Annotated in this window: 37 protein-coding genes, 5 tRNA genes and 1 pseudogene; 32 read left to right on the top strand and 11 right to left on the bottom strand. The window is 73.1% G+C overall.

The window, feature by feature from the left end; all coding sequences use genetic code 11:
* Positions 1-2,582, bottom strand: a 2,582-nt coding sequence (locus IE170_RS25180) for a sensor histidine kinase (protein WP_229885141.1), incomplete at its 3' end; no start/stop codon positions are given.
* A 566-nt stretch (positions 2,583-3,148) separates the two neighbouring features.
* Here IE170_RS25180 and IE170_RS25175 point away from each other — a divergent pair.
* The 9 genes from IE170_RS25175 to IE170_RS25135 all read left to right on the top strand — a co-directional run bounded on the left by IE170_RS25175 (position 3,149) and on the right by IE170_RS25135 (position 7,222).
* Positions 3,149-3,337 carry a hypothetical protein gene (locus IE170_RS25175; protein WP_125541138.1) on the top strand — a complete coding sequence of 63 codons (189 nt, stop codon included), beginning with the start codon at positions 3,149-3,151 and terminating at the stop codon, positions 3,335-3,337.
* A gap of 137 nt (positions 3,338-3,474) precedes the next feature.
* Positions 3,475-4,275 carry a fumarylacetoacetate hydrolase family protein gene (locus IE170_RS25170; RefSeq protein WP_114054335.1) on the top strand — a complete coding sequence of 267 codons (801 nt, stop codon included), beginning with the start codon at positions 3,475-3,477 and terminating at the stop codon, positions 4,273-4,275.
* The gene (gene gltX, locus IE170_RS25165; RefSeq protein WP_189811710.1) at positions 4,268-5,755 is read left to right on the top strand and encodes a glutamate--tRNA ligase; all 1,488 of its coding nucleotides are present in this window, start codon (positions 4,268-4,270) and stop codon (positions 5,753-5,755) included. Before IE170_RS25170 ends, gltX begins: the two co-directional genes overlap by 8 nt.
* Positions 5,756-5,905: 150 nt before the next feature.
* On the top strand, positions 5,906-6,634 hold the full coding sequence (locus tag IE170_RS25160; protein WP_189811709.1) for an HAD family hydrolase: 729 nt from the start codon (positions 5,906-5,908) through the stop codon (positions 6,632-6,634).
* A gap of 87 nt (positions 6,635-6,721) precedes the next feature.
* Positions 6,722-6,793: transfer RNA gene (locus tag IE170_RS25155), tRNA-Gln, on the top strand.
* Positions 6,794-6,820: 27 nt separating this feature from the next.
* Positions 6,821-6,893, top strand: a tRNA-Glu gene (locus tag IE170_RS25150).
* 61 nt (positions 6,894-6,954) lie between these two features.
* Positions 6,955-7,027 (top strand) — tRNA-Glu (locus IE170_RS25145).
* Positions 7,028-7,050: 23 nt separating this feature from the next.
* A tRNA-Gln gene (locus IE170_RS25140) sits at positions 7,051-7,122 on the top strand.
* Positions 7,123-7,149: 27 nt separating this feature from the next.
* A tRNA-Glu gene (locus IE170_RS25135) sits at positions 7,150-7,222 on the top strand.
* A 165-nt stretch (positions 7,223-7,387) separates the two neighbouring features.
* Here IE170_RS25135 and ndgR read toward each other — a convergent pair.
* A complete protein-coding gene (gene ndgR / locus IE170_RS25130) occupies positions 7,388-8,104 on the bottom strand; it encodes an IclR family transcriptional regulator NdgR (protein WP_030304142.1) in 717 nt (238 codons plus the stop codon).
* Between the two features lie 185 nt (positions 8,105-8,289).
* Here ndgR and leuC point away from each other — a divergent pair, with 185 nt between their 5' ends.
* The 4 genes from leuC to IE170_RS25110 all read left to right on the top strand — a co-directional run bounded on the left by leuC (position 8,290) and on the right by IE170_RS25110 (position 11,504).
* Positions 8,290-9,714: a 3-isopropylmalate dehydratase large subunit gene (gene leuC / locus IE170_RS25125; RefSeq protein WP_189811708.1), complete on the top strand. Its 1,425-nt coding sequence runs from the start codon at positions 8,290-8,292 to the stop codon at positions 9,712-9,714.
* Between the two features lie 3 nt (positions 9,715-9,717).
* The gene (leuD, locus tag IE170_RS25120) at positions 9,718-10,311 is read left to right on the top strand and encodes a 3-isopropylmalate dehydratase small subunit (protein ID WP_189811707.1); all 594 of its coding nucleotides are present in this window, start codon (positions 9,718-9,720) and stop codon (positions 10,309-10,311) included.
* A 137-nt stretch (positions 10,312-10,448) separates the two neighbouring features.
* The gene (locus tag IE170_RS25115; protein WP_189811706.1) at positions 10,449-10,676 is read left to right on the top strand and encodes an SCO5555 family protein; all 228 of its coding nucleotides are present in this window, start codon (positions 10,449-10,451) and stop codon (positions 10,674-10,676) included.
* A gap of 144 nt (positions 10,677-10,820) precedes the next feature.
* Positions 10,821-11,504, top strand: coding sequence for an HU family DNA-binding protein (locus IE170_RS25110; RefSeq protein ID WP_189811705.1), 684 nt, complete (start codon positions 10,821-10,823; stop codon positions 11,502-11,504).
* 343 nt (positions 11,505-11,847) lie between these two features.
* On the opposite strand, the pseudogene cofC reads toward IE170_RS25110, so the two are convergent.
* A pseudogene (gene cofC / locus IE170_RS25105) lies at positions 11,848-12,546 on the bottom strand (2-phospho-L-lactate guanylyltransferase); the annotation flags it as partial.
* Between the two features lie 141 nt (positions 12,547-12,687).
* Here cofC and IE170_RS25100 point away from each other — a divergent pair.
* The 3 genes from IE170_RS25100 to IE170_RS25090 are packed head-to-tail and all read left to right on the top strand — an operon-like array spanning position 12,688 to position 15,644.
* A complete protein-coding gene (locus IE170_RS25100) occupies positions 12,688-13,440 on the top strand; it encodes a lysophospholipid acyltransferase family protein (protein ID WP_189811703.1) in 753 nt (250 codons plus the stop codon).
* Complete coding sequence (locus IE170_RS25095) at positions 13,437-14,447, top strand: NAD(P)H-dependent glycerol-3-phosphate dehydrogenase (protein ID WP_189811702.1); 1,011 nt, start codon at positions 13,437-13,439, stop codon at positions 14,445-14,447. Before IE170_RS25100 ends, IE170_RS25095 begins: the two co-directional genes overlap by 4 nt.
* A 39-nt stretch (positions 14,448-14,486) precedes the next feature.
* A complete protein-coding gene (locus tag IE170_RS25090) occupies positions 14,487-15,644 on the top strand; it encodes a D-alanine--D-alanine ligase family protein (RefSeq protein ID WP_189811701.1) in 1,158 nt (385 codons plus the stop codon).
* An 82-nt stretch (positions 15,645-15,726) separates the two neighbouring features.
* On the opposite strand, the gene IE170_RS25085 is transcribed toward IE170_RS25090, so the two are convergent.
* The gene (locus tag IE170_RS25085; protein WP_189811721.1) at positions 15,727-16,212 is read right to left on the bottom strand and encodes a DUF3515 domain-containing protein; all 486 of its coding nucleotides are present in this window, start codon (positions 16,210-16,212) and stop codon (positions 15,727-15,729) included.
* A 23-nt stretch (positions 16,213-16,235) separates the two neighbouring features.
* Positions 16,236-16,469 carry an Lrp/AsnC family transcriptional regulator gene (locus IE170_RS25080; protein ID WP_114054348.1) on the bottom strand — a complete coding sequence of 78 codons (234 nt, stop codon included), beginning with the start codon at positions 16,467-16,469 and terminating at the stop codon, positions 16,236-16,238.
* A gap of 296 nt (positions 16,470-16,765) precedes the next feature.
* On the opposite strand from IE170_RS25080, the gene IE170_RS25075 reads away from it, so the two are divergent.
* Positions 16,766-17,749, top strand: a complete 984-nt coding sequence (locus tag IE170_RS25075; protein WP_189811700.1) for a thiamine-phosphate kinase — start codon at positions 16,766-16,768, stop codon at positions 17,747-17,749.
* A complete protein-coding gene (thiD, locus tag IE170_RS25070; RefSeq protein ID WP_189811699.1) occupies positions 17,746-18,549 on the top strand; it encodes a bifunctional hydroxymethylpyrimidine kinase/phosphomethylpyrimidine kinase in 804 nt (267 codons plus the stop codon). The genes IE170_RS25075 and thiD overlap by 4 nt, the downstream gene beginning before the upstream one ends.
* Before the next feature lie 162 nt (positions 18,550-18,711).
* Here thiD and rpmB read toward each other — a convergent pair whose 3' ends face one another.
* A complete protein-coding gene (gene rpmB, locus IE170_RS25065; RefSeq protein ID WP_064070327.1) occupies positions 18,712-18,897 on the bottom strand; it encodes a 50S ribosomal protein L28 in 186 nt (61 codons plus the stop codon).
* Between the two features lie 240 nt (positions 18,898-19,137).
* Here rpmB and fakA point away from each other — a divergent pair, with 240 nt between their 5' ends.
* The 9 genes from fakA to mutM all read left to right on the top strand — a co-directional run bounded on the left by fakA (position 19,138) and on the right by mutM (position 28,211).
* Positions 19,138-20,769, top strand: a complete 1,632-nt coding sequence (gene fakA / locus IE170_RS25060) for a DAK2 domain-containing protein (protein WP_189811698.1) — start codon at positions 19,138-19,140, stop codon at positions 20,767-20,769.
* 16 nt (positions 20,770-20,785) lie between these two features.
* Positions 20,786-22,987, top strand: a complete 2,202-nt coding sequence (gene recG, locus IE170_RS25055; protein ID WP_189811697.1) for an ATP-dependent DNA helicase RecG — start codon at positions 20,786-20,788, stop codon at positions 22,985-22,987.
* A 187-nt stretch (positions 22,988-23,174) separates the two neighbouring features.
* The gene (gene rsmD, locus IE170_RS25050; protein WP_189811696.1) at positions 23,175-23,753 is read left to right on the top strand and encodes a 16S rRNA (guanine(966)-N(2))-methyltransferase RsmD; all 579 of its coding nucleotides are present in this window, start codon (positions 23,175-23,177) and stop codon (positions 23,751-23,753) included.
* A gap of 29 nt (positions 23,754-23,782) precedes the next feature.
* Entirely contained in the window at positions 23,783-24,262 is a 480-nt protein-coding gene (gene coaD / locus IE170_RS25045) for a pantetheine-phosphate adenylyltransferase (protein ID WP_189811720.1), read from the top strand.
* A 105-nt stretch (positions 24,263-24,367) separates the two neighbouring features.
* Positions 24,368-25,420 carry a cell division initiation protein gene (locus IE170_RS25040; RefSeq protein ID WP_189811695.1) on the top strand — a complete coding sequence of 351 codons (1,053 nt, stop codon included), beginning with the start codon at positions 24,368-24,370 and terminating at the stop codon, positions 25,418-25,420.
* A 77-nt stretch (positions 25,421-25,497) separates the two neighbouring features.
* Positions 25,498-26,199, top strand: coding sequence for a YceD family protein (locus IE170_RS25035; RefSeq protein WP_373299052.1), 702 nt, complete (start codon positions 25,498-25,500; stop codon positions 26,197-26,199).
* Between the two features lie 2 nt (positions 26,200-26,201).
* Complete coding sequence (rpmF, locus tag IE170_RS25030) at positions 26,202-26,375, top strand: 50S ribosomal protein L32 (RefSeq protein ID WP_026165248.1); 174 nt, start codon at positions 26,202-26,204, stop codon at positions 26,373-26,375.
* A 19-nt stretch (positions 26,376-26,394) separates the two neighbouring features.
* Positions 26,395-27,201 carry a ribonuclease III gene (gene rnc, locus IE170_RS25025; protein ID WP_189811694.1) on the top strand — a complete coding sequence of 269 codons (807 nt, stop codon included), beginning with the start codon at positions 26,395-26,397 and terminating at the stop codon, positions 27,199-27,201.
* A gap of 149 nt (positions 27,202-27,350) precedes the next feature.
* Positions 27,351-28,211 carry a bifunctional DNA-formamidopyrimidine glycosylase/DNA-(apurinic or apyrimidinic site) lyase gene (gene mutM, locus IE170_RS25020; protein WP_189811693.1) on the top strand — a complete coding sequence of 287 codons (861 nt, stop codon included), beginning with the start codon at positions 27,351-27,353 and terminating at the stop codon, positions 28,209-28,211.
* Here the strand turns inward: mutM and IE170_RS25015 are convergent.
* Entirely contained in the window at positions 28,184-28,567 is a 384-nt protein-coding gene (locus tag IE170_RS25015) for a winged helix-turn-helix transcriptional regulator (RefSeq protein WP_189811692.1), read from the bottom strand. The genes mutM and IE170_RS25015 overlap by 28 nt on opposite strands.
* A 93-nt stretch (positions 28,568-28,660) precedes the next feature.
* Positions 28,661-29,515 carry a CAP domain-containing protein gene (locus IE170_RS33235; protein ID WP_189811691.1) on the bottom strand — a complete coding sequence of 285 codons (855 nt, stop codon included), beginning with the start codon at positions 29,513-29,515 and terminating at the stop codon, positions 28,661-28,663.
* Between the two features lie 135 nt (positions 29,516-29,650).
* Here IE170_RS33235 and IE170_RS25005 point away from each other — a divergent pair, with 135 nt between their 5' ends.
* From IE170_RS25005 to IE170_RS24990, 4 genes are all read left to right on the top strand, one after another.
* Positions 29,651-29,932 (top strand): acylphosphatase, encoded by a 282-nt coding sequence (locus IE170_RS25005; protein ID WP_114054360.1) that lies wholly within the window; start codon positions 29,651-29,653, stop codon positions 29,930-29,932.
* Between the two features lie 348 nt (positions 29,933-30,280).
* A complete protein-coding gene (locus IE170_RS25000; protein WP_030162422.1) occupies positions 30,281-30,496 on the top strand; it encodes a hypothetical protein in 216 nt (71 codons plus the stop codon).
* A gap of 176 nt (positions 30,497-30,672) precedes the next feature.
* The gene (locus tag IE170_RS24995; RefSeq protein WP_189811690.1) at positions 30,673-34,899 is read left to right on the top strand and encodes an AAA family ATPase; all 4,227 of its coding nucleotides are present in this window, start codon (positions 30,673-30,675) and stop codon (positions 34,897-34,899) included.
* A 268-nt stretch (positions 34,900-35,167) separates the two neighbouring features.
* Positions 35,168-36,601, top strand: a complete 1,434-nt coding sequence (locus IE170_RS24990) for a sugar porter family MFS transporter (RefSeq protein WP_189811689.1) — start codon at positions 35,168-35,170, stop codon at positions 36,599-36,601.
* Positions 36,602-36,650: 49 nt separating this feature from the next.
* Here the strand turns inward: IE170_RS24990 and IE170_RS24985 are convergent, their stop codons facing one another.
* Entirely contained in the window at positions 36,651-37,628 is a 978-nt protein-coding gene (locus IE170_RS24985; RefSeq protein WP_189811688.1) for an LLM class flavin-dependent oxidoreductase, read from the bottom strand.
* Positions 37,629-37,690: 62 nt separating this feature from the next.
* A complete protein-coding gene (locus IE170_RS24980; RefSeq protein WP_189811687.1) occupies positions 37,691-39,157 on the bottom strand; it encodes a cytosine permease in 1,467 nt (488 codons plus the stop codon).
* Positions 39,158-39,289: 132 nt separating this feature from the next.
* Here IE170_RS24980 and ftsY point away from each other — a divergent pair, with 132 nt between their 5' ends.
* Positions 39,290-40,507 carry a signal recognition particle-docking protein FtsY gene (ftsY, locus tag IE170_RS24975; protein ID WP_189811686.1) on the top strand — a complete coding sequence of 406 codons (1,218 nt, stop codon included), beginning with the start codon at positions 39,290-39,292 and terminating at the stop codon, positions 40,505-40,507.
* Between the two features lie 145 nt (positions 40,508-40,652).
* Here the strand turns inward: ftsY and IE170_RS24970 are convergent, their stop codons facing one another.
* The gene (locus IE170_RS24970) at positions 40,653-41,321 is read right to left on the bottom strand and encodes a bifunctional DNA primase/polymerase (RefSeq protein WP_189811685.1); all 669 of its coding nucleotides are present in this window, start codon (positions 41,319-41,321) and stop codon (positions 40,653-40,655) included.
* Between the last annotated feature and the right edge of the window lie 47 nt (positions 41,322-41,368).

Below are 41,368 nucleotides of genomic sequence, written 5' to 3'. Positions count from 1 at the left end.
CCGGGCCCGCCGGCCGGAGCGCGGTTCGGCATCGGCGCACCGCCGCCGAAGCCGCCCTGGCCCTGTCCCGCCGGAGCGGCGGGCATGCCGGGGCCGCCCTGCGGACGGCCGCCGGGAGCGCCCTGCTGCGGGCGGTTGCCCTGCGGGCCGCCCGCGCCGCGCTGGCCGGCCAGCGCCGCGCGCTGGCCCATCGCCGCGGCCACACCGCTGCGCTGCGGAGCGGCGCCGACGCCCTGGCGGGCGCCGCCGGCCGGGCCGGAGCCCTGGCCCGCGGAGCTGCCGGGACCGCCCTGCGGACCCGCGGCACCCTGGCCGCCCTGGCCGCCGGGGCCACCCGGGCCGCCCGGCTTCTTGCCGCCCTGGGCGACGTCCACCGGCAGCATGACGAGGGCCGTGGTGCCGCCCGAGTCGGACGGGCGCAGCTGGATGCGGATGCCGTGTCGCAGGGACAGGCGGCCGACCACGAAGAGGCCCATGCGGCGGGAGACGGAGACGTCCACGGTCGGCGGCGCGGCGAGCCGCTCGTTGATCGCGGCGAGGTCCTCGGGGGAGAGGCCGATGCCGGTGTCGTGGATCTCGACCAGCACGCGGCCGTCGGGCAGCGCGTGGCCGGTGACCTTGACCTTGGTCTGCGGGGAGGAGAACGACGTGGCGTTCTCCAGCAGCTCGGCGAGCAGGTGCACGAGGTCGTTGACGACGCGGCCGGCGACGTCGGTGCCCGGCACCGACGCCAGCTCGATGCGCTCGTACTGCTCCACCTCGGACGCCGCGGCGCGCAGGACGTCGACGAGCGGGACGGGGCGGGTCCACCGGCGGCCCGGCTCCTCACCCGCGAGGACGAGGAGGTTCTCGCCGTTCCGGCGCATGCGGGTGGCGAGGTGGTCGAGCTTGAAGAGCGAGGACAGCTGGTCCGGGTCGGCCTCGCGGGACTCCAGCTCGGAGATGAGCGAGAGCTGGCGCTGGATGAGGCCCTGGGAGCGGCGCGAGAGGTTGGTGAACATCGCGTTGACGTTGCCCCGCAGGAGGGCCTGCTCGGCGGCGAGGCGGACCGCCTCGCGGTGCACGTCGTCGAAGGCCGCCGCCACCTGGCCGATCTCGTCGCGGGTGTGCAGGCCGACGGACTCCACGGACGTGTCGACGTCCTGCGGGTCGGACTCGGAGAGCTGCTTGACGAGCTCGGGCAGGCGGTCCTGGGCGACCCTGGTCGCGGTGTCCTGCAGGCGGCGCAGCGATCCGATCATGGACCGGGCCATGACGAACGCGCCGACGAGGGACACGCCGAGGACGAGGAGGATCAGCGCACCGTTGATGATGGCGTCGCGCTGCGACTCGTTCTTCAGCTCGCGGGCCTTCTGCTCCATGTCCTCGAGCAGCGTCAGCTCGATGACCTTCATGGCCTGGAGCTTGGTGTCGTCCGCGTCGTACCAGTCCATCCAGGAGCGGTACTGCGTCTCCTTCGCGAACTGGTTCGGGTTCGACAGGACGCGGCGGGTGTAGTGGTCCGCCTTGCCGATCTCGGGGTTGCCGTCGCCGAGCGCCGCGAGGAGGTCCTCGGAGTTGCCCTGGTAGACGAGCTCGAAGGTCTTCTTCGCCTGGCCCTCGCCGCGCTGCGCGGAGAGGGCGTAGAGGCGGTCGTTCTCGGTGAGGTTGCCGGTCTTCTCGCCGCCGTCGGGCAGCGAGGCGGCGATGATGGCGCGCTGGATCGAGGCGTACTCCTTGGCGGAGGAGAACGCGGCCAGGGCGCGCGTACGCTTGATCATCTCCGGGCTGGAGGTGGCCTGCGCCATGTCCTGGGAGAGCGAGAGCAGCGAGACGATCAGCTGGTTGTACTCGGTGACGGTCTGCTGCGCGCCGTTCTGGTACGCGTTCTTGCGGACCGTCTCCAGGCTGACGAGCTGGCGGCCGATCTGCAGGATGTTGTTGCGGATCGACTTGAGCGTCTCGTCCTTGTCCTCGGCGCTGTCGACGCGCTCGGTCGCGTTGGCGAAGGCCTTCGCGGCGGCGTCTGTCTGCGCGCGGACGCCCGTGACAAGGGTGTCCATCTTGCCGGACTTGTCGGTCGACAGCGGACCCGCTGAGCGGTCGCGCTCCTCCTGGAGCGCGGCGGCCAGGTTGGTGGCCTGCCGGGTCATCGTGGTCAGCAGCTGCATGTGCTCCAGCTGCTCGATGTCGTTGAGCGAGTCGTTGATGCGGAAGCCGCCGAGGCTGGTGGCGGCGACGACGGGGAGGGTCAGCAGCGACACCAGGCGCGTGCTGATGCGCCAGTTCTGCATGTGCAGGCGGGAGCCGGGCCCGGGAGGGGCCGCGGGTATCGCGGTGTCCTTCTCGGCCGGGGACTCGGCCGCGGCCTTGCCCTTGTTCTTGCCCCGGGCCTTGATGCGGGTGGCCTTGCTCTTCACGCCGCCCTTCGCACCGGCGGCCTCGGGGGCCGCGCCTTCGAGGGCCGGCCCGCGGCCTTGGGCGTGCTGGGGCGAGGAGCCTCGGTCGGTCCCGCCGCGAGGCTCCTGCTCCGCCGCAGCATCCCCTCGGCCCTGAAGGGCCTGGGGAGACCCCTTGCCATCCCGCTTGAATCGTCCCTGCACTAGCGTCGCAACCTCTGGACCAGGCGTCCCGCCGGGCGACGGTGGGACGGTGTCGAGTCGTGGGGCGCTTGCTTGCGGCCCCATGGTGGTCGTCGGTGACCGGCGCGTCATCCTTCCGTTACCGCCGCGCGGCGCAGTCTCGCGCCACCTGCGCGCCGGGGTTCTCCCGCGGCGGTCCCGCGAATTCCAGCACAGTGGCGGATCTCCAACAAGGTGCGCGTGTCGGCCCCCGGAGTCGGCCACACCATGTGATCGCCGCGCTACGCACGGTGGGAAACCTTTCGGGGTGAATCGGACTTACGTCGCCCAAACGTCACGGCTGGCAAGGTGTCCCAGTCGTAATGATCAGGAGCGGAATGGCTTATTCAGTGGCGCAATGTCCGTTTCGGCGCCCGTAGTTGACTGCCTGTTATGTCCGTATTGCCGGGTCACTGGTGAGCAAACTCACATGTCCTTGGCCAATACTTCCCGGTTCAGGCGGGGATTTCGATGTTTAGCCTTGCCCTTTACAGGGTTGAAGGAACCGACAACCCCACCCGACGACCGAGCCGAGGCCCGAGACTCCGATGAAGACGACGATGATGTTCCGCAACATAGCCAACCCGCGCCGCACCACCCTCGCGCACCTCAAGGACGCCGAGGAACTGCAGGCGCCGCAGGCTCCGGAGCACGCCGTCGAGCTGCCCACCCAGACCGCGAACCCGCGCCGCACCGTCCTGATGGACGCCCCGGCCGCCGCCCCCGCCGCCCCGTAGCCGCAGACGGCGGCGCGCAGCCGCCGGCGCCCCGCGACGGGCCGCCGGCGCAAAGAGCCGGGCCCCGCCTCCCACCGCGTTAGCCTGGAGTCCGCAGACTCCAGCCAGCGGAAATGACAGAGGGGCAGACGCAAAGCGTGCGCATCGCCAGGTTCTCGATCGACGGCAATGTCGCGTTCGGCGCGGTCGAGGGCGACTCGGCCCCCGGCGCCGGGGGCGAGCCCGTCCTCGACATCATCAAGGGCATCCCGTTCGCGGACTTCGAGCTGTCCGGCACGAAGGTCCCGCTGAGCAAGGTCCGGCTGCTGCCGCCCGTGCTCCCGAACAAGGTCGTGGCCGTCGGCCGCAACTACGCGGAGCACGCGGCGGAGCTCGGCAACGCCGTCCCCGACGCGCCGATCACCTTCTTCAAGCCGTCGACCTCGGTGATCGGCCCCGGCGACCCGATCCCCTACCCCTCCTTCTCCCAGGACGTCCACCACGAGGCGGAGCTCGCCGTCGTGATCGGCCGGATGTGCCGCGAGGTCCCCCGCGAGCGCGTGGCCGAGGTCGTCCTCGGCTTCACCTGCGCCAACGACGTCACCGCCCGCGACGTGCAGAAGCGCGAGCAGCAGTGGGCCCGGGCCAAGGGCTTCGACGGCGCCTGCCCGCTCGGCCCCTGGATCGAGACCGGCATCGACCCGGCGGCCGTCGCCGCGGGCCTGGCCGTCCAGTGCACCGTCAACGGCGAGCAGCGCCAGCTCGGCAGCACCGCCGACATGGTCCGCTCCGTCGAGGACCTCGTCGTCCACATCAGCGAGGCGATGACGCTGCTCCCCGGCGACGTCATCCTCACGGGGACCCCGGCCGGAGTCGGCCCCCTCAGCGTCGGCGACGAGGTCGCCGTCACCATCGAAGGCATCGGCACTCTCACCAACAAGGTGATCAAGCGTGGCTAACGCGACCCCCGTCCGCGTACGTTTCTGTCCCTCGCCGACCGGCAACCCCCACGTGGGCCTGGTCCGCACCGCCCTGTTCAACTGGGCGTTCGCCCGCCACCACGGCGGCACGTTCGTCTTCCGCATCGAGGACACCGACGCGGCCCGCGACTCCGAGGAGTCGTACGTCCAGCTGCTGGACTCGCTGCGCTGGCTCGGCTTCACCTGGGACGAGGGCCCCGAGGTGGGCGGCCCGCACGCCCCGTACCGCCAGTCGCAGCGCATGGAGATCTACGCGGACGTCGCGAAGAAGCTCAAGGACGGCGGCTACGCCTACGACTGCTACTGCACCACCGAGGAGCTCGACGCCCGCCGCGCGGCCGCCCGCGCCGCCGGCAAGCCCTCCGGTTACGACGGCCACTGCCGCGAGCTGACCGCCGTCCAGGTGGAGGCGTACCAGGGCGAGCACCGCACGCCGATCGTCCGCTTCCGGATGCCCGACGAGCCGATCACCTTCACCGACCTGGTCCGCGGCGAGCTGACCTTCACCCCGGAGAACGTGCCGGACTTCGGCATCCTGCGCGCCAACGGCGCCCCGCTCTACACGCTCGTCAACCCGGTCGACGACGCGCTGATGGAGATCACCCACGTCCTGCGCGGCGAGGACCTGCTCTCCTCCACCCCCCGCCAGATCGCCCTGTACGGGGCGCTCATCGAGCTCGGCGTCGCCAAGGCCGTCCCGCAGTTCGGCCACCTGCCGTACGTCATGGGCGAGGGCAACAAGAAGCTCTCCAAGCGCGACCCGGAGTCCTCGCTCAACCTCTACCGCGAGCGCGGCTTCCTGCCCGAGGGCCTGCTGAACTACCTGTCGCTGCTCGGCTGGTCCTTCTCCAAGGACCAGGACGTCTTCTCGATCGAGGAGATGGTGGCGAAGTTCGACATCGACGGCGTCAACGCCAACCCGGCCCGCTTCGACCTGAAGAAGGCCGAGGCGATCAACGCCGACCACATCCGCCGGCTGGACGGGAAGGCCTTCGCCGACGCGTGCGCGCCGTGGCTGCAGGCCCCCTTCGCCAACTGGGAGCCCGAGGACTTCGACGCCGAAGCCTGGGCGGCCATCGCGCCGTACGCCCAGACCCGCGTGACCGTCCTGTCGGACATCACCGCGAACGTCGACTTCCTCTTCCGCAAGGAGCCGGTCGAGGACCAGGCCTCCTGGGACAAGGCCATGAAGGGCGACCCGGCGGGCCTGCTGACCTCCGCCCGCGCCCGCCTGGAGACGGCCGACTGGAACGACCCGGAGTCGCTCAAGCAGGCCGTCCTCGCCGCGGGCGAGGCCCACGGCCTCAAGCTCGGCAAGGCCCAGGCCCCGGTCCGCGTCGCCGTCACCGGCCGCACCGTCGGCCTGCCGCTGTTCGAGTCCCTGCAGATCCTGGGCAGGGAGCGCTCGCTGGCGCGCATCGACGCCGCCCTGGCCAAGCTGGCCGCCACCGCCGCCTGATCCGCGGCTCGCACGTCCCGCAGGGGGCGGCCTCCGAAAGCCCCGGAGGCCGCCCCCTGCGGCGTTCCCCGCAAGCCTCGGCCGCGCCGCAACCGCCGGATTTTCCCGTACGCCTCCGCAGGCGCGCGCCGGGGGCGTAGCCTCGGCGGTATGCCGATCCGCGCCGTGCTGTGGGACATCGACGACACCCTGTTCGACTACACGGGGGCGGACACCGCCGGGCTTGCGCGCCGGCTCGCCGAGGTGGGCATGGGGGAGCGCTACGGGTCGCCCGCCGAGGCGCTCGCGCTGTGGCGGGAGGCCACGGTCCGCCAGTGGGACCGCTTCGCGGCCGGTGAGACCACCTTCCAGGGACAGCGGCGCGACAGGGTGCGGGACTTCCTCGGGGAGCCCGCGATGGACGACGCCGAGGCCGACTCCTGGTTCGACCGGTACGTCGAGCACTACAAGGCCGCCTGGGCGGTCTTCCCGGACGTCCTCCCCGTCCTGGACGCGCTGGCGGGCCGCTACCGGCACGGCGTGCTGTCCAACTCCTCCACCGCCAACCAGGACGCCAAACTCCGCCACCTCGGGCTGCGCGAGCGCTTCGAAGTGCTCCTGTGCGCCGCCGAGCTGGGCGTCAGCAAGCCGGAGGCCGCCGCCTTCCTCGCGGCCTGCGAGGCGCTGGGGCTGCCGCCGTCCGAGGTCGCGTACGTGGGCGACCAGCCGGAGATCGACGCACGGGGCGCCCGGGACGCCGGCCTCACCGCGGTGTGGCTGGATCGCGACGGTGTACGCGGTCCCGGGCCGGCCGGAGTGCACCGGATCGCGGGGCTCGCCCAGCTCCCGGAGGTGCTGGCGCTGGATACCCGTTTTGGAGCACGGTCAGCCATCCGGTAATGTTCTTTCTGCGCCGCCGGAGCGGGCCGAAAGGCCGGAGACGGAGACGCAGCCCGAAGAAAGTCCCCACAGGGGATTGACTTCTGGTGGGGTATGGTGTAATTGGCAACACGAGGGTTTCTGGTTCCCTTATTCTAGGTTCGAGTCCTGGTACCCCAGCGCAGTGCAGTAGTAACGCAGTGCTTTGCCCCCGTTGTGTAGCGGCCTAGCACGCCGCCCTCTCAAGGCGGTAGCGCCGGTTCGAATCCGGTCGGGGGTACAGATCCTTCCCGCGAGGGGTCCTGGGTAGCTCCCGGACATCTTGATGCAGGATCGCCAGGGCCCCCGTTGTGTAGCGGCCTAGCACGCCGCCCTCTCAAGGCGGTAGCGCCGGTTCGAATCCGGTCGGGGGTACTGAGGTCTGGTTCAGACCACCTTGGGCTATGGTGTAATTGGCAACACGAAGGTTTCTGGTTCCTTTGTTCTAGGTTCGAGTCCTGGTAGCCCAGCGCAGTGCAGCAGCAGCTGCAAGGCACGCCCCCGTTGTGTAGCGGCCTAGCACGCCGCCCTCTCAAGGCGGTAGCGCCGGTTCGAATCCGGTCGGGGGTACATCGAGGAAGAGGCCCTCCGCGTTCACCGCGGAGGGCCTCTTCCGTGTTCCCGGCCGCCCGACGGGCCTCTCGCAGAAGTACGGGCCCGGCGGCGCGTGTTCGGACGTGTGCGGCGTCGTACGCGCCCCCGGGCCCGGGGGAGTGGGGGAAGGCGGCGGGCGGGTCAGCCCGAGCGGCGCAGGGCCTCCGTGAGGCGTGCAGCGGCGTCGATGACGGCCTGGGCGTGCATCCGGCCCGGGTGGCGCGTCAGGCGCTCGATCGGCCCGGAGACCGACACCGCCGCCACCACGCGGTTCGACGGCCCGCGCACCGGCGCCGAGACGGACGCCACGCCCGGCTCCCGCTCGCCGATCGACTGCGCCCAGCCGCGGCGCCGCACGCCGGACAGCGCCGTCGCCGTGAAGCGGGCGCCCTGCAGGCCGCGGTGCAGCCGCTCCGGCTCCTCCCAGGCCATCAGGATCTGCGCGGCGGAGCCCGCCTTCATCGGCAGCGTCGAGCCCACCGGGACGGTGTCCCGCAGGCCCGACAGCCGCTCCGCGGCCGCCACGCAGATGCGCATGTCGCCCTGCCGGCGGTAGAGCTGCGCGCTCTCGCCCGTCACGTCGCGCAGGTGGGTCAGTACCGGTCCCGCCGTGGCCAGCAGCCGGTCCTCGCCGGCCGCGGCGGCGAGCTCCGCCAGCCGCGGTCCGAGGATGAACCGGCCCTGCATGTCCCTCGCCACCATCCGGTGGTGTTCCAGTGCCACGGCCAGGCGATGTGCCGTGGGTCGTGCGAGCCCTGTCGCCGCGACCAGCCCGGCGAGGGTGGCCGGACCGGACTCCAGTGCGCTCAAAACCAGAGCTGCCTTGTCGAGAACGCCGACGCCGCTAGAGTTGTCCATGAAACGATATTCACGTCTCACACTGTGAAACGCAAGTTCAAATTTTCCAAGAACCAGCGAGTCTGTATGTGCGGGTCCACGAACCACTGGGTCCGAGGCCGTCGTCCGGCACGTGGGGTACCGGCGATCAGGCGCACCACATCTCTATGAAGCGCAGGCCGTACCGGCCGGCCGGAGGGAAAGCGATGGGTAGGACACTCGCGGAGAAGGTCTGGGACGACCACGTCGTCCGGCGCGCCGAAGGCGAGCCCGACCTCCTCTTCATCGATCTGCACCTGCTGCACGAGGTGACCAGCCCCCAGGCCTTCGACGGCCTGCGGCAGGCCGGCCGCAAGGTCCGCCGTCTCGACCTCACCATCGCGACCGAGGACCACAACACCCCCACCCTCGACATCGACAAGCCGATCGCGGACCCGGTCTCCCGGGCCCAGCTGGAGACGCTGCGCAAGAACTGCGCCGAGTTCGGGGTGCGCCTGCACCCGCTGGGCGACGTCGAGCAGGGCGTCGTCCACGTCGTGGGACCGCAGCTGGGCCTGACCCAGCCGGGCACCACAGTGGTCTGCGGCGACTCCCACACCTCGACGCACGGCGCCTTCGGCGCGCTCGCCTTCGGCATCGGAACCAGCCAGGTCGAGCACGTCCTGGCCACCCAGACGCTGCCCATGGCCCGCCCCAAGACCATGGCGATCACCGTCACCGGCGAGCTGGCCGAAGGCGTCACCGCCAAGGACCTGATCCTGGCGATCATCGCCAAGATCGGCACCGGCGGCGGCCAGGGCTACGTCATCGAGTACCGCGGCGAGGCCGTCGAGAAGCTGTCGATGGAAGCCCGCATGACCATCTGCAACATGTCGATCGAGGCCGGAGCCCGCGCCGGCATGATCGCCCCCGACCAGACGACCTTCGACTACCTGAAGGGCCGCGACCACGCCCCGGCCGGCGAGGACTGGGACGCCGCGGTCGCCTACTGGAAGACCCTGCGCACCGACGACGACGCCGTCTTCGACGCGGAGGTCGTCATCGACGGCGCCTCCCTGTCCCCGTTCGTCACCTGGGGCACCAACCCGGGCCAGGGCGCACCGCTGTCGGCGAACGTCCCCGACCCGGCTTCGTACGAGGACGCCTCGGAGCGCCACGCGGCCGAAAAGGCCCTGGAGTACATGGGGTTGACCGCCGGGCAGCCGCTGCGCGACATCCGTGTCGACACCGTCTTCGTAGGCTCCTGCACCAACGGCCGGATCGAGGACCTCCGTGCCGTCGCCGGAGTCATCAAGGGCCGCAAAGTCGCCGACGGGGTGCGGATGCTGGTCGTCCCCGGCTCCGTCCGCGTCGCCCTGCAGGCGGTGGAGGAGGGCCTGGACAGGGTCTTCAAGGAGGCGGGCGCCGAATGGCGGCACGCCGGCTGTTCCATGTGCCTGGGCATGAACCCCGACCAACTGGCGCCCGGCGAGCGCTCCGCCTCCACCTCGAACCGCAACTTCGAGGGCCGGCAGGGCAAGGGCGGCCGCACCCACCTGGTCTCCCCCCAGGTCGCCGCCGCCACCGCGGTCCTGGGCCACCTGGCCTCGCCCGCCGACCTGTCCGACGCCCACGCCACCGCCGGAGTCTGAACCATGGAAGCCTTCACCACCCACACCGGCCGGGCCGTGCCGCTGCGCCGCAGCAACGTCGACACCGACCAGATCATCCCGGCCCACTGGCTCAAGAAGATCACCCGCGACGGTTTCGAGGACGGGCTCTTCGAGGCCTGGCGCAAGGACCCCGACTTCATCACCAACCGCCCCGAGCGCGCCGGCGCGACCGTGCTGGTCGCCGGCCCCGACTTCGGCACCGGCTCCTCCCGGGAGCACGCCGTCTGGGCGCTGCAGAACTTCGGGTTCAAGGCCGTGATCTCCTCCCGCTTCGCCGACATCTTCCGGGGCAACTCCCTGAAGAACGGACTGCTGACGGTGGTCCTGCCGCAGGAGACGGTCGACCGGCTGTGGGAGCTGACCGAGGCCGACCCGGCCGCCGAGGTGACCGTCGACCTCGTCGCCCGGCAGGTCCGCGCGGCCGGAATCGAGGCCGAGTTCGAGCTCGACGACAACGCCCGGTGGCGTCTGCTGGAGGGACTGGACGACATCTCCCTCACCCTTCAGAACGAAGCCGACATCGCCGCCTACGAAAGCGCCAGGCCCGCCTTCAAGCCGCGTACGATTCGCGCCTGATTACAGTCTGAGCAGCGCTTATTCACCCCCGGGTGATCACGGCGAGAACTCTGTGCCCCCCGCCCCACGGCGGGGGGCACAGCCGTGTGTTGAGGCCCCGTGAGGCGACAACTCGCCCCAGATGGCACAATCTGTGCATGGAACGCGACAGTCAACTGGAGCTCTACCAACTCGTCGCGGACCGGTTGAAAGAAGCACACACACGGGTGCGCACGCTGCAAGTCCCGGAGGGCGTAAGGATGGCGCTGTCCCGGAAGCTGCTGGTCGTCACGGCCGCGGCGAAGCATGATCTCGCCGATGCGGCAAGGCGCCTGGACAGGTTGATGAAGGACCTCGACGAGGGTCGATTCCCTGAAGGCGACTGATGCGAAGGAACTCCGCAACGGGCACTCCCGTTGCGGCACTAGGGTGATTAGCCCGTTTCGTGTTTGATTTGCGGTATATATCCGCCTAACGTGCGAAATAAGCTTGAACACATTCGTTCTGGCGAGGTCTCCGAAGGGGAAGACGTGAACAAGGCGCAGCTCGTAGAAGCGATTGCCGACAAGCTGGGCGGCCGCCAGCAGGCCGCCGACGCCGTCGACGCGGTACTGGACGCCATGGTCCGCGCGGTCGTGGCGGGCGACCGGGTCTCGGTCACCGGCTTCGGCTCGTTCGAGAAGGTCGACCGGCCGGCCCGCTACGCCCGGAACCCGCAGACGGGTGAGCGCGTCCGGGTCAAGAAGACCTCGGTTCCCCGCTTCCGCGCGGGCCAGGGCTTCAAGGACCTGGTCAGCGGCACCAAGAAGCTCCCCAAGGGCGACGAGGTGGCCGTGAAGAAGGCCCCCAAGGGCAGCCTGATGGCGGCGGCCGCCGCCGGCGGCAGCCGCTCCACGGTCAAGAAGGCCGCGGCCAAGAAGACCACCGCGAAGAAGGCCGCCCCGGCCAAGAAGGCGACCACCGCCGCGAAGACCGCGACGGCGAAGAAGACCACCGCGAAGAAGACGACGGCCACGGCCAAGAAGGCCGCGCCGGCGGCGAAGAAGACCACCGCCGCGAAGACCACCGCGTCGAAGACCACCGCCGCGGCGAAGAAGACCACCGCGAAGAAGACCGCGCCGGCGAAGAAGACCGTCGCGAAGAAGGCGCCCGCCAAGAAGGCGACGGCGCGCAAGACCGCCACCGCGAAGAAGACGACCGCCCGCAAGAAGTAGCCCAGGGCACGTCGCACACACGCCGGGCCGACTCCCCCTCGGGGAGCCGGCCCGCGGTGCGTCCGCGCAGGCCGGCGCAGGTCAGCGCAGGTCGCGGCAGGTGCGGCGGCCGCCGCATGCCCGCCCGGACGTCCGCCTAGAAGGTCTGCAGGGTGACCAGGGTGATCCTCAGGGACGCCCCGCGCCCCTCCGTCTCGATCCGCACCCGCTGCCCCGGCCGCAGCAGCCGCAGCCCGCCCGCGTCGAAGGCGGGGGCGTCGAACGGCACCGGCGTGCCGTCGTCCAGCAGCACGCTGCCGCTGCGGGTCGTGGGGTCGTACGTGTACGCGGTCGCCTGCATACGGGCACTGTATCGGGCCGTGTGCCGGCCCACTCCCAGCGCGAGCGCCGCCCGCAGGTCCGCCCCCGTGTCCACGTCGCGCCGGACGCTGTCCACGCCGGACAGGGGGATTTCCACCGCCCCCGAGGCGGAATGCCGCGCCCGCGACGGGCCGCCGAACGCGGGTGCCAATTCCGACTCCGGAGCCGCGGAAAGCAGCGTCGTACCGAATCCCGCGGCATCCGCGAGAAATGCCCGGGGAAATGCGGATGCGGTATCGAGCACGCGTAGCAATTCCCCCGGGCGCAGCGCGGGCAGGTCCGCGTTCATCGCGGCCACCGCCGCCCGCGGCCGGCCCGCCCGGACGCGGCGCGCCCCGTGCGCCAGCGCCGCATTGAGGCCCGCGCCCGGCCCGTCCGCGACGATGCGCGCCCCGAGCCGGGCCAGTTCCCCGCCGGCCGCCGCGTCGTCCGTCACCACCACCACGTCGCGCACGGCCGGGCAGGCCAGCGCCCCCGCCACGGTGTCCTGCGCGAACGCCAGCGCCAAGCCCGGCCGGGCGGCGCCCACGGCCGCCGCGAGGCGGCTCTTGGCCACCGCGAGGGGCTTGAGCGGGATCACCAGGCTCCAGACGGCGTCCGTGGCGGACTCCTTCCCTCCGTGGGCGGCGGCGCGGGCGCGCACCGCGGCCGGGCGCGGTCCGCCCGCCGGGCAGGGGCCCATTGTCGCCCGAGCCCCGGCCCGGGGTCCGGCCCGCCTGAGCGGGGCGTACGGTGTTCTCGACAGAGACCGGGCCGGGCGCCACACTTGTCCGGCCCGCAGAGGTGCCCCAGCCGCGCACCGGTCGTAGAGGAAGGTGTCCGAGTGTCCCGCCGCAGAATCGGCTTCTGGTACCGCCTGGCCGCGGTCATCGCAAAACCGCCGCTGGTCGTGTTCTTCAAGCGGGACTGGCGGGGAATGGAACACATTCCGGCCGACGGCGGGTTCATCACCGTCGTCAACCACAACTCGTACCTGGACCCGCTGTCGTACGCGCACTTCCAGTACAACACCGGCCGGGTGCCCCGCCTCCTCGCCAAGGCCGCCCTCTTCAAGGTCCCCTTCGTCGGCGCCATCCTGCGCGGCTCCGGCCAGATCCCGGTCTACCGGGAGACCACCAACGCCCTGGACGCCTTCCGGGCAGCCGTCGACGCGATCGAGCGCGGCGAGTGCGTCGCCTTCTACCCCGAGGGCACCCTCACCCGCGACCCCGACATGTGGCCGATGGCCGGCAAGACCGGCGCCGCCCGCGTCGCCCTCATGACCAGGGCGCCCGTCATCCCGGTGGCCCAGTGGGGCGCCAACCTGGCCATGCCGCCGTACGCCAAGGAGAACAAGGTCCGCCTCTTCCCGCGCAAGACCCTCCAGGTCCTCGCCGGGCCGCCCGTGGACCTCTCCCGGTACTACGACCGGGAGCCCACGCCGGAGGTCCTCAAGGAGGCCACCGAGGCCATCATGGCGGCCATCACCCGGCAGCTGGAGGAGCTGCGCGGCGAGAAGGCCCCCGACCAGCCCTACGACCACCGCAAGGCCAGGGCGGAACAGCGGCGCAAGGCCGCGGAACAGGACCACAAGTGACCGCTCCCGTGAAGGCCGCCGTCTTCGGAACCGGCTCCTGGGGAACCGCCTTCGCCATGGTGCTCGCCGACGCCGGCTGCGAGGTGGTCCTGTGGGGCCGCCGCCAGGAGCTCGCCGACGCCGTCAACACCACCCGGACCAACCCGGACTACTTCCCCGGCGTCGAACTCCCCGCGGGCATCCGCGCCACCACCGACGCCGCCGAGGCCGCGCGCGGCGCCGACTTCGCCGTCCTCGCCGTCCCCTCCCAGACCCTGCGGGGCAACCTCGCCGAGTGGGCCCCGCTGCTGCCGCCCGACGCCGTCCTCGTCTCCCTGATGAAGGGCATCGAACTGGGCACCGCCAAGCGGATGACCGAGGTCATCGAGGAGGTCGCCAAGGTTCCGCCGGCCCGCGTCGCCGTCGTCACCGGCCCCAACCTGGCCCGCGAGATCGCCGCCCGGCAGCCCGCAGCCGCCGTCGTCGCCTGCTCCGACGAGGCCGTCGCCCAGCGCCTCCAGGCGGCCTGCCACACCCCCTACTTCCGCCCCTACACCAGTACCGACGTCATCGGCTGCGAGCTCGGCGGAGCGGTGAAGAACGTCATCGGCCTCGCCGTCGGCATCGCCGACGGCATGGGCCTCGGCGACAACACCAAGGGCTCCCTGATCACCCGCGGCCTCGCCGAGGCGACCCGCCTGGGCCTCGCCATGGGCGCCGACCCGCTCACCTTCTCCGGCCTCGCCGGCCTGGGAGACCTGGTCGCCACCTGCTCCTCGCCGCTCTCCCGGAACCACACCTTCGGCACCAACCTCGGCCGCGGCATGACCCTGGAGGAGACCATCGCGGTCACCAAGCAGACCGCCGAGGGCGTCAAGTCCTGCGAGTCGGTGGCCGATCTGGCCCGCCGCCACGGCGTCGACATGCCGATCACCGACACGGTCGTCGAGATCGTCCACCACGGCAAGCCGCCGCTGGTCGCGCTGAAGGAGCTGATGGCGCGCAGCGCCAAACCGGAACGTCGCTGACTCCATTCCGGACGTGTGAGCGGGTACCCTCGTGGCGATATGAGCAGCGAGAACCTCCCCCAGTCCCCTGAGCAGCAGGGCCGCAAGCCCCGCGTGGCGGTCGTGTTCGGCGGCCGCAGCTCGGAACACGCCATCTCGGTCGTCACCGCGGGCGCCGTGCTGCGCGCCATCGACCGCTCCAAGTACGAGGTGCTGCCCATCGGCATCACCACGGACGGGCGGTGGGCGCTGACCGCCGACGAGCCCGAGCGGATGGCCATCGCCGACCGCCGGCTGCCGAGCGTCGCCGAACTCGCCGAGTCGGACGAGGGCGGCGTCGTGCTCTCCGTCGACCCGGCCAGCCGCGAGGTCGTCTACACGGAGCCGGGCGCCGTCCCCAAGGCCCTGGGCGAGGTCGACGTCGTCTTCCCGATGCTGCACGGCCCGTACGGCGAGGACGGCACCCTGCAGGGCCTGCTGGAGCTCTCCGGCGTCCCCTACGTCGGCTCGGGCGTCCTCGCCTCCGCAGTAGGCCAGGACAAGGAGTACATGAAGCGGGTCTTCACCTCCTTCGGCCTGGCCGTCGGCCCGTACCTGACCGTCCGCCCCCGCGAGTGGCAGGCCGGCCAGGACGCGGCGAAGGCCCGCATCCTGGACTTCGCCGCCGAGCACGGCTGGCCGCTGTTCGTGAAGCCGGCCCGGGCCGGCTCCTCCATCGGCATCACCAAGGTCGACGACGCCTCCGGCCTCGACGAGGCGATCCGCGAGGCGCAGCGCCACGACCCGAAGGTCATCGTCGAGGCGCTGCTGCGCGGCCGCGAGATCGAGTGCGGCGTCCTGGAGTTCGAGGACGGCCCGCGCGCGAGCGCGCCCGCCGAGATCCCGCCGGTCTCCAGCCACGACTTCTACGACTTCGAGGCCAAGTACATCGACTCGGCGGCGGGCATCGTGCCGGCCCCGCTCACCCCGGAGCAGACCGCCGAGGTGCAGCGGCTCGCGGTCGAGGCCTTCGAGGCGGCGTCCTGCGAGGGCCTGGTGCGCGCCGACTTCTTCCTCACCGAGGACGGCACGTTCGTCATCAACGAGATCAACACCATGCCCGGCTTCACCCCGATCTCCATGTACCCGCGCATGTGGCAGGAGTCGGGCGTCTCGTACCCGGAGCTGGTGGACCGCCTGATCCAGGCGGCCCTGCGCCGGTCCACGGGGCTGCGCTAGACGACCCCGGGCCGCGGCCCGTACGACGCAGACCGCCCGCCGGGGATCCCGGCGGGCGGTCGGTGTGCGCACGGGGCGCGGGTCAGGAGGCGATCCCCTCCGGGACGGCGGCGGCCACCGCGGCGGACAGCCCGACCAGCATCCCCGCGTCGGTGGCGTGCTCCGCGTCGACCAGGACCTCCGTGTACGCCAGCCGCATCCCGGTGGTGAACCGGAACGACCCGTCGTCCTGCTTCTCCAGCAGCCAGGCCACCCCGTTCACGTGGATGCCCTCCTGCTTCGGATCGAGCATCTTCGCGGGCTTCGGGACGCCGCACCGCAGTACGATCGCCGAGCCGCCCCACGCGGCGGTCAGCTCGGACTCCGGCTCGGTCGGGGTCCGCGCCAGGCCGGCCACCGTCTCCGGGAGCTTCTCGTGCAGCGCCGCACAGTGGCCCGCTACGTCGGCGGGCGGAGCGGGCGGCGGGTCCACGCGGACCCCGCCGCCGGGGGAGCAGCCCGCCAGGGCGGCCGCCGCGGCCACGGCGGGCAGGGCGGTCACACGGAAGGGCCGGCGGTGTACGGACATCACCGGCCAAGAGTAGACGGGGGCTACAGATGGACCACCGGGCAGGTCAGGGTGCGGGTGATGCCCTCCACCTGCTGGACCTTGGCCACGACCATGCGGCCGAGCTCGTCCACGGTGTCGGCCTGTGCGCGGACGATCACGTCGTACGGGCCGGTCACGTCCTCCGCCTGGATCACCCCCGGGATCTTGCCGATGGACTCGGCGACGAACGACGCCTTGCCCACCTCGGTCTGGATGAGGATGTACGCCTGTACCACGGAACCTCCAGGGCGGCCGCGAGGATCGGTTCCCCCAGGGCCTGTCCGGCGGATCGCGACCGCATCCTGATCCGCCGGACAGGCCCTAACCTCAGGGTGGGCCCATGGACAGCGGGCGGGCCCGGGGAAGAAGGGACGCCACGGTACCGCGTCGCCGCGCGCCGCGGGGAGACCCGGGTGGGCGGCGCCACGCACAGCGGGGCGTACGGAGAGCAGAAGTTGACGTATCAGTTGACGGTACCCAGAGCTGTGACGGCTCGCGACCGCAAGCGGACTGGGCAAGAAGGGGCACAGCGATGAAGGGCACTGTGGGCGAGCTGGGGGAGTTCGGGCTCATTCGGGAGCTCACCTCACGGCTCACCACCACCCCCGCGGTCCGGCTCGGACCCGGCGACGACGCGGCCGTGGTGTCCGCCCCCGACCGCAGGGTCGTGGCGAGCACGGACATCCTGCTGGAGGGCAGGCACTTCCGGCGGGACTGGTCCACGGCCTACGACGTCGGCCGCAAGGCGGCCGCGCAGAACCTCGCCGACATCGCCGCCATGGGCGCGGTGCCCACGGCGCTGCTGCTCGGCCTCGTCGTCCCGGCCGAACTGCCGGTCACCTGGCCCACCGAGCTGATGGACGGGCTGCGCGACGAGTGCCAGGTCGCCGGGGCCGCCGTGGTCGGCGGGGACGTCGTCCGCGGCGAGACGATCACCGTCTCCATCACCGCCCTCGGAGACCTGCGCAACCACGAGCCCGTGCTGCGCTCGGGCGCGCAGCCCGGCGACGTCGTGGCCGTCACCGGCTGGCTCGGCTGGTCCGCCGCCGGATTCGCGGTCCTCTCGCGCGGCTTCCGCTCCCCGCGGGCCTTCGTCGAGGCGCACCGCCGCCCCGAGCCGCCCTACCACGCGGGCCCCGCGGCCGCCGGGCTGGGCGCCACCGCCATGACCGACGTCAGCGACGGCCTGATCGCCGACCTCGGGCACATCGCGGAGTCCAGCGCCGTGCGGATCGACCTGCGCTCGGCGGCCGTCGACATCCCGACGCAGATGCACGACATCGGCCAGGCCGTCGGCGTCGACCCCTTGCAGTGGGTGCTCACCGGGGGAGAGGATCACGCCATCGTGGCGACCTTCCCGCCCGACGTGAAGCTGCCCGCCCGCTGGAAGGTCATCGGGGAGGTGCTGAACCGGTCCGCGCTGCCCCAGGTGACCGTGGACGGCGCGCCCTGGACCAACACGGGCGGATGGGACCACTTCGGCTCCGACCCGTCCACCGAGGAGACCCCGAGATGAGCGACGCGCCGCCGCTGTGCCTGACCGTGGCCGGATCGGACTCCGGCGGCGGCGCCGGCATCCAGGCCGACCTCAAGACCATGCTCGCCCTCGGCGTGCACGGGATGAGCGTGGTCACCGCGGTCACCGCGCAGAACTCCCTCGGCGTCCGCGGCGTCTGGGAGCTGCCCCCGGAGGCCGTCACCGCCCAGTACCGGGCCGTCGCCGACGACATCGGGGTCCAGGCGGTCAAGACCGGCATGCTCGCCTCCGCGGCCCTCGTCGAGACGGTGGCCGCCCTGCTCGCCGACACCGGCGCCCCGGCCGTCGTGGACCCCGTCGGCGTCTCCAAGCACGGGGACCCGCTGCTCGCCGCCTCCGCCCTGGACGCCGTACGCCGCGAGCTGCTCCCGCGCGCCACGGTGGCCACGCCCAACCTGGACGAGGTGGCGCAGCTCACCGGCGTGGCCGTGGAGGACGAGGACGGCATGCGGCGGGCCGCCGACGCGGTCCTCGCGCTCGGCCCCGAGTGGGCGCTGATCAAGGGCGGCCACCTCGCCGCCCACGGCGACGAGGCCGCCGACCTGCTCACCGACGGCGAGACCGCGCTGTGGCTGCGGGCGCCCCGGCACGACAACCGGCACACGCACGGCACCGGCTGCACCCTCGCCAGTGCCGTCGCGGCCGGACTCGCCAAGGGGCAGGACGTCCCGCAGGCCGTCATGGAGGCCAAGGAGTACGTGACCGGCGCCATCGCCGCCGGCTTCGCGCTCGGCGGCGGCATCGGGCCCGTCGACCACGCCTGGCAGTGGCACCGCTGATCCGTGATCCGTCACGTCGCGCGGCGGGAGCCCGCCCGCCAACCGGCGGGGCGGGCTCCCGCCGCGGGGCCCGGACCGCTCCCGGGCAAGGCAAAAGGCCGGTCCACGAGGTGGACCGGCCTTCTTGGCAACCGGGAAGGGCTGCGCTACGACGTGGGAGCGTCAGCGCGAGACCTTGCCGGCCTTGATGCACGAGGTGCAGGCGTTGAGGCGCTTCGGCGTCCCACTGACCACGGCACGCACGCGCTGGATGTTCGGGTTCCAGCGACGGGACGTACGGCGGTGCGAGTGCGAGATGTTGTTGCCGAAGCCCGGCCCCTTGCCGCAAACGTCGCAGTTGGCAGCCACAGGTCACTCCAAAGACTTCAGATGCACTTACAGTGAAATCCGGCGCACCGGATCAGAGAGTCTGAAGTGGTTTGCCGGGGGAGGCCCGACGGTCGTCGGGCAACCGGAGCAGCATACAACGACTGCTCCCGTCCCAAAAAACTACCATGGCCGCCGTCCGGCCCGCCCCGCGGTCCCGACGTCCCGGCACCGCCCCGTTACCCTGCGGTGAACCCTGGCCCGCACAAGGAGGAACGCCCGGTGCCGCTCGAGCCGCAGCCGCAGCCCTTCGACGAGTTCGACGCCGAAGCGGTGCGCACCTGGAGCTCGCTGGCCGTGGCCGCGCTGGGCCGTGCCCGCGCCGACATCGACGCGATCAACGTCTACCCCGTCGCGGACGCCGACACCGGCACCAACCTCTACCTGACCGCCGAGTCCGCCGACCGCGCCCTGGGCGTCGCCGGCGCCGCCGGCCTCGTACCGGCCGTCCAGGCCTGGGCCCACGGCGCGCTCATAGGCGCCCGCGGCAACTCCGGCACCATCCTCGCCCAGCTGCTGCGCGGCGTCGCCGACGGCCTCGGCGACACCCCCGGCGACCGCGGCCCCGGCCGCCTGCTCGCGCACGCCCTGACCCGGGCCGCACAGGAGGCGTACCAGGCCGTCGCCCACCCGGTGGAGGGCACCATGCTCACCGTCGCCGCGGCGGCGGCGCGGGCCGCCGAGGCCGCCGGGGCCGCCGCCGGAACCGCCGCGGAGGTGGCCCGCGCCGCCTACGACGGGGCCCGCGCGGCCCTCGCCGACACCCCGCGGCAGCTCGCCGAGCTGGGCCGGGCCGGCGTCGTCGACGCCGGCGGCTGCGGGCTCGTCGCCGTCCTCGGCGCGCTGTGGCAGGCGCTGTCCGGGCAGGAGCCGGAGGCCGCGGCCGTCGGCGGGCCGGCCGCCGCCCCCGCCGTGCAGCGGCCCGCGCCGTGCGGCGCCGTGGAGGAGCCCGACGGGCCGGCGTACGAGGTGCTGTACCTGCTGGAGGCCGCCGAACCGGCCGTGGCACGGCTGCGCGAGCGGCTCGACGGCCTCGGCGACTCCCTCGTCGTGGTCGGCGGGGACGGCCTGTGGAACGTCCACGTCCACGTCGACGACCCCGGAGCCGCCGTCGAGGCCGGTGTCGAGGCCGGGCGCCCGTACCGGATCCGCATCACCCACTTCGGCGACGAGCGCCGCCGCCGCACTCCCGCCGAGCGCGCCGTCGTCGCCGTCGTCCCCGGCGAGGGCCTGGCCGCCCTGTGCGGGGAGGCCGGCGCCACCACCGTCCTCTCCCCGCCCGGTGCCGCCCCCGACGCCGACGGGCTCGCCGCCGCCATCCGGCGTGCGCACGCCCGCGAGGTCGTGCTCCTGACCGGCGGGCCCGACCAGCGCGCCGCCGCCCACGCCGCCGCCGAGCGGGCCCGCGCCGACGGCGTGCGCGTCGCGGTGATCCCCACCCGGTCCGCCGTCCAGGGCCTCGCGGCCCTCGCCGTCCACGACCCCGAGGGCAGCTTCGACGAGGACGTCGTCGCCATGACCTCCGCGGCCGGAGCCACCCGCTACGCCGAACTCGCCGTCGCGGAACGGCAGTCCTTCACCTCCGCCGGCATCTGCCAGGCCGGGGACGTGCTCGGCCTCATCGACGGGGACGTCGCCGTCATCGGCTCCGCACTCGCCGAGACCGCGGAGGCCGTCCTCGCCCGCATGCTGGGCTCCGGCGGCGAACTCGTCACCCTCGTCCTCGGACCCGACGCGCCCGACGCCCTCGCCGAGCGGCTGGAGGCGTACGTCCAGCACGGGCACCTCGCGGTCGACACCGTCACCTACCAGGGCGGCCGGCACTCCGCCCCGCTGCTGATCGGGGTCGAATAGCCGCGGTGTCGGCGCCATGGTGTGCAATGAACGGGTGCCCGCGCTCGACGAAGACCTCAAGAAGACGCTCGGCCCCGCCACCGCCAAGGTGCTGGCCGAACAGCTCGGCCTGCACACGGCCCTCGACCTGCTCCACCACTATCCGAGGCGGTACGCCGAGCGCGGCGAGCTGACCTCCCTCGCGGGACTCGCCGACCAGCTCGACGAGCACGTCACCGTCGTCGCGCAGGTGGCCGACGCGCGCATCCACACCTTCAACGGCGGCCGCGGCAAACGTCTGGAGGTCACCATCACCGACGGCAGCGGCCGCCTCCAGCTGGTCTTCTTCGGCGCCGGCGTGCACAAGCCGCACAAGGAGCTGCTGCCCGGCAGCCGCGCGATGTTCGCCGGCAAGGTCTCCATGTTCAACCGCAAGCTCCAACTGGCCCACCCGGCCTACGAGCCGCTCGGCGCGGACGCTTCCGACCGGGACGCCGCCACCGCCTTCGCCAACCAGCTGATCCCGATCTACCCGGCCTGCGCGAAACTGGAGTCCTGGAAGATCGCCAAGTGCGTGGACGCCGTACTGCCCGGCGCCCGGGAGGCCGTGGACCCGCTGCCGGCCGCCCTGCGCGAAGGCCGCGGCCTGGTCCCGCTCACCGAGGCCCTGCTCAAGATCCACCGGCCGGCCACCAAGGCCGACATCGAGGACGCCCGCCGGCGCCTGAAGTGGGACGAGGCCTTCGTCCTCCAGGTCGCGCTGGCCCGCCGGCGCCACGCCGACGCCCAGCTGCCGGCCGTCGCCCGCCGCCCCGCCCCGGGCGGCCTGCTCGACGCCTTCGACGCCAGGCTCCCCTTCACCCTCACCGCGGGCCAGCAGGCCGTCTCCCGGGAGATCTTCGACGATCTGGCCACCGAACACCCCATGCACCGCCTCCTCCAGGGCGAGGTCGGCTCCGGGAAGACGATGGTCGCGCTGCGGGCCATGCTCGCCGTCGTCGACGCCGGCGGGCAGGCCGCGATGCTCGCGCCCACCGAGGTCCTCGCCCAGCAGCACCACCGCTCGATCACCGAGATGATGGGCGAGCTCGCCGAGGGCGGCATGCTGGGCGGCTCCGACCAGGGCACCAAGGTCGTGCTGCTCACCGGATCGATGGGGGTGCCCGCCCGCCGCCAGGCGCTGCTGGACCTCGTCACCGGCGAGGCCGGCATCGTCATCGGCACCCACGCCCTCATCGAGGACAAGGTGCAGTTCCACGACCTCGGGCTCGTCGTCGTCGACGAACAGCACCGCTTCGGGGTGGAGCAGCGCGACGCGCTGCGCTCCAAGGGCAGGCAGCCCCCGCACCTCCTGGTGATGACCGCCACCCCGATCCCGCGCACCGTCGCCATGACCGTCTTCGGCGATCTGGAGACCTCCGTCCTCGACCAGCTGCCCGCGGGCCGCTCCCCGATCGCCACCCACGTCGTCCCCGCCAAGGACAAGCCGCACTTCCTCACCCGGGCCTGGGAGCGGGTCCGCGAGGAGGTGGAGAAGGGCCACCAGGCGTACGTGGTCTGCCCGCGCATCGGCGACGGGGAGGACGACCCCAGGAAGAAGCAGGCTGCGGAAGAGGCCGACCGGCGCCCGCCGCTCGCCGTCCTCGACGTCGCCGAGCAGCTGTCCCGGGGCCCGCTCGCCGGACTGTCGGTGGAGGTGCTCCACGGCAGGATGGACCCCGCCGACAAGGACGCCGTCATGCGGCGCTTCGCCGCCGGCGAGGTCCAGGTGCTGGTCGCCACCACCGTCATCGAGGTCGGCGTGAACGTCCCGAACTCCACCGTCATGGTCATCATGGACGCCGACCGCTTCGGCGTCTCCCAACTGCACCAGCTGCGCGGCCGCGTCGGCCGCGGCTCCGCCCCCGGCCTGTGCCTCCTCGTCAGCGAGATGCCCGAGGCGAGCCCGGCCCGCGCCCGCCTCGCCGCCGTCGCCGCCACCCTGGACGGCTTCGAGCTATCCCGCATCGACCTGGAGCAGCGCCGCGAGGGCGACGTCCTCGGCCAGGCCCAGTCGGGAGTGCGCTCCTCCCTGCGGATGCTCGCCGTCATCGAGGACGAGGAGGTCATCGCCCAGGCCCGCGAGGAGGCCGCCCGCGTCGTCGCCGCCGACCCGGAGCTGGAACGGCTCCCGGGCCTCCGGGGCGCCCTGGACGCGCTGCTGGACGCCGATCGGGAGCAGTACCTGGAGAAGGGCTGACCGCACCGGCCGCCACCCGTACGGCGGCGCCCCGCCCCCGCCCGCAGCGGGGCCGGGCCGGTGCGGCGCCGCCCCACGACCTATCGTGGACCTCGCGGCGGCCGGCGGAGCCCGGCGGCCGCCGCGGGACCGCGGCACACCGCCGGCCCCGCGCAGCAGCCCCTGCCGCCGTACCGAAGGACCCCAGATGACCCGCGTGATCGCCGGCAGCGCCGGCGGGCGACGGCTGGCCGTGCCCCCCGGCACGGGCACCCGGCCGACCTCGGACCGGATGCGCGAAGGCCTGTTCTCCACCTGGGAGTCGCTGCACGGCGTCGAGGGGGCCCGCGTCCTCGACCTCTACGCGGGCTCCGGCGCCGTCGGCCTGGAGGCCCTCTCGCGCGGCGCGGAGCACGCCCTGCTCGTCGAAACCGACGCCAAGGCCGCCAAGGCCATCCGCGACAACATCCGCACGCTCGGCCTGCCCGGCGCCGAGTTCAGGGCCGGCCGCGCCGAGCAGGTCGTCGCCGTGCCCGCCGCGGGGGAGCCGTACGACGTCGTCTTCCTCGACCCGCCGTACGCCGTCACCCACGGCGATCTTGGCGAGATCCTCCTCACACTCCGCGCCAACCGCTGGATCGCGGACGGCGCGCTCGTCACCGTGGAGCGCGGCACCAGGAGCGGAGCGTTCCCGTGGCCGGAGGGGTTCGAGCCGCTGCGCTCCCGCAAGTACGGCGAAGGCACCCTCTGGTACGGCCGCGCCGCCTCCACCAGCGAAGAGTCATGATGCCCGCACCGGAGAACAAGGGGACCAAGTTGCGCCGCGCCGTCTGTCCGGGGTCCTTCGACCCCGTCACCAACGGGCACCTGGACATCATCGGCCGGGCCTCCCGGCTCTACGACGTCGTCCACGTCGCCGTGATGATCAACCAGTCCAAGAAGGGGCTGTTCACCGTCGACGAGCGGATCGAGCTCATCCGCGAGGCGACCGCCGAGTACGGCAACATCGAGGTCGAGTCCTTCCACGGGCTCCTCGTCGACTTCTGCAAGCAGCGCGACATCCCGGCGATCGTCAAGGGCCTGCGCGCCGTCAGCGACTTCGACTACGAACTCCAGATGGCCCAGATGAACATCGGGCTCAGCGGCGTCGAAACGCTGTTCGTGCCGACCAACCCGACGTACAGCTTCCTGTCCTCCTCCCTGGTCAAGGAGGTCGCGGCCTGGGGCGGCGACGTCTCCCACCTGCTCCCGCCGCACGTGCACGCGGCGCTCACCGCCCGGCTCGCCGAACGCTGACCGGGCGAAGGCGCCGCCGTTCGCTGTCGGGCGCCGCCCCCGTGGCCTTACAGTCGTCCCGTCCGTCTCAGGAACCGCCCCGAGGCCGAGAGAGTGCGAGCCGCCATGGACGTCCACAAGAAGCTCGACGAGATCGTCGCGGCCGTCGGCGGCGCCCGGTCCATGCCCATGTCGGCCTCCTGCGTCCTCAACCGCGCCGAGCTGCTCGCCCGGCTGGAGGAGCTGCGGGAGGCGCTGCCCGGCTCCCTCGCCCGCGCGGAGGAGGTGCTCGGCGGCCGGGAGCAGGTCGTCGAGGAGGCCCGCCGGGAGGCGGAGCGGATCGTCGGGGCCGCGCACGCCCAGCGCGCCGCTCTGGTCTCCGACTCGGAGGTGGCCCGCCTGTCCCGGGACGAGGCCGACCGGATCCTGGCGCAGGCCGCCCGGGAGGCCGCGGAGGTCCGCGCCCAGGCCGACGACTACGTCGACGCCAAGCTCGCCAACTTCGAGGCCGTGCTGACCAAGACCCTCGGCTCGGTCGACCGCGGCCGGGAGAAGCTGCTGGGCCGCGGCCCCGGCCTGGACGACGAGGGCCGACCGGACCCGGACGCGCCGGAGCCCGACGGCGACCCGGAGACCCTCCGCCGGCAGGCCGACGCGTACGCCGACGCGAAGCTGGCCACCATCGAGGCGGTGCTGGCCAAGACCCTGGAGGCGGTCGGCCGCGGCCGCCAGAAGCTGCTGGGCCGGCTCCCCGCGGACGACCTCGGCGCGCACCTGGCCGCCCGGGACGCCGAGGGGGCGCAGCCCTCCCGCGCCGCGAGCGACGCGGACTTCCTCGCGGGCCTCGCGGAGCCGGAGCCCCCGGCGGCGCCGGCCGCGGCGATCCCCGCGCAGGCGGCGTCCGAGCCGATGTACGGAGGGTACGGCTACCCGCAGCCGGGCGGGCAGGACGGCTACGCCTACCAGGACCCGTACGCGTACGGGCAGCAGCCCGTCCCGCAGGCCGACCCCTACGCCGCGGCGTACGGCGGACAGCCCGACCCGTACGCCGCGTACGGGGCGCCGGGCGCGGCCGGGTACCCGTACCCGCAGCAGCAGGCGGCCCTGGACGAGACGAGCTTCTTCGACACGAGCATGATCAACCTGGACCAGCTGCGCCAGTACGAACAGGGGCGCTGACCCGGATTGGGCACAGGGCGGGGCTGCGGGTATCCTGACTGTTCGGTCGCGCGTATCCGTCGCGATCCGCGCTGCCCGTGAGCGGCGGCGTTCTCGATCTTCAGCGATTCCCGAAAGCAGGAACGGCCCTGAACACCCGCCTCGACCACCGCAACCCCCTCGTGTTCGACACGCACGAGCTGGGTCGGCGTCCTGGTGCCATGCAGCGGCTGTCCCGCGAGATCCCGGCTCCGGCGGACCTCGGTCTGGCCGGGGTCATCGGCGTGCCGGAGGGTGCGCCGCTGAAGATCGACCTCCGCTTGGAGTCGGTCATGGAAGGGGTGCTCGTCACAGGCACCGTCCGTGCATCGGCCGAGGGGGAGTGCGTAAGGTGTCTGGAGTCCGTCGGGCGCGAGCTCAAGGCGGACTTCCAGGAGATGTTCTCGTACCCTGACGCCGACGACCGGGGCCGCCCCAAGGCGGAGCCGGCCGACGACGCCGAGGACGACGAGGACACGCTCCACCTTGAGGACGGCTTGTTCGACCTCGAACCCGTGCTGCGGGACGCGGTGGTGCTCGCACTGCCGCTGCAGCCGGTGTGCCGGGAGGACTGTCTCGGTCTGTGCCCCGAATGCGGGACCAGCCTGAACGAGGACCCGGAGCACCACCACGACGCCGTCGACATCCGTTGGGCGGCTTTGCAGGAACTCGTCGTGACCGATCAGGACGGCGAGAAGGACAACATGAGCGGCACTGCATCTGACGACGTTCAGAGCGCCGCCGAGAAGCAGGAGAAGTAGCCGTGGCTGTTCCGAAGCGGAAGATGTCGCGCAGCAACACGCGCCACCGCCGGTCGCAGTGGAAGGCTGCGGTCCCCACCCTGGTTTCGTGTGAGCGTTGCCAGGAGCCGAAGCAGCAGCACATCGCGTGCCCGAGCTGCGGCACCTACAACAAGCGCCAGGTCCTCGAGGTCTGAGCGGCTGGTGAGAGGCGCAATGTCTGAACTGTCCAACGCTGAAAAGCAGGCAGACAGTAACAACGCGGCCTCGTCCCACACGCTTCTGGAAGGGCGGCTCGGGTATCGACTCGAGTCCGCCCTTCTGGTGCGTGCACTGACCCACCGCTCCTACGCCTACGAGAACGGCGGCCTGCCCACCAACGAGCGCCTGGAGTTCCTGGGGGACTCCGTCCTCGGCCTGGTGGTCACGGACACGCTGTACAACACCCACCCCGACCTGCCCGAGGGCCAGCTGGCCAAACTGCGGGCCGCGGTGGTCAACTCGCGTGCGCTGGCGGAAGTGGGGCGCGGCCTCGACCTCGGCTCGTTCATCCGGCTCGGCCGGGGCGAAGAGGGCACGGGCGGCCGGGACAAGGCCTCCATCCTCGCGGACACCCTCGAAGCGGTGATCGGCGCGGTCTACCTCGACAAGGGACTCGACGCGGCCTCGGAGCTGGTGCACCGGCTCTTCGACCCGCTGATCGAGAAGTCCTCCAACCTCGGGGCCGGCCTGGACTGGAAGACCAGCCTCCAGGAACTGACGGCGGCCGAGGGCCTCGGCGTGCCCGAGTACCTCGTCACCGAGACCGGTCCGGACCACGAGAAGACGTTCACTGCTGCCGCCCGCGTCGGTGGTGTCTCGTACGGCACCGGCACCGGCCGCAGCAAGAAGGAAGCGGAACAGCAGGCGGCGGAGTCCGCGTGGCGCGGCATCCGCGCCGCCGCGGACGAGCGGAAGGCCGCCGAGGCGGCCGCCGCGGACGGCGGGTCGCCGACCCCCGCCGAATCCGCGCCGCAGGTCTGACGCCGGCGGGTTCCTGCTCCTTCGGCTCCGCCCGCTCCTGCCGCGCAGGGGCGGGCGGAGCCGTATCCGGGGGAGCCCGGCGGCCGTGCGGGGCGGGCCGGTAGGCTCGCGGGCAGAGCACCGCAGAAGCGCCCGCCAGGAGGAACACCGTGCCCGAGCTGCCCGAGGTCGAAGTGGTGCGGCGGGGCCTCGCTCGGTGGGTCGCCGGCCGGACCGTCGGCTCCGTGGAGGTGCTGCACCCGCGCGCCGTCCGCCGGCACACCGCCGGCGGCGCGGACTTCGCGGACCGGCTGCGCGGCGAGACCATCGGCGTGCCGCAGCGGCGCGGCAAGTACCTGTGGCTTCCCCTGGAGGGGCGGGATCTGTCCGTCCTCGGCCACCTAGGCATGAGCGGGCAGCTGCTGGTCCAGCCCGAGGACACCCCCGACGAGAGGCACCTGCGGATCCGGGTGCGCTTCGCGGACGGCGCCGGCACCGAGCTCCGCTTCGTCGACCAGCGCACCTTCGGCGGGCTCTCGCTGCACGCGACCACCGCCGACGGCCTGCCCGACGTGATCGCACACATCGCCCGCGACCCCCTGGACCCGCTCTTCGACGAGGCGGTCTACCATCGCGCGCTGCGCGCCAGGCGGACCACCCTGAAGCGGGCGCTGCTGGACCAGTCGCTGATCAGCGGAGTCGGGAACATCTACGCGGACGAGGCGCTGTGGCGGTCCCGGCTGCACTACGAGCGGCCCACCGCCACCCTCACGCGCCCCCGGAGCACGGAACTCCTCGGCCATGTCCGGGATGTGATGAACGCGGCGCTGGCGGTCGGCGGCACCAGCTTCGACAGCCTCTACGTCAACGTCAACGGGGAGTCCGGCTACTTCGACCGCTCGCTGGACGCGTACGGGCGGGAGGACCAGCCGTGCCGGCGGTGCGGCACGCCGATGCGCCGCCGCCCGTGGATGAACCGGTCGAGCTACTTCTGCCCGCGCTGTCAGCGGCCGCCGCGCGCGGCGTCGTAGGACTCCCGGGCGGACAGCACCTGCGGCATGCTGCCCTCCAGGAAGTGGATGAGGCCGAGCAGCCGGTCCGCGACCTCGATGCCGAGCGGGGTGAGCTCGTAGTCGACGCGCGGCGGGTTCACCGGCTGTGCGTCGCGGCGGACGATGCCGTCGCGCTCCAGGGCCTGGAGGGTCTGGGAGAGCATCTTCTCGCTGACGCCGTCCACCTTGCGGCGCAGCTCGTTGAAGCGGCAGGAGCCGTCGCGCAGGGCGCCGATGGTGAGGCTTCCCCAGCGGCCGGTGACGTGCTCCAGCGTCTCCCGCGAGGGGCAGGCGCGGGCGAACGCGTCGAACGGCAGGCCAGTCGTCGTCTCCATGCCGCCAGCTTAACGCCGCACAGCGCTGTCGTTACGGGGTGCGCTTTCCGGCGGGTGGTGCTCCGTGCTGTCGGCGGGGCCGGGCGGGCTGCGTCAGAAGCCGAAGTTCTGCGTCCACCAAGGGCCGCCGGCCGCGAAGTGGGCGCCGACGCCGAGGGTGCGGAACTCGCAGTTCAGGATGTTGGCGCGGTGGCCGGGGCTGTTCATCCACGCCTTCATGACGGCATCGGCGTCGCCTTGGCCGCGGGCTATGTTCTCGCCGCCGAGGCCCGATATGCCGGCGGCCGAGGCGCGGTCCCAGGGGCTGCGGCCGTCGGGGTCGGTGTGGGAGAAGAAGCCGCGGGCGGCCATGTCCTTGCTGAACGCCCCCGCCAGCGCTGCGAGCGGCGGGTTGGCGCGGACCGGGCCGCAGCCCGCCTGCGCGCGCTCCTGGTTGACCAGGGCCAGCACGGCCGCCTCCTCGGCGGAGTGGCCGTCGGACGGCTCGGCCGGCGGGACGGGCGGCTTCGGGGCCGGCGGCTTCGGCGCGGCCGGCTTCGGCGCGGCGCTCTTCTCCGGCTCCGGTACCTGGGCGGTCGGGCTGGGGGAGGCCGCGGGGGAGGGGGAGGCGGAAGGGGTCGGCGAGGCGGAGGGGGAGGGCGGGGCCGACGGGGAGGGGGAGGCGGCCTCCGGGGCGCTGGACGCGCGGCCCGACAGGTTGGCCAGGCCGCCCTGCTGCTGGGCGGGCGCGCTGCGCGGCGTGGCCGCCGGCTTCGCCTGGGCACCGCGGCCGTCGCGGTCGGAGGAGACGCCCACGTACGGGAAGGAGTCGCCGACGGGCACCGTGCCCGTCGTCACCGCGGCGGTGCCGAGGACGACGGCCACGGAGACGCCGAGCAGGCCGGAGCGGACGGCGGTGCGGCGAGCGCCGCCGGGGCGCGGCGCGGCGTGGAGTCGGTGGCGTCCCATCCGGCGTACCTTCCTCGCGGGTCGAAGATCGTCCTGAATTCGCCCAAACGGGTGAGTTCATTGAGGCGTGACTGTACGCGAAGGCGTCCCGGGGGCGGTGCGGTCGGAAGGGGTCCGGGCGGATAGCGTTCGCGCATGAGCGAAGATGTCCGCCTGACCGCCTGGGTGCGCGGCCGTGTACAGGGAGTGGGCTTCCGCTGGTTCACCAGGGCCAATGCGCTGGAGATCGGCGGGGTCACCGGGTTCGCCCTGAACCTGGACGACGGGCGAGTGCAGGTCGTGGCCGAAGGTCAACGTGAGAATTGCCACCGGCTGCTGGACTGGCTCCGCTCCGGCGACACGCCCGGCAGGGTCGACGGGGTGACGGAAATCTGGGGCACGCCGCGGGGCGGCTACGAAGGCTTCGCGATCCGCTGACCTACCGGCTGATCATGTACTGATCACACCCGGAAGCGGCCCGCACGGCTCCGGATCTGCACGTTCGCGCCCGACGCGTTGCCGGGCCGGCGCGGGCGTGGAAGGCTCGGAAGAGCGGACGATCTCCACATCCTCTGCGCGAACCGGCCTGCCCGCCGATACGGGGCGTGATCGTGTTGACCGTCAAACTTTTTGGTGAGACGCTGGAAGCCCCGCGCACCCTAGCTGTTTGGCAGTGCTGGCAGAGTTAAGCGCAGTGACTGACAGTCGCTGTCGGACATCCGCGGGTGCGAACCCTCACGACCCACACCGCTTCGGTCGGTCACTCAGTGTGGAGGACCATCCATCATGGCAAAGGCGCTTCTCGGTTACGTCGGCGGTTCCGACCCGCGACTCCTCGCCGAGATGCGACGGCTTCAGCAGCGCGTACAGGACCTCGAGTCCGAGCTCGTACGGATTCAGTCCGAAAACGACGCGCTGAACGCGGCCGCCGCTCAGCACGGAGACTCGCTGCTGGACCGCATCGACATCGACGTACCCCAGGCGGAGCCTGCGCTCACCTGATCCGCGCTCATCGTCGCTCGATTCCAGCCCCGCACGAAACTGCAAGGGACGCTTCGGCGTCCCTTCTTTCCTTTCCCCGCCCCCTCCTCGCAGAGCGGCCCCCGCCGGGGCTCGGCCAGACTCCTGCCCTGCACCTTCGCGGGTGAAACCGAACGCGAAAGGTAGAGTCCGGCGGCGTGCACCTCAAGTCCCTGACCCTGCGCGGCTTCAAGTCGTTCGCGTCCGCGACCACCCTGCGCTTCGAGCCGGGCATCACCTGCGTGGTGGGCCCCAACGGGTCCGGCAAGTCGAACGTGGTGGACGCGCTGTCCTGGGTCATGGGCGAGCAGGGCGCGAAGTCGCTGCGCGGCGGGAAGATGGAGGACGTCATCTTCGCCGGGACGACCGGCCGCCCGCCGCTCGGGCGGGCCGAGGTCTCGCTGACCATCGACAACTCCGACGGCGCCCTGCCCATCGAGTACGCCGAGGTCACCATCACGCGGATCATGTTCCGCGGGGGCAGCAGCGAATACCAGATCAACGGCGACACCTGCCGCCTCCTCGACATCCAGGAGCTGCTCTCCGACTCCGGCATCGGCCGCGAGATGCACGTCATCGTCGGGCAGGGCCAGCTGGACTCCGTCCTGCACGCCGACCCGATGGGGCGCCGCGCGTTCATCGAGGAGGCGGCCGGCGTCCTCAAGCACCGCAAGCGCAAGGAGAAGGCGCTGCGGAAGCTCGACGCGATGCAGGCCAACCTCTCCCGCGTGCAGGACCTCACCGAGGAGCTGCGCCGGCAGCTCAAGCCGCTGGGGCGGCAGGCCGCCGTCGCCCGCCGAGCCGCCGTCATCCAGGCCGACCTGCGCGACGCCCGGCTGCGCCTCCTCGCGGACGACCTGGTGGCACTGCGGGCCGCGCTGCAGGCCGAGCTCGCCGACGAGGCCGCGCTGAAGGAGCGCAAGGACGCCGCCGAGGCGCAGCTCGCCGACGCCGTCCGCCGGGAGGCGGAGCTGGAGGAGGCCGTGCGCTGCCTGGCTCCGCGGCTGCAGCGCGCCCAGCAGACCTGGTACGAGCTGTCGCAGCTGGCCGAGCGGGTCCGCGGGACGGCCTCCCTGGCCGACGCCCGCGTCCGGTCGGCGTCCGCGCCGCAGGAGGAGGAGGAGCGGCGGGGCCGCGACCCGGAGGACATGGAGCGCGAGGCCGCCCGCATCCGCGAACAGGAGGCGGAGCTGGCGGCGGCGCTGGAGGCGGCCTCGCGGGCCCTGGAGGACACCTCCGCGCACCGTGCCGAACTGGAGCGGGCCCTCGCCGAGGAGGAGCGGCGGCTGCGCGACGCCGCGCGGGCCATCGCCGACCGGCGCGAGGGCCTGGCCCGGCTGACCGGGCGGCTCGGCGCCGCCCGCTCGCGGGCCGGGGCCGCCCAGGCGGAGGCCGACCGGCTGGCCGCCGCGCGCGACGCGGCCCGGCAGCGGGCGCATGCCGCGCAGGAGGAGTACGAGGCCCTGGCCGAGGAGGTCGGCGGGCTGGAGGAGCCCTCGGCCGACGGCGAGCACGAGGCCGCGAAGGCGGAGCTCGCGGAGGCGGAGGCGGCGCTCGCCGCGGCCCGGGACGCGGCGACGGCCGCGGAACGCTCCCGCGCGGCGGTCGCGGCCCGGCGGGACGCCCTCGCCCTGGGCCTGCGCCGCAAGGACGGCACCGGCGCGGCCCTGGCCGCCCGCGACCGGCTGACCGGCCTGCTCGGCCCGGCCGCGGAACGCCTCACGGTGGCCCCCGGCTGGGAAGCCGCGGTGGCGGCGGCCCTCGGCGCCTCGGCCGACGCCCTGGCGGCGGACTCCCCCTCCGCAGCGGCCCGAGCCATCCGCCACCTGCGCGCCACGGACGCAGGCCGCGCCTCGTTTTTGATCACGGCCCCGGCCGTACCCGGCCGGCCCGCGCTCCCGTCTCCCGCCGGGGACCGGCTCCCAGCCCCCGAACAGAACCCTTCGGCCGCCCCCACCGTGCCGGCCGGCCGCCGGGCCGGCGACCCTGGGACCTCCCCGGCTGCCCCGGCCGCCCCCGGATCTCCGGCCGTCGGGGCGGGCCCGACCGTGCCGACCGGTGGCCAAGCCGGGGTCCCGGCCGCTGCCGAGGGCGCACCGGCCGCTGCCGTATGTGCGGCCGTCGGGGCGGGCCCGACCGTGCCGGCCGGCCGCCAAGCCGGCGACCCTGCGACCGCCGCAGGTGCCGCGGCCGTTCCCGCCCCCCAGGAGTTCCAAGGCTCCCCGGCGGGGCCGACCCTGTCCGGCGGAGGCCAGGCAAGTGCCGCTGCCATGCTCGAAGGGGGTCCGGCCGGGCCGGCCGCACCCGATTCCCCGGCTGTCCCGGCGGGCCCGCCCGCGTCGGCCGGCCGCCGGGCCGGCGACCCTGCCGCCTGCGGGGGCTCCCCTGCCGCGCCCGGGTTCCCGGCCGTCGGCGAAGCCGCGGGTGTGCCGGCGGCTCCAGTCGCTCCGGGCGGACGTCACGTCACCGCGGTCGCTCCCGAGGGCGCTGCGGCCTCGGCGGCCGATGTCGCGGGGGCCGGCACCGGGGGCTGGGATTCCGCAGCCGAAGGCGGCCCGCTGGGCGCGGACGCGCTGTTCGGGACGCCCGCCGGGGGGCTCGTACACGGGGACGCCGGGCTCGTGCGGGCCGTCGCCCGGGTGTTGCACGGGCACTACGTCGTCGCCGATCTCGGCGAGGCCGAGGCGCTCCTTGCGGCGCGGCCCGACGCGGTGGCCGTGACCCGGGACGGGGACGTGCTCGCGGCGCACCTCGCGCACGGCGGGTCCGCCGGTGCGCCCAGCCTCATCGAGGTGCAGGCCGCCGTCGACGAGGCCGCGGCCGAGCTCGACCGCTTGGACGGGCAGTGCCGGGAGCTGGCCGCCGCCCAGGAGGCCGCGCGGGAGCACCGCCGGGTCTGCGCCGCCCGCGTCGAGGAACTCGGGGAGCGGCGCCGGGCCGCCGAGCAGGCCCGGGCCGGAACGGCCCAGCAGCTCGGCCGGCTCGCCGGCCAGGCGAAGGGCGCCTCCGGCGAGGCCGAGCGCAGCGCCGCCGCCGCCGAGAAGGCGCGGGCCGCGCTGGAGGAGGCGCTGGCGGAGGCCCAGGAATGCGCCGAACGGCTGGCCGCCGCCGAGGAGAGCCACGGCGAAGCCGAGGAGGAGCCCGACACCGCCGTGCGCGACCGGCTCGCCGCCGACGGGGCCAACGCCCGCCAGACCGAGATGGAGGCGCGCCTGCAGCTGCGTACCCACGAGGAGCGGGTCAAGGCCCTGGCCGGCCGGGCCGACGCCCTCGACCGGGGCGCCCGCGCCGAACGCGAGGCGCGGGCCCGGGCCGCGGCCCGCCGCGAGCGGCTGCGCCGGGAGGCCGGGGTCGCCCGCGCCGTCGCCGACGGCGCCCGCCAGCTGCTCGCGCACATCGAGGTCTCCCTCGGCCGCGCCCAGGAGGAGCGTGCGGCCGCCGAGGAGGCCAAGGCCGTGCGCGAACGCGAGCTCGGCGAAGCCCGCACCCGCGGCCGCGACCTGAAGGCGGAGCTGGACAAGCTCACCGACTCCGTGCACCGCGGGGAGGTTCTCGGCGCCGAGAAGCGGCTGCGGATCGAACAGGTGGAGGCCCGGGCCCTGGAGGAGTTCGGCATGGGCGCCGAGTCGCTCACCGCCGAGTACGGGCCCGACCAGCCGGTCCCGCCGAGCCCGCCCGCGGAGGGCGAGGCGCTCCCCGAGGACCCGGAGCACCCCCGCAACCGGCCCGGCCGCTTCGTGCGCGCCGAGCAGGAGAAGCGGCTGAAGGCCGCCGAGCGCGCCTATCAGCAGCTCGGCAAGGTCAACCCGCTGGCGCTGGAGGAGTTCGCGGCCCTGGAGGAGCGGCACAAGTTCCTGAGCGAGCAGCTGGAGGACCTCCGCCGGACCCGTTCCGACCTCCTCCAGGTCGTCAAGGAGGTCGACCGGCGGGTCGAGCAGGTCTTCACCGAGGCCTACCACGACACGGCACGCGAGTTCGAGGGCGTCTTCGCGCGGCTCTTCCCCGGCGGCGAGGGCCGACTGGTGCTCACCGACCCGGACGACATGCTCGCCACGGGGGTCGACGTCGAGGCCCGCCCGCCGGGCAAGAAGGTCAAGCGGCTGTCGCTGCTGTCGGGCGGGGAGCGGTCGCTGACCGCCGTCGCCCTCCTGGTGTCGATCTTCAAGGCCCGGCCGAGCCCGTTCTACGTGATGGACGAGGTCGAGGCGGCGCTCGACGACACCAACCTCCAGCGGCTGATCAGGATCATGGAGGAGCTCCAGGAGAGCTCGCAGCTGATCGTCATCACGCACCAGAAGCGCACGATGGAGGTCGCCGACGCCCTCTACGGCGTCTCCATGCAGGGCGACGGCGTCTCGAAGGTGATCAGCCAGCGGCTCCGCTGAGCCGTCCGGGTGACTCCGAGCCTCTTTCTCAGCCCCGGACCTTCAAGAAGTGAAGCCTCTGCCCAGGGTGCGTCCCAGCAGGTCACGGCATTCGAGGCACATAACCTTTCGTTCGAGTTCACCTCTGGGTATTGACTTCAAGAAATGAACACATAAGCTCGCTGCGCCGCCTCTTCCCTTCGAGTGGTGCCGGTTGTAGACCTGTGCCCCACTGGAAGGAAAAAACACCCCACCCGCCCGCCGTCGCAGCAGGGCACAGGAGCACACCTTGAGCAGCAGCACAGAGAAGGCGCCGGCTCCGGACGGAGGGCGCGCCGCCCGGTCCGACCACCTCGGGCACGTCATCTTCATCACCGCGGCCGCCGCGATGGGCGGTTTCCTCTTCGGCTACGACAGCTCGGTCATCAACGGCGCCGTCGTCGCCATCCGCGACCGCTTCGACGTCGGGTCCGAGGCCCTGGCCCAGGTCATCGCGGCCGCCCTGATCGGCTGCGCGCTCGGCGCCGCCACCGCCGGCCGCATCGCCGACCGGATCGGCCGAATCCGCTGCATGCAGATCGCCGCCGTCCTCTTCACCGCGAGCGCCATCGGCTCCGCCCTGCCGTTCGCCCTGTGGGACCTGGCCGCCTGGCGCATCGTCGGCGGCTTCGGCATCGGCATGGCCTCGGTCATCGGCCCCGCCTACATCGCCGAGGTCTCCCCGCCCGCCTACCGAGGCCGCCTGGCCTCCTTCCAGCAGGCCGCGATCGTCATCGGCATCGCCGTCTCCCAGCTGGTCAACTGGGCCATCCTCAACCTCGCGGGCGGCGACCAGCGCGGCGACCTCGCCGGCCTGGAGGCCTGGCAGTGGATGCTCGGCGTCATGGTCGTCCCGGCCGTGCTCTACGGGCTGCTGTCCTTCGTCATCCCCGAGTCCCCCCGCTTCCTGATCTCGGCCGGCCGCACCGAGCAGGCCCGCAAGGTCCTCGCCGAGGTCGAGGGCTCGCACGCAGACCTCGACGCCCGCGTCGCCGAGATCGAGCACGCGATGCGCTCCGAGCACAAGTCCACCTTCAAGGACCTCCTCGGCGGCCGCTTCGGCCTGCTGCCCATCGTCTGGGTCGGCATCGGCCTGTCGGTCTTCCAGCAGCTCGTCGGCATCAACGTGATCTTCTACTACAGCTCCTCGCTGTGGCAGTCCGTCGGCATCGACCCCTCGAGCTCCTTCCTCTACTCGTTCACCACGTCGATCATCAACATCGTCGGCACGGTGATCGCGATGATCTTCGTGGACCGCCTCGGCCGCAAGCCGCTCGCCCTCATCGGCTCGGTCGGCATGGCCCTCTCGCTCGGCACCGCCGCCTGGGCGTTCTCGTACACGACCGGCACCGGCGACGACATCACCATGCCCGACCTCCAGGCCGCCGTCGCGCTCGTCGCCGCCCACTCCTTCGTGCTCTTCTTCGCGCTCTCCTGGGGCGTCGTGGTGTGGGTCCTCCTCGGCGAGATGTTCCCCAACCGCATCCGCGCCGCCGCGCTCGGCGTAGCCGCCGCGGCCCAGTGGGTCGCCAACTGGCTCATCACCGTCACGTTCCCGTCGCTGGCGGACTGGAACCTGTCCGGCGCCTACGTGATCTACACCGTCTTCGCCGTGCTCTCGATCCCGTTCATCCTCAAGTGGGTGCCGGAGACCAAGGGCAAGGCGTTGGAGGAGATGGGGTAACCATCCCCCGCCACCACCCCGCTCCTCACGCAGGCGGTGCTGCCCCGGCTCACTTCCCGAGCCGGGGCAGCACCCGTTCGCACATCAGGTGCAGGCTCCGCCAGCCCTCGTCCGGCGGCATCCCGCCGCACAGCGGGTGCAGCACCAGGCTCTCCGCCCCCCGGGCGTACTCCACCGCCTCCTCCGGCGTCAGCACCCGGTAGACGCCCTCGGCGCGCAGCTCCGCCACCGAGCCCGCCGCCGAACGCACCGCACTGCGCACGCCCCCCGACTGCCAGGAGGCGTACGCCCGCGCCTCGTGCAGGAAGCACGCGCCGTGCTCGGCCCAGACCCGGTCGGGGTCATCCGCGAGGTGCAGCAGCGCCGTCCGCGCCGACGGCATCATGCAGAACCCCTCCCGGCCGTACGCCGCGAGCTGCTCCGCGTAGTACGCCGCCAGCTCCGGCAGGTGCGCGCCCGGGAAGAAGGGCAGCCCCAGCCGGGCCGCGCGCCGCGCCGCCGCCTTCGAGCTGCCGCCGACCAGCAGCGGCGGGTGCGGGCGGGTGTACGGCGCCGGCGTCACCCGCACCGTGCGGCCGCGGAAGGCGAACGGCTCGCCCGTCCACGCGGCGAGCAGCGCCTCCAGCAGCTCGTCCTGGAGCCGGCCGCGACGGGCCCAGTCGACGCCGTGCTGCTCGTACTCCTCCCGGCGGTAGCCGAGGCCCGCGACGGTGACGAGCCGCCCGCCGCTCAGCAGGTCGAGGACGGCGATGTCCTCGGCCGCGCGCAGCGGGTCGTACAGCGGGCCGATGATCGCCGAGACGGTGACGGTGATGCGCCGCGTCGCCCCGAGGACGGCGCCCGCGAACGCCAGCGGGGAGGGCAGCCAGTTGTTGCCCGTGCCGTGGTGCTCCTCCGTCTGGACGGTGTCGATGCCGCGGTCGTCCGCGTACCGGGCCATCTCCAGGGCAGCCCGGTAGCGGGCCGACAGGGTCCGCGGCGTGCCGTGCGGGTCGACCAGGTTGAACCGGGCCACGGTGGCGGGCATGCGGAAGTCCCCCTTCGCCGGATGCGGTGCGCGGGCGAAGGGGGACGGTAGCCGAGGGGGCGTCAGATGGACAGGGCCCCTGCGGGCTCGGCCTCAGGCCGGGACGCGCCCGCCCCGCCCTGCGGCCCGCCCGGCCGCGGCGCCGCCGGGCGCGGGAGGACGGCGTACAGCACGCCCGAGGTGAGGATGCCGACGGCCCAGCCCAGCCCGTTGGCCCCGATCCAGGTGTCCGCGAGCGGGCCCGCGAACCAGTCCACCCTGGTGAACAGCAGGCCCGCGGCGAGCGCCGCGCCCCAGGCGGCCATCGCCTGCCAGGCGTAGCCGCCGCGGTACCAGTAGGCGCTGGTCCGTGTCGTGTCCATCAGCGCCTCCCCGTCGTACGAGGTGCGGCGCAGCATGTCGGCGCCGAACACGCCGATCCAGGCGGAGAAGGCCACCGCCAGCAGCGTCAGGAAGGAGATGAACGAGCCGAAGAAGCTCGTCGCGACGACCATCAGCAGGAAGCCGAACACCAGGCTGATGGCGGCGTTGACGCTGACCGCGGCCGCGCGCGGCACGTTGATGCCCAGGGTCTGCGCAGTGAACCCGGCCGAGTACATGGACATCGAGTTGATCAGCAGCATGCCGACGAGGGCGATCAGCAGGTACGGGACCGCGATCCAGGCGGGCAGCAGCTCCCCGATGAACGAGACCGGGTCCTGCGCGGAGGCCAGGTCCGGGGTGCCCACCGCCATGACGGCGCCCATCAGCACCATCGGGATCACGACGACGGCCGCGCCGCCGACCGTCGCGCCGACCACGCCGCGGGCGGAGGCCGTGCGCGGCAGGTAGCGGGTGAAGTCGGGGCCCGACGGCACCCAGCTGATGCCGCCCGCGGCGATCGTGCCGATGCCGGCGACCATCATCGCGGTGGAGCCGGCCGGCCGGTCGAAGACGGCCCGCCAGTCCGTCTCGGCGACCAGGTAGCCGAGGACGAGCACGCTGAACGCGCCGAAGAGGTACGTCGACCAGGTCGAGCAGGCGCGCAGCGCGCTGATGCCGAGGCCCGAGACCAGGAACGTGCAGCCCACGAAGAGCAGCAGGGCCACCACGATCAGGAAGGTGTTCTTCTCCACCCCGAACAGCAGGTCCACGACGGTGAGCAGGGCGAAGGCGCCGCTGACCGCGTTGATGGTCTCCCAGCCCCAGCGGGCGACCCAGATCAGCGCGCCGGGGAAGAGGTTGCCGCGCTGCCCGAAGACGGCCCGCGACAGCGCCATGCCGGGCGAGCCGCCGCGCTTGCCGGCCAGCGAGATCAGCCCGACGAGCCCGTACGAGACGACCGGCCCGGCCACGGCGACGACGAGGACCTGCCAGACGTTGAGCCCGTTGGAGATCACCAGGCCGGCGCCCATGGTCAGCAGCAGCACGCTGATGTTGGCGGCGACCCAGGTGGGGACGAGTTCGCGGACGCGCCCGGTGCGCTCCGCGTCGGGGACGGGTTCCAGACCCCGGGTCTCTATCGCGCCGTCGGGAGTCTCGGCAGGCATACGTGCTCCGATGAGGTGATTTTCGGGAATTCGACCCTCATCGTAGTTTCCGCCGCAAAAGCACGAACGGCGGGGAAGGTCCCGGTGCGCGGCCCCGGTGCCGGGCGGAGGTTCGCGCATACTGAAGCCGTTATGGACATCCTCATCCTTGCCGTAGTACTCATCGCCCTGGTCGCGGTCGGCGCGGTCAGCGGGCTCGTGGTCAGCAGCCGCAAGAAGAAGCAGCTGCCGCCGCCGGCGCCGCCCAGCACGCCGACCATCACCGCCCCGCCCGCCGAACCCCAGGTGGGGGAGGACGCCGCCACGACGGCGGAGGAGCAGCGCCGCACGATCGAGGAGGTCGGCCTCCCCGAGGCGGAGGCCGCCGCCCCCGAGGCGCCCGTCGCCGAGGCCGAGGCCCCGGCCGCCCCCGCGATCGAGGTTCCCGAGCCCACCGCCGGCCGCCTGGTCCGGCTGCGCGCGCGCCTCGCCCGTTCGCAGAACTCCCTCGGCAAGGGGCTGCTGACGCTCCTGTCCCGCGAGCACCTCGACGAGGACACGTGGGAGGAGATCGAGGAGACCCTGCTCGTCGCCGACGTCGGCGTCGTGCCGACGCAGGAGCTCGTCGACCGGCTCCGCGAGCGGGTCAGGGTGCTGGGCACCCGCACCCCCGCCGAGCTGCGCACCCTGCTGAAGGAGGAGCTCGTCGCCCTGGTCGGGGCCGACCTCGACCGGTCCGTGAAGACGGAGAGCGGCGCCGACACCCCCGGCGTCGTGATGGTCGTCGGCGTCAACGGCGTCGGCAAGACCACCACCACGGGCAAGCTGGCCCGCGTCCTCGTCGCCGACGGCCGCAGCGTCGTCCTCGGCGCGGCCGACACCTTCCGCGCCGCCGCGGCCGACCAGCTCCAGACCTGGGGCGAGCGCGTCGGCGCCCGCACGGTGCGCGGGCCCGAGGGCGGCGACCCGGCCTCGATCGCCTTCGACGCGGTCAAGGAGGGCATCGCCGAGGGCGCCGACGTCGTGCTCATCGACACCGCCGGCCGCCTGCACACCAAGACCGGCCTCATGGACGAGCTCGGCAAGGTCAAGCGCGTCGTGGAGAAGCACGGCCCGCTGGACGAGGTCCTCTTGGTGCTGGACGCCACCACCGGGCAGAACGGCCTCACCCAGGCCCGCGTCTTCGCGGAGGTCGTCGACATCACCGGCATCGTGCTGACCAAGCTCGACGGCACCGCCAAGGGCGGCATCGTGGTCGCGGTGCAGCGCGAACTCGGCGTCCCGGTCAAGCTCATCGGCCTCGGCGAGGGCCCCGACGACCTCGCGCCGTTCGAGCCGCAGGCCTTCGTCGACGCCCTGATCGGCGACTGACCGGCCTCTGCACACGGCGGTGCCCCCGCGTTCCCGACGGAACCGGGGGCACCGCCGTGTACGGGGGCGGGCATACGGCGGGAGTGCCAGGGCCTGTCGTCAAACTCCCGCCCTCCGGGCGACGACGGGAGTTTGACGACAGGCTCTAGCGGCGCAGCCGGTGGCAGATGTACGCCAGCGTGCCCAGCAGCAGCCGGGCCTGCGGCGGGCTGCCGGCGCAGTCCAGGGCCGGCGGGCGCAGCCAGCCGACCGGGCCGAGGCCCGCGTGGTCCGAGGGCGGGGCGGTCACGTACGCGCCGTGCCCCAGCGCGCGCAGGTCCAGGTCGGCGTCGTCCCAGCCCATCCGGTACAGCAGCTGAGGCAGCCCGTCCGCGGCGCCGGGCGCCACGAAGAACTGCGCCCGCCCGTCCGGGGTCGCGGTGACCGGGCCGAGCGGCAGGCCCATCCGCTCCAGCCGGACGAGGGCGCGGCGCCCGGCCTCCTGCGAGACCTCGATGACGTCGAAGGCGCGTCCCGCCGGCAGCAGCACCGCGGCGCCCGGGTACTCGCCCCACGTCCCGGTGACCTCGTCCAGGGTGGCGCCGGCCGCGACGGTCGGGGCGAGCGGCAGCGGGTGGGCGCCCGGGGCCGGGCAGTCCGCGCGGCCGCAGGAGCAGTCGCGCTGGGGGCCGGCCGCCCGCGCCCCGGGGACCACGTCCCAGCCCCACAGGCCCGTGTACTCGGCGACCGCCGTGCACTCCGACGTCCGCCCGCGGCGGCGCGTCCCGGAGCGGAATTCCTTGGTGCTGCGGCTGCCGCCGATCGTGAAGCCCATGCCCATGCCCCCTCCAACGGGTCGGACGCGCCGGTGGTTACGACGTT

The organism is Streptomyces toxytricini, assembly GCF_014649915.1.
In the GTDB taxonomy this organism is placed as follows: Bacteria; Actinomycetota; Actinomycetes; order Streptomycetales; family Streptomycetaceae; genus Streptomyces; species Streptomyces toxytricini.
The sequence above is the reverse complement of the archived record's forward strand: the minus strand, read 5'-3'. Positions and strand labels throughout refer to the sequence as shown.

What these genes read in the sequence shown, in the direction of transcription:
- recG (WP_189811697.1), top strand. Translation starts at nt 20,786, where the DNA reads ATGGTGTGCAATGAACGGGTGCCCGCGCTCGACGAAGACCTCAAGAAG.
- IE170_RS25005 (WP_114054360.1), top strand. Translation starts at nt 29,651, where the DNA reads ATGAGCGAAGATGTCCGCCTGACCGCCTGGGTGCGCGGCCGTGTACAG.
- ftsY (WP_189811686.1), top strand. Translation starts at nt 39,290, where the DNA reads ATGGACATCCTCATCCTTGCCGTAGTACTCATCGCCCTGGTCGCGGTC.
- thiD (WP_189811699.1), top strand. Translation starts at nt 17,746, where the DNA reads ATGAGCGACGCGCCGCCGCTGTGCCTGACCGTGGCCGGATCGGACTCC.
- leuD (WP_189811707.1), top strand. Translation starts at nt 9,718, where the DNA reads ATGGAAGCCTTCACCACCCACACCGGCCGGGCCGTGCCGCTGCGCCGC.
- ndgR (WP_030304142.1), bottom strand. Translation starts at nt 8,104, where the DNA reads ATGGACAACTCTAGCGGCGTCGGCGTTCTCGACAAGGCAGCTCTGGTT.
- IE170_RS24980 (WP_189811687.1), bottom strand. Translation starts at nt 39,157, where the DNA reads ATGCCTGCCGAGACTCCCGACGGCGCGATAGAGACCCGGGGTCTGGAA.
- IE170_RS25000 (WP_030162422.1), top strand. Translation starts at nt 30,281, where the DNA reads ATGGCAAAGGCGCTTCTCGGTTACGTCGGCGGTTCCGACCCGCGACTC.
- IE170_RS25075 (WP_189811700.1), top strand. Translation starts at nt 16,766, where the DNA reads ATGAAGGGCACTGTGGGCGAGCTGGGGGAGTTCGGGCTCATTCGGGAG.
- IE170_RS25085 (WP_189811721.1), bottom strand. Translation starts at nt 16,212, where the DNA reads ATGTCCGTACACCGCCGGCCCTTCCGTGTGACCGCCCTGCCCGCCGTG.
- IE170_RS24970 (WP_189811685.1), bottom strand. Translation starts at nt 41,321, where the DNA reads ATGGGCTTCACGATCGGCGGCAGCCGCAGCACCAAGGAATTCCGCTCC.
- IE170_RS25015 (WP_189811692.1), bottom strand. Translation starts at nt 28,567, where the DNA reads ATGGAGACGACGACTGGCCTGCCGTTCGACGCGTTCGCCCGCGCCTGC.
- IE170_RS25175 (WP_125541138.1), top strand. Translation starts at nt 3,149, where the DNA reads ATGAAGACGACGATGATGTTCCGCAACATAGCCAACCCGCGCCGCACC.
- IE170_RS25040 (WP_189811695.1), top strand. Translation starts at nt 24,368, where the DNA reads ATGGACGTCCACAAGAAGCTCGACGAGATCGTCGCGGCCGTCGGCGGC.
- IE170_RS33235 (WP_189811691.1), bottom strand. Translation starts at nt 29,515, where the DNA reads ATGGGACGCCACCGACTCCACGCCGCGCCGCGCCCCGGCGGCGCTCGC.
- rsmD (WP_189811696.1), top strand. Translation starts at nt 23,175, where the DNA reads ATGACCCGCGTGATCGCCGGCAGCGCCGGCGGGCGACGGCTGGCCGTG.
- IE170_RS25160 (WP_189811709.1), top strand. Translation starts at nt 5,906, where the DNA reads ATGCCGATCCGCGCCGTGCTGTGGGACATCGACGACACCCTGTTCGAC.
- IE170_RS25115 (WP_189811706.1), top strand. Translation starts at nt 10,449, where the DNA reads ATGGAACGCGACAGTCAACTGGAGCTCTACCAACTCGTCGCGGACCGG.
- rnc (WP_189811694.1), top strand. Translation starts at nt 26,395, where the DNA reads ATGTCTGAACTGTCCAACGCTGAAAAGCAGGCAGACAGTAACAACGCG.
- IE170_RS25090 (WP_189811701.1), top strand. Translation starts at nt 14,487, where the DNA reads ATGAGCAGCGAGAACCTCCCCCAGTCCCCTGAGCAGCAGGGCCGCAAG.
- leuC (WP_189811708.1), top strand. Translation starts at nt 8,290, where the DNA reads ATGGGTAGGACACTCGCGGAGAAGGTCTGGGACGACCACGTCGTCCGG.
- IE170_RS24985 (WP_189811688.1), bottom strand. Translation starts at nt 37,628, where the DNA reads ATGCCCGCCACCGTGGCCCGGTTCAACCTGGTCGACCCGCACGGCACG.